We start from the raw sequence: 57671 nt of genomic DNA, 5'->3' as shown, positions 1-57671 counted from the left end.
GTCGCTCATTGCGGCCGCTGCGCCGCCAGGGCCGGTACGCGACGCACTGAAGCAGCGCCATCTGGTGAAGGGGGATCCGCCGAGCCCGGTCGATCCACCGCCAGGTTGTCGGTTCGTGCAGCGCTGCCCTGCTGCGGTCGACCGTTGTCGCCAGCAGCTTCCATCCCTCGATGCCATCGACCCTTCCCATTACGTCGCCTGTCATCGCGCGAGCGATCTAGCGGAGACGTTCATTCAAATCCGGTCTTGAACTAGTCGTCGCCGGATGTGCTCGGACAGGCTGTCCGGCAAATCCAACGGGCGCTTCGGCGTGTCGGGAGATCAGCCCGCCTTGCGGGCCCGGCGAACGTCTTTCGGACTGAATATCCCACTTGCAGTCAGGCATGGACGTTCGCGGAGACGAACGCACGTGCCGGTCGTGCCTGCACGATCTCGAATGGTTGCAAACCTCGTTATCACGACCAACAGGACAACAACCGAGGCCGCGGCGATGTCGCCACTGTTCCGCATATCTATGGACGAAACCGGAAGTCGAGGCCGGGTGCCGCGCTGTGGGCGGGAAGACTCCGTTGTGCTTTGATCGGTTGATTCTGATGTGAAACTGGTGCGATCTTCCGTGCCAACCTTGCTGATCACGCCTGCTCAGGTGAGCATGCCGCGAAGTGATCAATTCCGATGCGAGGGCAGCCTTCGAGGAGCCTCATTGACCTGTTGAGCCGCCGCCTAAGTTTAACCGTAGGATCCGAGGAAGCAGCCCTCCTGCGCGCAGTATCTCGCATTCGAGGTTGGTCTCTGTCGCAGCGATTGTGACAAACCGGTCGATCTCGACCCTATCGCGCAGTATGCGAACGTTGATTGCTGCACGCGGCTTGAGGGCTTCGACGGGGGCGTCGACTTCCACTCTATCGTCCGGGCTCAACCCCAGTGCTTGCGGCGGCCGGTCGGGCGGCAGGCGGAGCGGCAGGACGCCCATGCCGATCAGGTTGGAGCGGTGGATGCGCTCGAAGCTCAGCGCCAGCACGGCTCGCGCGCCGAGTAGCGCGACGCCCTTCGCTGCCCAGTCCCGGGAAGAGCCCATGCCGTAGCGCTCCCCGGCCACAATGACGACCGGGCGCTGCTGCCTTTCATATTGCTCGGCAGCGAGCCGGAGCGAGAGCCGTTCACCGGAACCTGCGACGATCGTTTGGCCCGGCGGCAGGCCGGAGCCGAGCAGGTTGCGCACGCTCTTGTTGGTGAAGAGCCCACGCAGCATCACCTCCCAGTTGCCGCGGCGGGAGGCGAAGACGTTGAGATCGTGCGGGTCCTCACCGCGCGCGATGAGGTACTCCGCAGCATCGCTCCTAGCCGGGATCGCGCCCGCAGGCGAGATGTGATCCGTCGTGATGTCGTCGCCAAGCACTAATATCGGTGTCGCTGAATAATGTCCGAGGCGAGTGCCGCCGCCAAAGCCTGCAAACGGCGGACGACGGATATAGGTGGAGTTGTCATCCCAAGGGAAGAGCGTCGTGCCGGGCGCATCGAATGCAGCCCAATCAGCGCTGGCTTCCGCAGCGTCAAAAGCGGCGGAATAGTCGTCGGCATCGCGCGCGAGCGCCAGCGCCATTTCGATCTCGTCGTCGGTCGGCCAGATGTCGCCGAGGCGCACCTCGGCCCCGGCGGCATTGCGCGCGATCGGATCACGCAAGATGTCGCGTGCGACGTCGCCGGCGAGTGCGAAGGCGACGACGAGCGGCGGCGAGGCAAGAAACCCAAGTTCGATCTGCGCATGTACGCGGCCAGGGAAGTTGCGATTGCCCGAAAGCACCGCAACCGGCGCCATCTGCTTTTCGGCCATTGCGCCTGCCATGCGGGGCGCCAGCGGCCCGGAATTGCCGATGCAGGTCGTGCAGCCATAGCCGACGACGCCAAAGCCGAGCGCCTCGAGGTCGCCGAGCAGGCCCGCACGTCGCAGATAGCGCTCGGCGGTCGGCGAGCCCGGCGCGAGCGACGTCTTCACCCAGGCTGGCGGTTTGAGCCCGAATTGTCGCGCCTTGCGGGCGACAAGACCCGCCGCGATGAGGAGCCGCGGGTCTGATGTGTTGGTGCAACTCGTGATCGCTGCGATCGCGACCGCGCCATTGGTCGGCGGATTGCGATCCGCATCGGTCGCCGCGGCGCGTCCTACGGACAGCGTTTCTGCGGTCTTGCTGGCGGGGATGCGGTCCTGCGGGCGCCGAGGGCCGGCTAGGCTGACGTCGACCTCGTCGAGATCGATTTCGATCATCTCGCTATAGTGCGGCGCGGCTTCCGGATCGAACCAGAGCTTTTGGCGCCGGGCATAGGCCTCGACCAGCGCGACATGTTCGCGCGAGCGGCCGGTCTGTGCGAGATAATCGAGGGTTCGGTCATCGATCGGGAAGTAACCGGAGTTGGCGCCGAACTCCGGAGTCATGTTCGCGACGACAGCCCGGTCGCCGGCCGAGAGCGCGGAAACGCCAGGCCCGAAAAATTCGACGAAGCGATCAGCGAGATCGATCCGCCGTAAGCATTGGGTTACTGTCAATGCGAGATCTGTCGCGAGCACGCCCTCGCGCAGTCGGCCTGTCAGGCGGACACCGACCACGTCGGGCACCCGCATCGTGACGGGCATGCCGAACATCACGCTTTCGGCTTCAAGCCCGCCGACGCCCCAACCGAGCACGCCGATGCCGTTGATCATGGGAGTGTGGCTGTCCGTGCCGATCAGCGTGTCGGGAATCGCCCACGTCTCGCCATCCAAACGCGACGTCGTCACCACGGTGGCGAGCCGCTCGAGGTTCAGCGTGTGCATGATACCGGTGCCGGGTGGATGGACGCGAACGCCGTCGAGCGCCTGGCTGGCCCACTTCATGAAGCGATAACGCTCGCCGTTGCGCGCGAGCTCATGGGCCATGTTTCGGGCCATTGCGTCGGGCTGCGCAAACACGTCGACACCGAGCGAGTGGTCGGTCGAGACGTCGACCGGGAGAACCGGATTGAGGCGGTTGGGATCGCCGCCGGCCTCCGCCAGCGAAGCGCGCAGGCCTGCAATGTCGACCAGGGCAGGGCCGCAGGTGGTGTCGTGCATGAGAACCCGGGAGGGCTGGAACGCAATTTCACGTTCGCTGCGTCCGTCCCAACCGAGAATGGCCGCAACCGACGCATCGCGGTCCGCACCGCCGATGCGCAATACGTTCTCAAGCAGGATACGGTGGATCACGGGCAGGCGAGGGAGGTCCTCACCCGCCAGGGCCGCGATGTCGGCAATACGATAAGTCTGCGATCCGCAGCGAAGCGTTCCGAACCCAGTCATCTTTGTATCCTGCCTATCCATCAGGCGTGTTGCCCGGCAGCTTGCGCTTGCCGTTCGTCCGCGTTCTCCATTCGGGCAAACCAGGTCATCAGGAACGACACGAACAGCAATCCGCTGAGGAACAGGAGTCCGCCATAGGTACTGCCGGTCCAGTCCTTGATGACGCCGATGGCGTAGGGGCCGGCGAAACCGCCGAGATTGCCGATGGAGTTGATGGCGGCGATCGACACCGCCGCTGTCGAGCGCGTCAGGAACAGACCCGGCAGCGACCAGAACGGCGACTTGAAGGCGTAGATGCCGGCAAGCGACAAAGAGATAAGCCCCATGGCCACAGCGGGCTGTGCCACGAGCCCGGTGAGCGCCAAGGCGACAGCACCCCACAACAGCGGTATCGCCGAATGCCTCTGCCGCTCGCCGGTGCGGTCGGAGTTGCGCGACCACAGCACCATCACGACCGTGGCAAAGGCGTAGGGCAGCATGGCGATGAGCCCGACCTCGAAATTGGTCAGCGACGTCGACAAGTCCTTGATGATCTGGGGCATCCACATTCCGATGCCGAGATTGCCGACCTGGTAGATGAAATAGATCACCGACAGGAACAGCACTCTCGGATTGGTGATCGCGGCGACGACGCCGAGATGCTGAACGTTGCGTCGGCCGGCCTGATCCTTGCGTAGCTCCTCGGTGAGCCAGTCTCGCTCCTGGGGCGTGAGCCATTTGGCCTGCTCGGGGCGATCGGTCATGATAAAGTAGTTCGCGATACCGGCGATGATGGCGGGGCCGCCTTCGAACAGCAGCATCCAGCGCCAGCCGCTGAGGCCAAAGCCCGCGACGTGATCCATGATCCAGGTGCTCAGCGGTGCGCCGATCAGATAGGACACCGGGATGGCCGCGGTGAACAGCGCGACGGTCGTTGCCTGCTCCTTGGCGCGGAACCAGTAGGTTAGATAGATGATGACGCCGGGGAAGAAGCCTGCTTCAGCCACGCCGAGCAGGAAGCGCAGGACATAGAGCTGCATCGCGCTCTGCACGAAGGCGCTCGCAGTGGCGACGATGCCCCAGCTGATCAGGATCCGCGAGATCCAGATCCGCGCGCCGTATTTGTTGAGGGCGATGTTGCTCGGCACTTCGAACAGGAAATAACCGACAAAGAAGATGCCGGCGGCAAAGCCGAAGGCCTCGCTCGACAACGCGAGTTCCTTGTTCATCTGAAGCGCGGCGTAGCCGATATTGGCGCGGTCGAGATATGAGATGACGTAGAGGCCGAAGCAATAAGGCACGATGCGCCAAAGCACCTTGCGCATGGTGGATTGCTCGATGGTCGCTGCGGTGGCGGACATGGACGGCGTTCCCTTGCTGCGTTTCCTCGGGGCTTGTCGGCAACGCCAACCCCCCTGCAGGCGGGCGCCTTACAGGCATGTATGCATTTTATATTATAAAATGCAATATCCTTGGATCAGACCTCGGATCTTGATCAAACCGGCGCCCTCGATGTGCACGCGGAGGAAGTCCGACGCCTCCTGCCGCAGGCCTTTTTCCAGCAATGTCAGGATGTTGATGTGCTCCCGGCACTGAATAGGAAGACGGCTGCGATCCACCGTGATGCGGTATTCCACCAGCCGGCGCAGCCGGTTTACGCGCTTCACTGCATCGAGGAAGAACGGGTTGCGCGCGCAGCCGACCAGCATTTCGTGGAACTCGGCGTTGGCGTCGAAGATCTCCGAGCGCGACGCGCGCTTATAGCCGCCGTCCAGCAGCCATTGCTGCTGCTCGCGCGCCGCGGCAAACGCGGGCCGATCGATCTCGAAACTCGGCAGCAGCAGAGCCTGCGGCTCCAGCGCGACGCGCAGTTGATAGCCCTGTTGATAGCTCTCGCGCGAGGTCAGGAGCGGACCGAACGCCCAGCCATTGCCGGGCAGGCGTTCAATCCAGCCTTCCTCGGCTATTTTGGTGAGGATCTTCAGGAGGCGCGTGCGCGAGAGGCCATAGCGGCGCATCAACTCGTTCTCGCTGATCCTGTCCGGGAGCTTTCCGGACAGCCGGTCCTCGGCAATCGCGAAGTACCATTCGTCCTCGCGTTCTGGCTCGGTATCTAAAGCATCCGGCAGGTCCGGAAGCTCCGCGACGCTCTTAACCAAGAAGAAGCCTCGATTGGGCTCGGAGCGCACGACTTTCATGTCCTCGAGGATCTGCAGCGCTGCGTTGATCGGTGCCCGCGAGACCCGCAGCGCATCCGCCAGCGTCTGGCTCGGCAGATGCTGATCAGGCTGCAAACTATTGGCGCGGATGTAGTCGAGGATCCGCGCGGTCATCTGGGTCGCGAGATTGGGGCGGGGCATGGGCGACTCGGGTTGATCCTCTCTCAAGGAGATGTCGCTTAACGGCGCGGACTGCACAAGCGGGGCGCTGGAAGGGTGGTTCTTGCGTCTTGTACATTATTGTGTTTTAAAAAATAAAAAGCAATTGGGGGGGGAGCCAAGATGCCCGAAAATTCTGCTGTATGTCCCACGCCGGACCGGCCTCGCGGCGCCACTCTGTCGCGGCGCACATTCGCGGGCCTCGCCGCTGCCGGTGCAATGAGCGCTGCATGGCCCGGCACATCCGCGTTATCTCAGGCACAGACGTCCCATTCGGAGGACAATATGCTCGAAGGCTCTCGCTCATTCGTCTATGTCGGTGCGCGTACCACGAAGGAGCGCAATGCCCGTGGCAACGGGCTTAACGTCTATGCGATGGACAATGCGACCGGCGCCTGGACCCACGTCCAGCTCCTTGCCGATCTCGTCAACCCGTCGTTTCTGGCTTTCGACCGTAGCCGACGCTTTCTCTACACAGTGCATGGCGATCTCAGCGACATAACCGCGATGGCGATCGACCCTGTCAGCGGCAAGCTTGCCGTGATCAACCGGCAGAGCACGGAAGGAAAGAACCCCGTCCATCTCGCGGTCGATCCGACCAACCGGTTCGTGGTGGTTGCCAACCACATCACGTCCACGCTTGCGCTGCTGTCGCGTCAGGAGGATGGTTCGCTCGGCGCGGTGATCGATCTCGTCAAGCTGGAGGGCAAGATCGGGCCTCATCGGGTGGAGCAGCCCTTTGCCAAGCCGCACCAGGTCGAATTTGATCCGTCAGGCGCCTTCATCGTCGTGCCGGACAAGGGGCTCGATCTGGTCTTCACCTACAGGATCGATGCCGAGAAGGGAAAGCTGATGCTCGCCGGCAAACCGGTGCAAGCGCGCGAAGGAGCGGGGCCACGCCACGTCGCGTTCCATCCGAGTGGGCGGCTTGCCTACGTGGTCAACGAACTTGACTCGACCGTCACGGCCTATCACTTCGATCTCGCGACCGGCGCGCTTAGTCCTTTCCAGATTGTTTCTGCGGTGCCTGACGCGTATACGGCCAACAGCCGTGCGGCCGAGATTGCCGTGTCGGCCGACGGACGCTTCGTGTATGCCTCGAATCGCGGCGACGACAGCATCGCGATTCTCGCTGTCGATCAGGCGAGCGGCCGGCTGTCACCAGTCGGCTGGACGGCGAGCGGCGGCAAGACACCGAGATTCTTTGCGCTCGCATTGTCGGACAAATTCGTGTTCGCTGCGAACGAGGACACCGATACGATCAACTCGTTCAAGCGCGATGCGGTCACCGGTCGCCTTGTCACGACCGGCGAGGCTATCAATGTCGGGAGTCCGGTTTGTATTCTCTTCAGACAGGGTTGACCAATCTTGAGCGAAGCGCAACCAGCGACGCGGCTATGAAAGTGTGTGTTCTTGGTTCTGAAGAGCCGGCTAGTCGGAAGAATGACCACTGCGAAGCAAGTCGCCATTCTTCCTGCGATCCGGGGGAGAAGACCCTGAAGCCGTTGAGCGATCCTGTTCAGATCGGCACCAATGTGCAGGCCGCGCTTGTGGTCCTCGTCGTCTCGTGAACTCAGTAGCTCGCCGCCGGTTCGCACGGAGGCTGGCGCCAGGGGGCCGTTGCGTACGCGCCGATGTCGGGAGCCCGCACGCAGCCGCGCTTGGAGGCGACCGGCGCGCGGTGAAGCGCTGCATAAGCGTGGGCGGTCCGTCTTGCCTTTGCGTGGCTCTCGCGAGCGATCGTGGGAGATGCGAACATGGCTGCAACGATCAGGCCGGCCGACACGAGCTTCAGTTTAGTCATTGAACGTCTCCTTGACAAAGCGAAGCCAAGAATGCCTCGGCCCGCTCGACAAAGATGTTCGTATATGCGCGGGATGGATAGTATTAATTGAACGAAGGTTTTCGTCTTTGCACGATGTCGCAGATGCGAGCTCCGGGAAATGGCTGTAAACGCCAATGAGCCAATTCATGGACCTGCATCCAGTGGAAAATAGCAAGCGTACCGCAAGGTGTCCATGCAACTAACAAGAGTGAAATGGTGAGCGAAATCGTTGCTATTGGCCATCGGCACTAATGTTGGAAAATTTGCTAACAATTGTAAGAGGCGCACCTCTCTGAATGAGCTCAGCCGGTGATCGCCGGTCTTCTTTTCCCGCTAGTGGCTTGCTTTTATTGAAGCGGTTGATGGTAAGCTGGGAGCGTTCAACGCTTGGGGCTATCCCAATGATGGCTGAACCAGGCCAAAGCCCCATCTTCGCATATGGCGGATGGGAGATTGATCTTGCCAAACGAGAACTGCGCTCAATGGGAGATCCGGTTCCATTGGGCGGGCGGGCATTCGATATCCTCGCGGAATTGGTTCGCGCGGGGGGCGAACTGGTCTCCAAGACCGAGCTGACAGAACGGGTGTGGCAGGGCCTCTCCGTTGAGGAGAGTGCGCTGCGGGTGCATATCGGGGCGATCCGCAAGGCCCTCGGCCCTGATCGGGAACTTTTGGGGACGACTGTCGGCCGTGGCTATCGCCTGCTGGGGACGTGGCGCATCCAGCCTACGGACAGACGACTCCGGTCGGCCGCATCCGACTCGATGCCGACAACCAACATACCCCCGGCGACGTTCGATCTCGTCGGCCGCGGCGCTGCGATTTCCCATCTGTGGGATCTCCTGTCGGCCTATCGGGTGGTGAGCCTCGTCGGGCCAGGCGGGATCGGCAAGACCGCGCTTGCGCTGCAGGCGGCGCGGTCGCCGCCGGCAGGCTTTGCAGCCGATCGATTGCTGATCGAATTCGCCTCACTGTCCAATCCCGAGCTCGTTCCTTCCGCCGTCGCGGGCGTGCTTGGCACCAAACTGGAAGGCGAGGCGATTTCGCCGGAATCCGTTGCGCGAGTCATCGGCGCCCGGCCGCTGCTGCTCGTTTTCGACAACTGCGAGCACGTCGTTGATGCGGTCGCCCGACTGGCCGAGACGATCGTCAGCCGTTGCCCCGAGACCACCGTGATAGCAACGAGCCGCGAGGCGCTGCGTATCGACGGTGAACACGTTTATCGTGTGCCGCCGCTGGGCGTACCGTCCGAACCTCTGATTGCGCCTGAGGCCGCCTTCGAACACACCGCGGTGAAATTGTTCATGATCAGGGCAAAGGCGCTCGGCTCCCACTTTGCGTTCGACCAGGAAAATCTCAGCGCCGTCGTCGCCATTTGCCGGCGACTGGATGGTATTCCGCTCGCGATCGAGTTTGCAGCGGCGCGTTCGGTCATGCTGAGCCCGCCGAAAATCGCAGCACTTCTTGACGATAGATTCAAATTCCTGACGACCGGCCGGCGAACGGCACTGCCCAGGCAGCAAACGCTTCGTGCGACGCTCGATTGGAGTTACGATCTCCTCTCGCAAGGCGAGGCGCAGGTGCTGCGGAAACTCGGCATATTCGCCGGAGAATTTTTGGCCGACGCAGCGATTGCGGTTGCCGGCGAACACATGGGCGAGGTCATCGGCGAGCTGGCCAATCTAGTGGCCAAGTCGCTCGTCGTCGCCGACGTTCGCGGCGACCGCCCTTACTATCACCTGCTCGACACGACGCGTGCTTATGTGTTGGAGAAGCTACACGCGAGCGGCGAGTATCCCAATGCGGCCCGTCGCCAAGCAGAATATTATTGCGGGTTCTTTGCCTGTGCAGAAGCCGACAGAGAACTGCTACCGCAGACCGAATGGCTTGCCATCTATGGCCGGCACATCGACAACGTGCGCAGCAGCCTCGATTGGGCATTCTCGGCTGGCGGAGACGCGCAAATCGGGGCGGCGCTGACCGCGGCTGCGGTCCCGCTATGGGTCCAGCTGTCGCTGCTCGCCGAATGCTGCGAGCGCACTGAGCGCGCGCGGGCAAGACTTGACGACACTGCCGCGAACGCGCCGCGGCTGCGCATGCAATTGTCCGCCGCGCGTGGCTGGTCGCTCATGTACGGCGTTGGCAGGGCTCGGGAGGCTGGTCCCGTATGGGCCATGACCCTGCAGCTCGCCGAGCAGCTCGGAGACAGCGACTACCTGTTGCGTGCGCTCTGGGGGCTGTGCATCGATCAGTTCAACAATGGTGACATCCGCAAGGCGCTGGAATTCGCACGACGCTTCGCAGAGGTCGTGGCAGAGTCCGACAATTCAGTCGACCGTATGATGGCGGACCGGCTTCTCGCCACCACGATGCACTTTCTCGGCGACCAGAGGTCGGCGTATCGTTACATCACGCGGACATTGTCGCGTTTGTCGGATTTTCCGCCAAAATCCCAGGTCATTCGTTTCCGGTTCGATCCACGTGCCGCCGCACACTATTTCTATGCGCGCATCCTGTGGCTGCTCGGGTTCGCCGATCAGGCATTGAGCGTCGTCAAGGAGAATGTCGAGGAAGGCCGTATCATGGGTCACGCTCTGACATTCTGCAGCGTGCTGGGCCAGGGTGCCTGCCCGATCACGCTTTTCGCGGGTGATCTCGATGCGGCGGAACGGCATTGCGCATCGCTGATCGCGCACACGGAACGTCACCCGATCCACCTGTGGAACGTGTGGGCGCATGCGTTCAGCGGGGTTGTGATGATACGGCGCGGCGCTTTCGTTGCCGGATTGTCCACGCTCCGTGATGCGCTGGAGCTGGCCGGCGAGGCCCGGTTCTTGCCGCGCTTCCTGCTTCCTCTGGGCGAACTAGCGGCAGGCCTCGGCGAGGCCGGCGATGTGTCGCAGGGGCTTGATACGATCAACGCGACGCTGGCCCGTTGCGAGGCGAGGGACGAACGTTGGTACGAGGCCGAGCTCCTGCGCATCAAAGGAGAGTTGCTTCTCCATCCTGGTAAGGATCGCTCCGCTCCTGCGGCCGAACAGGCCTTCAGCAGAGCGCTGGAGCTGGCGCGCAGCCAGGGGGCGCTATCTTGGGAGCTGAGGACGGCGATCAGTCTTGCGCGACTGAGGATCAGCCTGGGCCGTCCCGCCGAGGCGCACGGCATTCTCGGGACCGTGTACGAGAAGTTTACCGAAGGCTTCGAGACCTCGGACCTAAGGCTTGCAGAAGCGATGATAACGCAGCTATCGAACGGGTGAGGTTAGCCAGCGGTGTCAGGCGAGGCACATGGGGCGCATCCGTTTGATGCCTGCGCCCATAGACTTCCGGAACATTCGCAATTTGCTCGCCGTACCGGTCGGTTGCCGCCTACGCGTCTGCCGTGCAACCGGCTCAACTGGCCGCGAGTGAACCCGAACGGGGAGGGCTCAAGTGGCCGAGCAATTCGCCCACGGCCTTCAGGCTGCTTGTCTGGAAGCCCTCAGTAAAACGCCCATGGATTGGCGCAAGCAGGTCGTGCGCATCTTTGTGCCGGCCTTGCCGCGACCATAGCCTCGCAAGGCTGATCGCGGTCCGCAGCTCATAACCCAGCGCTCCCTGATTTCGGGCAAGCTCCAGTGACTGCTCGAGGTTCCGTTCCGCCTGCAAGCTGTTCGCGTTGCCCTTGCGCATCAGCACTTCCGCCCTGACGCGCAACATGTCGGGCATATCCATCAGGAAGCTGCAACGCCGGGCCTGGGCAATCGCCTGATCGATGGTGTCCAACGCTTCGTCACCACGCCCTGCAACCGCCAGCGCGGCCGCGAGCGGCGCGCGAAGCCCCGCGACGGCACCGAAACGATGGCCCTGGAGCGTTCCGACGGCGCCTTTCAGCATTCCGAGCCCGGGATCGGTCGCTCCTCGCGCTAAAAGTGCGATTGCCTTCATGGCTTCGCCTACGGCCTGCAGAATGGCCAGGCCATGTCTGCGGGATTCCAGGACGACCCCGTCGATGTGCTCTTCGTAGGCCTCAAGATCCTCATTCCAGTAGAAGATATCAAACGCCCAGACCAGCGCTCTGCAGAGCGTGATCGGATGGTTGACGGCCATGACGTCGGAGATGGCCTGGCGTGCGAGGTCCGTCGCCTGATCGGGATATCCCTGAAGCCAGAGCAGGCGAGCCAGCGTGATGTGAGCACGCCTGGGGTAATCGATCGTCAAGCCGCCGCGGATATTGGCCTCGAGGTCAGGATGGAGCAGCGCGGACTCGATATGCGAACGGGCGGCGGTGACGTCGCCAAGGTAGTGGCAGGAGATGCCGAGCAGCACGCGCGTGCGCGCCAGTGCGGCGGAATCCTCACTGGCGAGAGCAATGGCTTCGCCGCGCCTGGCGGTCGTCAAGGCGTCGTCAAAATGACCGGCGAACAATTGAAGCAGATGCAGCCGGTCAATGAGGCGGATCTGGCCGGCGACATCGCCGACCTTGCCGGCCAGCTGGAATGCCCGGTCAACGCAATGAATGCCAAAATCGTCGATTTGTCCCGTGAGCATCCGGGCGGATCCCAGTGCGGCATGAAGCGCGAGGTCGTGCCTGACGCCTTGATCTGTTCCGTCGAGCGCAGCGATGGCGCGAGTGGCCCAGTGCTGGCATTCAGCCAGGAGCGACAGCTTGAAGAACAGAGGGATCGCGGCAGCCGTGAGGGCCACGCCGGTCCCGCGGTCGCCGGGATCCGAGAAACACCATGTCAGCGCACCGCGTATATTGCCAAACTGATCGGTGATCGCCGACAGATCTTCCGGATCGTCCTCCATGTGTTCGAGCAGCTCGAGAAAGTAGCAGGCGTGGCGTCGGGCCATCATCGCGGCCTCCGCCCTGGCGGCCAGCTTCTCCTGGGCATAGGCACGCGTTGCGTCGAGCAGCCTGTAACGGCTCGATTGAGGGCCTGTGGTCAGCACAAGCATCGACTTGGCGACGAGGCTCGCGAGAGATGCCATGATGTTGTTGTCATCGGTCTCGTCGAAGCCGACGATCGACCGGGCGGCCTCAAGGGAAAACGGGCCAACGAACACGGACAGCCGGCTGAGTGTCACGCGCTCCGGCCCGGATAGAAGATCATGACTCCATTCGATGGTCGCGCGCAGCGTCCGGTGGCGGGGCAGTGCGGTTCGCCGTCCCTCCCATAGCAGGTTGAATTGCTTCTCGAGCAGTTGGACCATCGACTTGACCCCGTATGCGCCCACGTGGCCGGCGATCAATTCGATAGCAAACGGGATTCCGTCGAGCCGGCGACAGAGGTTGCCGACGTCCGATGCATTCGCATTGGTTAGTTCGAATTCGCCGCTTCCTGCAGCTGCGCGTTCCACGAAGAGCTCGACGGCCGAATAAGCGCGCGCGCTCGCCGCCGTCAGAACGAGGTTGTCCGGCGGAACGGCGAGAGGCAGCAGGCGATGGATGTGCTCCCCTTCCACACGCAACGCCTCCCGGCTGGTAGCAAGGATGTGGAGCTCCGGCGCCTCCTTGTAGAGCCTTTCGCCAAGGGCGGCGGCTGTTTCGATGACATGCTCGCAGCAGTCGAGAATCAGCAGCACTCGCCGGTTGCGCAGGAATGCCGCCAGGCTATCCGAAGCATCGCTCGAATGCGCCGGCAGCCCAAGTGCCGATGCGGCAACGCCGGGCACGAGCGCGGCGTCGCCGACCTCGTCGAGACTCAGAAAATAGACCTGACCGGCGAATTCCGCGAGCAGGGCGTGGCCAACAGAAACGGCGACCGTGGTCTTGCCAATGCCGCCGGAGCCGACCACGGTAACAAAGCGATGGGTCCTTAGCTGATCGGATATGTCGTCGATAATTTGCTTGCGTCCGACCGTATGCCGGGGTCGCGGTGGCAGGTTGGAGACGTCGATGGGCGCGACCGGTGCGAGTTGCGTACGCTCCAGGCGCGACACCGAACCGACAAAGCAGTAACCCCGCCCGGAGACCGTGCTCAGATATCTGGTGCCGGCACTGTCTTCGCCAAGTGCTTTGCGAAGGGCCGCGACGTGGACACGCAAGCTGCCCTCGTCCACGTTGGAGTCGGGCCATACCCGGGTGATCAGATCGCTCTTGCTGACGACAGTACCAGCCTGCGCGATCAGCATCAGCAGGATATCGAATGCGCGATCCGGCAATTGGACCGGCGTGCCATATCTCTCGATTCGTCTCTGCGCGGCGTCCAGGCGGAACGGCCCAAAGACGAAGATGGTTTGAGCGGGACGTCCAACAGCGGTTGCCCCGCTATTGCTTGTCCAGCGGGACTCCATTTCAGGGATCTCCACCCGACAACCGACGCGTGACATGGGATGACTTGTGACGCATGCGACAAACAGCGACTACACGGAGCGTAACATCCGACAGCATCGCGGTAAAGAATTGCCTGCGCATGACACATGCGTCGCCTTAGCCGCGCAAGGGACGCGGCTCACATATGTTGTGCCGATTTTCAGAAAAGAGCTGCGAATTGCAGAAAACGACCAGCCGTGGCTATTCAAATTCGCGGCATCAGCTCTCGGCGTCATCGGACGAGGACGCAAATGTACGACGCCAGCGTCCGGGGCTCAGGCCGGCGTATTGCTTGAACGCAGCAGTGAGATGGCTCTGGCTCGAGAAGCCACAAAGCGCGGCGACGTCCGCCAAAGTGAGATTCGATCGTTCGAGCAGCGTCTTCGCCTTGCTCACACGCTGGCCAAGCAGCCATTGGTGCGCCGACACGCCGGTCGTACGACGAAACGCGCGCGCGAAATGAGTAACGGACAGGCCGCACTCCTGCGCCAGCTCGGCGAGCGACACATCCGTGCGCTCGATCATCATTTCCTTCGCGCGATGCTCCTGCCATTGCGCAAGGCCGGCAGCATGCGTGCCGGGAGAACGAGCCGTTCCGTAACGTCCCAGCGCGTGCGCGCACGCCGCATTCAGGAGCTCATCGAGCACCAGTCCGGTCATCGCGTGCGGGTCCCGGAATGCTTCGAGCGCAGCTCGCGCAAGATGCCTCATCACGACATCGTCGCTGCCGACGCCGGGCTTGTGGATCAGGTCCGAAACTGCGCCGCCGTCGTGCTGCTCGGCGAATGCATTGAGGGCGCCAAGGGGCAGATAGAAATGAACCACGTGTGAAGGGCCGCGCACGAGCGCCCTCGGATCCTGCCTCAGATCGAAAATGTAGGTGTTGCCGGCGTTCCAGGTCCCGACGGGAAGAGCGCGTCCGTTGTACCAGCATTCGTGATCTACGATGTTTTTGAGAAACACCGATACGAGGAACGCGTCATCATATCCCAGCGATGTGCTCTGCTCGATCGGCGTGTCGAACTTCAGCTCGGTGACCGCAAGATGCCCGCGCCGCAGCGTTCGATGGACATGTGTCGGCGGCTCGGGCATTCCGAAGCAGCCGGCGAAGTCCGCGCCATACGCACGAGTTCCACGCGATCTTGCTGTTCCAGCTGCGTCGCTCATTCAAGCCCCACGCCAGATGTTTGAGACGGCACCAATCTATCTGATCATGGCCGGTTTGAGAATATCCGCCAGTCCGATCCGACGGAGCAGTTCCGCGCGGGCGCGGTCGGCCGCGGCATCGACGGCAGCAGCCCCGTCATGGTCCGGACCGCAATACACCCGCAGCGGTCGCTGTCCGAACGGCATGTTCACGACGTCAGCGATTGCGGTTGCGACCTCGTTCGGGGCCGGATCCCGCGGGGACAGCTCGGCGAGCGCCGAAAGCGCGGTTTCGCTCATATCGGCGGTTGGACCATCCGCGTAGTCTTCCGCCCGAATGGTGTCGAACGGCCTGCCGGAGCCTACATAATGGCCAGGCCCGAGCGCGCTCGGAACAACAATCGTGGTCTCGATGCCCCAGCGCGCGAGCTCGCCGGCATAGCTCAAGGCCAGCGCGTCCAGCGCGGCTTTCGACGCCGCATAGGCCCCCAGGAAAGGAACCGAGCCACCTCGCGCGCAGCTGGAGGTGACCCAGACCAGCAGACCCTGGCCCTGCTTGCGCAGTTGCGGCAACGCCGCGCGATTGAGGCGCTGCGTGCCCAGCACGTTCCTATTGTAGAGTTCGGCGAGCTGCTCCGGCGTAAAGGCCTCTGCCGGGCCATAGACGACCTGCCCAGCATTGTGCACGATGACGTCGAGCCTGTTATTATCGGCGATAATGGTTTCAACGGCCGAATTCACCGAGGCATCCGAGGACGTATCAAGCTCGATCGTGCGCAGATCGGCGCCATGTCCGTCGGAATCTGTCTTGATATCCTCAGCCTTCTGCCCGCTGCTTCTCGCTTCTCGCGCCGAAACGTAGACCGTGTGTCCCGCCTGAGCCAGTACTTTGCATGTCTTTGTTCCGAAGCCGTTCGAGGCCCCAGTGACAATGATCACCTTGCCCATTCGCGCCCCAATCGCATTTCCATTTCTCCGCGCCAATCGCGGCTCAAACGCGGTAAAACTCCGCAGTCCGGCAATCCGCTTCACCGTTTTGCGCGAAGAGTCTGAGCAATACGCGGCCGGCACCGGACTGGTCTTTCGATCACGGCGAGCGATTTCGAAAAAGCACGAAATGTTTCGAAAACGCCGGGCTTCCATCACAGGACAGCATCCGGGAGACCGCGGACGGCAATTTGTAGAACCTTCTCGCGGGAGGGGCCGCATCGTGCAGATGGGCAATATCGACCGTTGATGCGAAAGATTGGGCAGGGACAGGTTTCGTAGGCTTCTCTCCATTCGCGATCGGAACAGAGCCGGTCGTGCGAACAAGGGTTAAGCCATGGCGGACATGTTGAATATGAGGGCATCGCTCGGTAGGGCGATCCACGCGATCGCTGGAAAATGGGGTTGGTTCGTTGCGCTGGGCGTCGGCGAGTTGATCCTGGGCGGCATTGCGTCCGCCAACCTGATGGCGGCTAGTCTTGCTTCGGTGCTGGTGATCGGAGCCAGCATGGCGGTTGCCGGGATTTTCCAGATCATGCATGCCGTTTCAGTGCGCAGCCTGCGCGGCTTTCTGTTCTGGCTGTTCGCTGGTATCGTCTATGCGGCTGCCGGTGCGATCATAGTCTATGATCCGATCCTGGCCTCGTACACCTTGTCGCTCGTTGTCTGCGCCTTCCTTGTTACCGCCGGCGTGATCCGGATCTCGGTGGGTTTCCATATGAGACCGGCCGCGGGCTGGGGCTGGATCGTGGCTGCTGGCGTTCTGACGCTCTCCGTCGGCATCACGCTGCTTGCGGCATGGCCGGCCATCGGCCTGTCGTTGCTTGGCGCGATGCTGGTCGTCGATCTGATCTTCCAGGGATGGGGACTGATTGCGTTCGGGCTGGCGCTCAGGACGCGTGCCTCGCGGCATTCCGGCCAGCCGGCGTCGGTGTAAGCCACGATGACGGGCTCGACATTCGCGCGCTACCAGGAGATTGCGTGGCGCCGCGGTCACGCCACGCCGACGTCGCGGCTGATCGCCGAGGAGATCGCCATTGCGCTCAGCTACAACGGATCGACCCATGCCGTGATGATGGCGACTCCGGCCGACCTTGAGGACTTCGGGATCGGCTTTACGCTCACTGAAGGCATCGTGGCGCGGGCAGGTGAGATCGGGAGCATCGAGGTCATCCCAGGCGAGTCGGCATCGAGGTGCGAATGTGGCTCGACGGCGACCGCGCAGGGGCGCTGGCTGCGCGGCGGCGGGCCATGAGCGGTCCGGTCGGGTGCGGGCTGTGCGGCATCGAGAGCCTCGAACAGGCGCGCCTGCCGCCCCCGCGGGTGGCGCACGGGGAAACCGCTTTTCATGCGCGAGAGCTGCTGACGGCCATACATGCGCTCGCTCCGCTTCAGAGGCTGAATCAGCAGACGCATTCGGTGCACGCTGCGGCTTTCTGGGATCCTACGACCGGCATCGACCTGATCAGGGAAGATGTCGGACGGCACAATGCGCTCGACAAGCTCGTGGGTGCGATCGTTCGCGACGGCAGATCGGCTCGCGACGGGGCTGTACTCCTGACGAGCCGTGTTTCGGTTGAGATGGTGCAGAAAGCGGCGATGATCGGCGTGCCGGTGATGATCGCCGTTTCCGCGCCGACGGCGCTTGCCATCCGAACCGCGGATGCCGCGGGAATGACCCTGCTGGCGGTTGCCCGCGATGACGGATATGGCGTCTTCACCCATCCGCATCGGATTCTCCTGCCCGACAATGTCGCGCCGCGCGTGGATCGCTGACGGTGTGAGCGCGTGCAAATGGTCATGCAAGCCCTGAGGCCAGAGCCGCGGGTCGAGCGCAGCGATCCGGCTCCTGAGCAGTCGCTTCTCGTCGCATCCCTCCTGAGCCTGTCGGGCGGCTCTCTTGACGCCTTTGCCTGGCTCGCGTTGGGCGGCGTCTTTGCAAGCTCCCAGACCGGCAATGTCGTCTTCCTCGGCATCTATGCCGTGTCGGGGCAATGGCAACAGGCTGCTCGCCACGTCCTTCCGATTCTCGCCTTTCTCGCAGGCGCAGCGGTGGCTGTTCGGATCCGGGCGCCGCCGCTCTGTCTTGCAGGAGAGGCGATTTGCCTGGCGGTCGTGATGCTGTTACTGCATCGCGTCCCCGAGCCGGTTGCGATCATCGGATTATCATTCGCCGGCGCCCTCCAATCGGCCAGCTTCAGGCAGGTCGAGCGGCGGAAATATCTCTCGGTCACCATGACCGGCAACATGCTGAGCGCCGTCGAGCAGTTCGTGGCAACATCGGATCGCGACGCCGTGCATGGCGGCAAAGTCATGCTCACGCTCTGCATGATGTTTCTGTTGGGCGCCGCGGCCGGCGGCTGGGTGACGACGCGGCTGCATGCCGGCAGTCTTGCCCTTCCGATCGCATCATCGATATGCGCGCTCTGGCTCTGCTGCCGGCCATCTCACCATCGCCGTCCAAGCTGAGCTCCTCCGCGAAAGCATGCGTATCCGCAACGGCGCGGGCGTTTGCGGAAGCCTCAACGGTCCGACGCCGTTAGCGTCGATCAGAGCTCTGTAAAATTCGAGGCGAGGTAAGAGTCTCATGGACGCCACGGCTCTGCTTCTTTCGCGGCTGCAATTCGCTTTCACCATCTCCTTTCACATCATCTTTCCGGCGTTCACCATCGGCCTTGCCGCCTGGCTCACCTTGCTCGAGGCGTTGCATCTGAGCACGGGCCGGCAGGTGTATCAGGTGCTGTTCGAATTCTGGCTCAAGATATTCGGAATCGCGTTCGGCCTCGGCGTCGTCTCGGGCGTCGTGATGGGCTTTCAGTTCGGAACGAACTGGAGCGAATTGTCGAAGATGTCGGGCCCGATCCAGGGGCCGCTCCTGTCCTATGAGACGTTCACGGCCTTCATGCTGGAGGCGAGCTTCTTCGGCATCCTGGTTTTCGGCAGGCCCCGGGTGCATCCCTGTTTCTATCTTTTCTCCGCGGCGATGGTCGCGCTGGGCACCACGCTCTCCGCCTTCTGGATCATGATCAACAACAGCTGGATGCAGGTTCCCGCCGGCTATGTGCAGCAAAATGGCATGTTCGTTCCGGACGACTGGCTGAAGATCATCTTCAACCCGGTGGCAATGGTCCGCTTCGTCCACATGCTGCTTGCGGCGTATCTGTCCGGCGCGTTCTGCGTGGCCGCGACCGGGGCGTGGTACATGCTGCGCAAGACCTACCAGGCCGAAGCACAGATCATGCTTCGCATGGGACTGTTCCTCGCAGCCGTCCTGGTCCCGGCACAACTCGTGTTCGGACATCTGGTCGGGGACTACGTGCATCAGCATCAGCCCGCCAAGTTTGCGGCGATCGAGGCGCGCTGGCACGACGAGCAGCCTGCTGGTGAGGTGATCGTCGCAATTCCCGACGCGACAACCGAGTCGAACCGCTACGAGATCAAGATCCCGGTGCTCGGCAGCATCATCGCGAGCATGACCACCACCTCCAGGGAGGTCGGGTTGACGTCCTTCCCGGCTGAGGACCGGCCGCCGGTCCTCATTCCGTTCCTGACCTTCCGCCTCATGGTCGGCTGCGGCTTGATCATGCTGGTGCTGGCGTGGCTCGGGTCCTGGCGGATCATGCATCATCAAATCGAACGCAGCCGCTGGCTCCTAGGGTCAACCTTCCTGAGCTTCCCGCTGCCCTTCGTCGCGACGCTGGCGGGCTGGTACACGGCCGAGGTCGGTCGGCAGCCCTGGGTCGTCTACGGCATGCTGCGCACGGCAAGAGCCATGACGCCATTCCTGACCGCGGATGCGGCGCTGACCACGCTCGTGCTATTCGGCGCTGTCTACGCCTTCATCTTCTCATTCGGCATCGCTTTCATCTACAGGCTTTTGCGAGCAGGTCCCGGCGGCACCCTGGCCGAAGTCGCATCCGGGGCCATGCCCAACCGGCCGATGTCGGTCGCCGATCCCGAGCCCCTCTCGCCCCACGGCTACCCGCAAGCAGGAGAATAAGACATGGTCACGTTCTGGGTCGCCTTGCTGGCGATCAGCATCCTCGTCTATCTCCTGCTCGACGGCTTCGATCTGGGCGTCGGGATCCTGTTCCTGCTGCCGAACAGTGAGCCGCGGCGGCGCGCCATGCTGGGTGCAATCGCGCCGTTCTGGGACGGCAACGAGACCTGGCTCGTGGTGACCGGCGTGATCCTGTGGGGCGCGTTTCCGGTCGTTTATGCAACGGTACTCTCCGCGTTCTACCTCCCGGTGATCTTTATGCTGCTGGGATTGATCCTGCGCGGGGTTGCATTTGAATTCCGCAACAAATCGCAGCGATCGCGCTGGATTTGGGACTTGAGTTTCGGCGGCGGTTCTCTGGTCGCAAGCTTCATGCAGGGAGCGATGGTCGGGGCTCTCGTGCAGGGACTGCCCATTGCAAACGGCCAATATACGGGAGGCACGTTCGGCTGGTTCAGCACGTTTTCCGTGCTGTGCGGTGTCGGCCTTTGCCTGGGCTATGCGCTGCTTGGAGCTTGCTGGCTCGTTAGAAAGCGCGGTGGGATCGTTCGCGATGTCGCCCGTGCGCAGGTGCCCGTGCTTGCGACCGGAGTGCTGGCGTTTCTGATCCTCGTTTTCAGTCACGCGTTGCTGCAGCATCTTCCAATTCTACATCGATGGATCGAGCGGCCCTATCTGTTCGTCTTTCCGGCGATCGGCGTCGGGGCAGCGTGCGTGCTCGCATCCAGCATCCTGCGTCACGACGACTATTGGCCATTCCACATGGTCTCCCTGATCTTCGTGATGGCGTTTGGAACGCTGGCGGTTTCGTTCTGGCCCTCTATGGTGCCGTTTGCCATCACGATCGACGAGGCGGCTGCGCCGCATGCGAGTCTGGCCTTCATGTTCTGGGGAGAGGGCCTCTTCATCTTCCCGCTGATGCTCGTCTATGTCGTTACCGGCTTCCATGTCTTCAGGGGCAAGTTCGACTCCGCTCCAGGCCACTACTGAGAGCGGAGTTCCACAAAGGCGGCGGCGACGTTTGATCCCACCTGCCTGATGTGCGTGACAGACTGCGGCAATCGAACGAGCGAAATCGTGCTTGCACGATTTGTGATCGTTTCGCAGAGGCACGCGCCCTTATCAAAAACTTATTGAGGTTCTTTCGCCGGCAGACTTTTCGCTGCCGTAACTGGCGGCACCGGCAGAATGATTTCGGATGCTATCTTCCACTCGTTTGAGACCTTGATCCAAGTGAACATCATCAGAAAAGGCTCTGGCTTGCCATCTTGTCCGGCATACGACACCGTTATGGTGACGGGCGCGTACGATTCCGCAACATCAGGAGTCAAACCGACGACCTTCAGCTTGGAGCGGTTAGGTGTGAGCACGACCGGCCCTGACGCGGCGATATCATGCAGCTTCTGGTCGATGGCATTGTTGCCCCAAAAGCCAGCCCAATTGCCCTCGGATGGATCGGCGCTCTTGGCGACCAGTAGCGTTGACGGAGACTGCCAGAACATCTCGTGCAGCGCTTTGATGTCGTGCCGGTTGGCGAGCTCCATGACCTCGTCGAAATGCGATTTGATGCTGTTCAGTGTCTGCATGTCGAGCGGCTCTTTGTAAGGTCCCGGCGCGGCGACAGCTGAAGACGCCGAGAGAACGGCAAGCTTAAAGGCGAGAACGAAAAAGCCCTTTTGCATATTCAATCTCCTTCGCATGTCATGTTGATCGGCGCCTAATCCGGCGCCGCTTCCTGATTCAAGACTTTGGCATGGTGCCCGGACTATTGTCCGGCCACTGGGCGATCAGCTTCTCATCGATGTTGAGATGCTGGGCGACCAGTTTCGGCGGTGTGTGGGCGAGCCAGTTCGAAAGTGAGATTTCCTCGTAGCGTGGTGCGCGAAAGACGCCGATGAATTGCAGCTCGGTGTCGCCGACATTCTCGACGTAATGTCCAAGATTGCGCGGGACATAGCCGATGTCGCCGGCGGAAAAATCGGTTGTGCGCGCATTGGGGCCGGTATCGAACACCGTCATTCGCGCCTTGCCTTTGATGTAGTACTGCCACTCGTCCGCGTTCGGATGCCAGTGCATCTCCCTGATCGCGCCCGGAGGCATCGACACCAGCGCCGATGCGACGGTCGTCGCGACCTTGAAATTGGTGCTGTCGGCGATCCGAATGCTGCCGCTGGAATTTTGCTTCAGGGGAGCCGAGCTGCCGAGCGGATAGACGAACGGGTAGGGCGGCGCCTCGGCATGCCTGGCGATGGCGGCACGAGCTGCGGTGAGGTCACCCGGCACCGTGCCCTGGAAGATCCAGAGATTGTGCAACGGAATATTCGCGAAGGCTTCGACCGGGACCCCGAAATTCCTGGCCAGCACCTCGGGAGGCGTATGGGCGAACCAGTCCGTCACCAGCAGCGTATTGAATTCGTTGGCGTGGCCGTCGTCGAAGCAGATCACGAATTCGCAGCCGTCGGGCCCGAGCCCTTGCAGGGAATGCGGCGCGCCCGACGGAAAGTACCAGAGGTCGCCGGACTTGACGTCCGCGACATAGGGACGGCCCTGCGCATCGAGCACCGCGATGCGGCAATTGCCGTAGGTCATGATTGCCCATTCGGCCGCCTGATGCCAATGCAGTTCGCGGATGCCGCCGGCCGACAGCCGCATATTCACACCCGAGATTTCCTTCGAGATCGCGAAATCGTCGACCGTGACCTGGCGGGCCCAGCCGCCGTTCTGGATGCGCCTCGGGGCGTTGTTGAACGACGCCCAGTCCATCTGCAGACCGCCGACGTCAGTCGCCGGCGGCGTTTGCGCGGACGGAAACTGCCTGCCGAGAGCTGGATCTTGCGGGCCGGGATCGGTCAGGCTCCCAACGCTCTTGGCGTTCACGGCGCCTTGCGGCGGCTCGTCAGGATTGCCGAAGGTTGCTGCTTGTGCGCTGGAGCCGACGATGGCGGCGCCCGCCGCCGATACAGCCAGCAAATCGCGTCGTGAAAACATGTTGGTCGCTCCTATGAAGCCGTCGGGAGCCTCTCAGTCACCAGAAGGCCCGGGGGCTCCAAGCTAATTTCGGCTTGCCCACTCAGCTTCCGCGAACGGCGACACTTTTTCTCGAACGCACTATCAGCTCCCGCCTATGAGGCCGGCCGCTCTCGCGTGGAGTTGTGCGATTGAGAAATCCGAACTCCGATTTGAAAAGACGACCCACCGCAGCGGACCTTAACTGGCGCGTGAATTGTCACATCGAGATATCTCAGATGACCAGGAAATCGGTTCATCCCTATCGTGAGCCCGCCGGCGGATGGGGAGCGCTCAAGGCGCTCAGCGAGGCCCTGTTGGTGCAGCGGGTGCCGGTGAAGGGCGCGGCAACGCTGAGCCGCATGAACCAGCCGCAAGGCTTTGATTGCCCCGGTTGTGCCTGGCCCGATCCGAAGCATACGTCGTCATTCGAGTTCTGTGAAAATGGCGGCAAGGCGATCGCCTGGGAAGCGACCGCCAAGCGCTGCACGCCGGAGTTCTTCGCCGGGCATACCGTCACAGAGCTTGCGACGTGGAGTGACTATGATCTCGAAATGGTTGGACGGCTCACGCATCCGATGGCCTATGACGCGACATCCGATCGCTATCTTCCGGTAGAGTGGAGCGATGCCTTCGACATGATCGGCCGGCACCTGCGGGAGTTGCCCGACCCGAATATGGCAGATTTCTATACGTCCGGGCGGACCTCGAACGAAGCCGCCTTTCTCTACCAGCTGTTCGTGCGCGAATACGGCACCAACAATTTTCCTGACTGCTCCAACATGTGCCACGAGGCGACCAGCGTCGGCCTGCCGCATTCGCTCGGCGTCGGCAAAGGCACCGTGCTGCTGGAGGACTTCGACAAGACCGACTGCATCTTCATCTTCGGCCAGAATCCGGGAACTAACAGCCCGCGGATGATGACGAGCCTGCGCAATGCGGCCCGCCGCGGCGCGTCGATCATCTCGTTCAATCCGTTCCGCGAGCGCGCGCTGGAACGCTTCCAGGCGCCACAGAGCCCCGTCGAGATGATCACGCTGACGTCGACCGCGATCAGCTCGAAGCTGTTCCAGGTCAGGGTCGGCGGTGACGTCGCTGCACTCAAGGGGATCATGAAGATCCTGGTCGAAGCGGACGAGGCCGCGCGCGCCGCCGAGCAACCAGAGATCCTGGACTGGGATTTCATCCACGGGCACACGATCGGGATCGAAGCGCTGGTCGACGACCTCAAGCGCACGCAATGGCCCGATATCGAACGTCAGTCCGGCTTGACGCGTGAAGACCTGGAATATGCAGCCGACGCCTATGGGAAGGCGCAGCGCGCCATTCTCGTTTTTGGCATGGGTATCACCCAGCACCGGCATGGTGCGCACAACGTGCAGCAAATCGCCAATCTCGCTTTGTTACGGGGCAATGTGGGACGGGAAGGTGCGGGCGTCTGTCCGGTTCGCGGCCATTCCAATGTGCAGGGAGATCGCACCGTCGGCATCACGGAGGCGCCCAGCGCTGAGTTTCTCGACCGTTTGGAGCGACGGTTCGGTTTCAAGCCGCCGACGGCGCCGGGACACAATGTCGTCACCGCATTGGAGGCGATGATCAGCGGCGAGGTGAAGGTCTTCTTCGCGATGGGCGGCAATTTTGCGGCGGCTATCCCGGATTGGCAGGCAACGCGGGCTGCACTGCGGAAGCTCGATCTCACTGTCCACGTCTCCACCAAGCTCAACCGGAGCCATCTGATCCACGGCCACGCTGCGCTGATCCTGCCCTGCCTCGGTCGCACCGAAATCGACATCCAGGCGGCAGGGCCGCAGTCGATCACGGTGGAGGACTCGATGTCCATGGTTCATGCCTCGGGCGGGCGCAACAAACCGGCCTCGGAACACCTTCTGAGCGAAGTGGCGATCATCGCCGGCGTCGCGAAAGCAACGCTCGGCCAGCGCACGGTGGTCGATTGGGACGATTTCGTGGCCGATTATGATCGTATCCGCGATGCGATCGAGACCGTCTTTCCGATCTTCCAGGGCTACAACGCGCGGATCCGTGTGCCGGGCGGCTTCCATCTGACCTCGACTGCGCGTGAGCGCATATGGGCGACGCCGTCCGGCAAGGCCAACTTCCTGGTGTTCGAAGGCTGCGGTGAAGATCCGCCGCAGAGCGAGCCCGATAGCCTTTGGCTCACCTCTATACGCAGCCATGACCAGTATAACACCACGCTTTATTCGATGTCCGACCGCTATCGCGGCGTTTATGGTCAGCGAGACGTTGTGTTCCTCAATGAATACGAGTTGAAGAAGCGGGGCCTCATCGACGGAGACCGCGTCGACCTGATCACGGAATCGACGGATGGCAGCGTGCGGATCGTGCGCAACTTCCGCGTGGTCGCCTATTCGTTCCCGGCCGGCTGCTGCGCAGCCTATTATCCGGAGACCAATCCGCTGGTGCCGCTCTATGCTCGCGATCCCATGAGCTTCACGCCATCCTACAAGGGCATTCCGATCCGCCTGGTACGCTCGACTTCGATCAACACAGACGGCGAGTTCGGGCAATAGACGTGCAACGCGACCGGCCGCTGCCCCGATGCAGCCTCGGCGCATTGCGACCCGCAGCCGCGCTGCGGTTATTCGCACACCGTTGACGCGGGGACCGGCAGCGCAAACCAGAACCGGGCGCCACCCTCGGCGCCATGAGCGTCCGCGCCGATCTCGCCGCCATGCGCTTCGACGATGGACCGGCAGATCGGCAGCCCCATTCCCATGCCGCTGTCCTTGGTCGTGAAAAAGCTCTCGAACAGCCGGTCGATATGCTCGGCGCCGAGGCCCGGACCGCTGTCCTCCACAGAGCAGCATATCGCGCTTGAATCGTGCCTGACTGTGCTGATGACGATCTTCCGACACTCGCTGCCTGCCTGCATCATCGCCTGCATGGCGTTGATCGCCAGATTCACAATGACCTGCTGGAGCTGGGTGCGGTCACCGAGCACCTGCGGTGCGGTCGGGTCAGGGCGGTGCAGGATCGTTACGCTGCGGGATTCCATCTCCTGTCGAACGAAGAGAAGCGATTCGCGGATGACGTCGTCAAGCAACAGAAAGGTTCGCTCCGGCGCCTTACGCGATGCCATCGCGTGAATGCGTGCCACGATGTTCGCGGCTCGTCGGGCATTGGCAATCATGTTTTCAATTCCCTCGTGCACCTCGGCCAGGTTAGGATTGGGCCTGGCAAGCCACCGCAGGCCGGCCGCGCCATTGGTCGCGATGGCAGCCAGTGGCTGATTGACCTCGTGGGCGATGGAGGCGGTAAGCTCGCCGAGCATCGAGACTCGCGCAGCATGCGCGAACTCTGCTTGGACCTGCCGAAGCCTTTCCTGGACACGAAGCCGTTGTGAGATGTCGATCGTACCGACGAGGCTCACTTCGGAATCGTTGATCGGCCCGACGCGCGCCGTGATGAAGAGAACGTCGATCACGCGGCCGTCCCAGGTGACCATTCTGGTCTCTTCCTCAAAATTCGCCTCGCCACGGAAGCGGGACTCCATAGCGCGCCGGAACGTATCGGGGCGTTCCTTCCAGGAATGGGTGACGGGGCGTACAACATAGGCGCCAGGTCCTCCGAACATCTGAATGAACCGCTGATTGGACTCTTGATAGGAGAGCGCCTCCATGCAGGTGTACAAGAACTCGGGATGGCTGTCGAAATAGCTGCCGAGATCGGTGACGCCCTCCGCGCGCAATCGTTTGAACAGCCCTGCCAGCTTGCTTGCATCAAGTTGCCGAAGAGCGATCGGCATGCGGCTGAACAGGTGGCGGTAGCGCTGCTCGCTGCGCTCCAGCTCGCTATGAGCCTTCTTCTGGGCGGTAACGTCCATGACCGCGCCGATGAACTGGAATTGCCCTTTGTCATCCGACGTTCCGCGTGCGACCACGCGTATGTGCCTGATCTCGCCGTTCTTCAGAAGCAGGCGGTGTTCGTGGGAAAAATCATGCCGCTCGCGGGCTGCGCGACCGATGGCCTGGCGTACCGCGGTGACATCATCGGGATGTGTGCGCTCGAGGACGAGATTTAGCGATGGGAACATTGTCCGCTCGACATCGAAAATCCGGAACGTCTCGTCGGACCAGAAGAGTTCGCCGCTGGAGACATTCCAGCCGAAGCTTCCGGTGTGGCTGAGCCTCTGTGCTTCGGTGAGATAGGCTGCCTGGATTCGCCGCAGTGCATCTTCGGCACGCCTGCACTCCGTGACATCGGTATTGCTCTCGAGTGTGCCGATGGTCAGTCCGAGGTCGTTGTAATGCGTTGACCAACGGCTGGCGACGATGACCTTCTTGCCGCATCTGGTCGTGTGAATCAGCTCGCCTTGCCACCGGCCTGTCTGCAGCAGCCTGCTGTCGATCTCCGGACGAGGAACAGGAAATACGGTCTGCAGAAGCTCGTCGACGACTGTCCCGACGGCTTCCTCCCGCGTCCACCCATAGAGTTCCTCGGCGCCTCGGTTCCAGTAGACGATGACATGATCTGTATTACGGAGGAAGATGGCGTTCGTCGTGAGATTGAGCAGATTGGCCTGTTCGCCATGCGCACGTTCCAGCATGTGGAGCCGCCTGATCAGGCTGACGATCACGAGCGACGTGGACAGAAAGGCGGCCAAGGGGACCAAGCCCCAGAACTCATCCACGGCAGACGAGTAGATCGGTTCGACGAACAGGAAGACGAGGCAAGCGGTCGCGACGGCAGTGAAGGTCACGGAGGAAACAAGGCCGTCGCGCAGGGCGAGCAGCACAATGACGATCAAAAGCACGAAAGCGGTCGTGGCAAAATTCAAGCTGAGCAGGAAACAGATGGACGACAGCAGCGCCAGCGCCGTACTGCCGAACATCGAATAGACGGCGTGAGGCAGAACGCGGACCTTCCAGCCCTTTGTTCGGATCGGCCGCAGGTGAAGCCACGACCGCTCGGACCATGTTCGGCGAGAACCAGTCGCGTGCTTATTCCTGTTCGACATCCGGCGGTCCGCCGTCATCGAGCGCACCGTGGATGACCACCCGCACGCGCATCGTCCGATTGAAAGATCGGATCATTGCTCAAAGCATATATTCCACAAACTCGTCCGGCGTCACGGGCCCCTGTTGGCCAGTGCGGTCCGGAAGCGAGCGTGGGATGGGGCAACGGGTTCGATAAGGGCTCGCCGAACATGAATTCGAATGCCGAGACCAGATGCTCGGATGAATGCGCATGATGCGGCCGGTCTACTGCAATGCCGAAAACGAGTCTTTTGGCTTTTTCGGATTTTTTTCCGAAACGCACGACCTCGCGCATGCAGCGCGATTCCAGGTGTCGCGGCTTCCCATCAAGCGACTCAGGCCACGGTTACGGTAAGGTTTCTCACGCCGAACCGCCTCTCGAACTCGGCGAGATCAACAATGCCACGCCGATGGGTGCCGTCGCCGATCTTACGATGGCCCTCCCATGCCTCGACCTCGAATACGACGCTCTTGGAGTCGGTCTGAATTACGCGCGCAATCGCGCGCACGTGGCGGCCGACCGGCGTTGCCGCGAGATGACGGATGCTGACCATCATCCCAACGCTGACATAGCCCGCCGGCAGGGACGGCTGGATCGCTGCTCCCGCGGCCATTTCCATATGCAGTATCATCATCGGGATGCCGTAGACGGCCGGCATGCCGGGTACCACATGACCGACCGTCATGTCAGGCGTGATGGTCACGAGTTTTTCGGCGGCCATGCCGACCGCGATCCCATCAAGCGGATTCATGGCTTAACCTCGCAGGTGTCTGGGCCGGAGACGTTGGAGCCGTTTCTTTCGCCTGCGGCTTACGTCCGGCGATCCACGCGCCGAGCCTGTCGAGATAGAGGTAGACCACGGGCGTCGTGTAAAGCGTCAGAATTTGCGAGAGCATCAGTCCGCCGACGATCGTGTAGCCGAGCGGTTGACGAAGCTCCGCACCGGTGCCGGTGCCGACCATCAGGGGCACGCCTCCGAGCAGAGCGGCCATTGTCGTCATCAAGATCGGGCGGAAGCGGAGCGTGCAGGCCTGGTAGATTGCCTCCTCCGGGCCAAGGCCGTGCTGGCGCTGCACCTCGAGGGCGAAGTCGACCAGCATGATGCCGTTCTTCTTCACGATGCCGATCAGAAGAATGATGCCGATGATGGCGATGACGCTGAGGTCCATGTGGACGGCAAGCAACAGCAGTAATGCGCCGATGCCGGCGGACGGCAGTGTCGATAGGATCGTGATTGGGTGGATGAGGCTCTCGTAGAGAACGCCGAGAATGATATAGATCACGATCAGTGCCGCGCCGATCAGCAGCGGCGTGCCGGCCAGAGAGGATTGGAATGCCTGCGCATTGCCTTGGAACGAGGTCGACAGCGAGGCGGGCTTGCCGGTCTCCTTCTCGATCTTCTGAATCGCCGCCACCGCGTCGCCGAGCGCCGCGCCGGGCTTGAGGTTGAATGAGATCGTGACGGACGGAAACATGCTCTGGTGATTGATGAGGATCGGCGCCGGCTTGATGTCGGCGTTGACCAGTGTGCTCAACGGAACCTGCTGGCCGGAGGCCGAGTTCAGATAGATGTCCTTGAGCGCCTCGGGGCCGTACTGGAAGCTCGGGTCGACTTCCATGACGACATGATACTGGTTCAGCGAGGTGAACATGGTGGAGACGATGCGCTGGCCGAAGGCATCGTCGAGCGTGTTGTCGATGGTCGAGGGCAGGATGCCGAAGCTGGAGGCGACTTCGCGATTGACGGTGACATCCAATCTCGGGCCGGCATTGGCCTGATCGCTTGCGACGTCGGCAATGATGTCGAGTGCGCGCAGCCTGTCCAGGAAGATGGCCGACCAGTGGGTCAGCTCATCGGAATCTGCATCGGTCAACGTATATTGATACTGCGTCTTCGACAGGCGCGCGCCGATCGTAATATCCTGGGCCGCCTGCATGTAGAGCGTGATGCCCTGGATGTGAGCGAGCGCGGGCCTGAGCCGATTGATGATCTGATCGGCGCTGGCCTTCCGTCCCGGCTTCGGCTTCAGGACGATGAAGATACGCCCTTGGTTGAGCGTCGCCGTCGGTCCGCCCGGACCGATATAGCTCGCGACCGACGCGATGTCTGGATCCTTGAGCAGAACCCCGACGAGCGCCTGCTGGCGTTCGGACATGGCGGGGAAGGAGATGTCCTGCGACGCCTCGGTGATGCCGACGATCTGTCCAGTGTCCTGCTGCGGGAAAAAGCCCTTCGGAATGATCATATAAAGGTAGCCAGTCAGGACAATGGTGGAGAGCATCACGAGCAGCGTCGCGAAACGGTGGCGCAGCACGACGCGCAGGCCTCGCGCATAGAGCGCAAGCAGGCCATCGAAACCGTGCTCGAACAGGAGATAGAGCCTGCCGTGCGTCTTCCGCGAGTCATCCTTCAACAGGCGCGCGCACATCATCGGCGTCAAGGTGAGCGAAATGATGAGCGACAGTACCAGCGAGGCGGTGATGGTGATGGCAAATTCCTGGAACAGCTTTCCGACATAGCCGCCCATCAGGAACAGCGGGATGAACACCGCGATCAGCGACAGGGTGATCGAGACGATGGTGAAGCCGATCTCGCTGGAGCCTTTGAGTGCCGCTTGCATCGGCGTCAGGCCCTCCTCGAGGTGGCGCACAATATTCTCGATCACGACCACGGCATCGTCCACCACGAAGCCGACCGCGATGGAGAGCGCCATCAGCGACAGATTGTCGAGGCTGTAGCCCAGTACATAGAGGATTGCGAAGGTGCCGATCAGCGACAGCGGAACTGTGACTGCCGGGATGATGGTGGCCCAGAAATTTCGCAGGAAGAGGAATATCACCATCACCACCAGTGCGACCGTCAGCAGCAGCGTGAATTGCACGTCGGAGACGGCGGCGCGAATGGTGGCGGTGCGGTCCGCTGCGATCGTCACCTTGATTGCCGGAGGAACGGAGGCCTGCAATTGCGGCAGCAGCTTCCTGATGCGGTCGACAGTCTGGATGACATTGGCGCCGGGAACGCGCTGGACTGCGAGGATGATCGCAGGCTGCTTGCCGTACCAGCCGGCCAGAAGATCATTCTCGGGCGCTTCGACCGCCGAACCGATATCGCGGATCCGAACCGGCGAGCCGTTCCGATAGGCGATGATCAGGTCGTCATAGGCCGAGGGTTTCAAGAGCTGATCGTTGGTGTTCAGCGTGTAGGTGACGCGTGGGCTGTTGAGCGTGCCCTTCGGCAGATCGACATTGGCGCCAGCGATCACGCTGCGCACATCCTCAAGGCCGATGCCCCGCGCGGCGAGCGCCTGCGGGTTGACGCGGACGCGGATCGCGGGCTTCTGTTGGCCGCCGATACCGACGAGGCCCACGCCCGGGATCTGCGAGATCTTGGGCAGCAGGATATTTTCCGCATACGCATCGACCGTGGTCAGCGGAAGCGAGTCGGAGGACAGCGCGATCAGCATGATCGGCGTCTCGGCGGGGTTCACCTTCCGGATCGTCGGCGGGTAGGGGATGTTGGGCGGCAGAAAAGGACTGGCTGCGTTGATCGCAGCCAGCACGTCGACAGCAGCGCTGTCGACCGTCCGCGAGAGCTCGAACTGGACGGTCAACTGGGCCACGCCGAGTGCGCTGGACGAGGTGAGCTGGGTGACGCCCGGAATCTGGCTCAGCTGCTGCTCGAGCGGTGTGGCAACCGAGGAAGCGATCGTCTGCGGATCGGCGCCGGGCAGCTGCGCCGAAATCTGGATGGTCGGGTAGTTGACATTCGGCAGCGCGCCGACCGGCAACAACGGGTAGGTCGCGAGGCCGCACAGGAGCAGCCCAGCCATCAGCAGGGCGGTTGCAATCGGCCGCAGGATGAAGGGCGCTGAGAGATTCATGGAATGGCATCCTGGACGGAGCTCTGCAGGTCGGCCTCGCGCGCCGCCTTGCCGCGCAGCTGCCGGACGCTGCTGCCGTCCTTCAGGCGGTACTGGCCGTCGACGACCACGACATCGCCCGGCTTCAGGCCCTGATCGATCAACGCTTGGCCATCGCTGATCTGCGCCACGTGAACCGAGCGGAGGCTGGCGGTCTGGTCGGGAGCTACGACGTAGACATAGCTGCCGTTCTGACCTTGCTGCACGGCCGACCCGGCAACCGTCAGGGCATCCTTCCGTGTTTCCAGCAGCAGGCGAGCATTCACCAGCTGTCCCGGCCATAGCCGGTGATCGCGGTTCGGAAATTCTGCCTTCAGCTGGACGGTGCCCGTCGTCTGCGCGATCTCGTTGTTGACCAGCAGCAGCCTGCCTTCGTCGAGCTTCATCTTGTCGTCCTGGCTGTAGGCGATGACCTTCATCGGGCCCTTCGCCATCTGATCCTGGATTGCCGGCAGATCGGTCTGCGGAAGGGTGAAGAGCAGCGAGATCGGCTCGATCTGCGTGACGACGACGAGCCCGTTCGGATCGGTCGGATGAATCACGTTACCGACGTCGATCTGCCGGACGCCGGTGATGCCGGGAATGGCCGACGTCAGCCGCGTGTAGCTGAGCTGGACATTGGCCTCGTCGATCTGGGCCTGGTCCGCCTTGACGGCGGCCCGCAGCTGCGCCACCTGCGCGGTCTGCGTCTCGATCAGTTGCGGGGTCGCGTAGCCCTTGTCGCCGAGCTGGTTGTAGCGGGAGAGATTGGCCTCGGCATTCACGAGCTGAGCCTGGTCGCGGTCGCGATTGGCCGTCAGCTGTTCGATCTGGGCTTGATAGGGACGTGGATCGATCTGCGCCAGGAGGTCACCGGCCTTGACGGTCTGCCCCTCGGTGAAGGCGATCTGGACGATCTGCCCCTGGATCTGGCTGTGCACGACGTCCGTGTTATAGGCGATCACGGTGCCGATGCCGCGCAGGTAGATCGGGACCTCCTTGCTGGTCACGGTGGACGCGACCACCGGGATCGCGGCAGGGACGGGCATTGCAGCGACAGCTGATGGCTTGTCTTTGGCAAACAACCAGAAGCCGGCCGCGGTCGAGACTGCCGCAAGAGCAACCAGCGTGATGAGGAGATTCCGTTTCACGGTGCCGTTCCTCGTCATCTCAGGGAGTGCCGAAGTTGTTGGAAGGTCCCGCAGTGCCTGAAATCGCTGGTCCGGGCACGGGCAGGGTCGGGCTCACGCCGACGCCGCCAAGCTCGGTGGCGCCCAACGGAATGCCGACGCGTCCTGCCGAGGATGGCGAGGGCAGCGCAGACGCAGGAATTCGGCTGTCAGCGCAGGAGAGCGATGCACCGCCGGAAACGCCGCCGCCGTCGAACAGCGCGCCGGGCGATCCGGCATTGCCAGACCCGGCACACACGCCGGTGCCCTGCGGTGGACTGACCGGAGCCAGGCCGGGCGTGGCGATCTCGGTCGAGCCCAGTGGAATGCCCGCGGGGCGCGCTGCGCCAAGTGGCGACGTTACGCCCATGCCGGTCGACGGCTGCAGTCCCGACGATGCCGTTTGAGCGAGTGCAGGGGCCGACCACCGAAGGCCGACCACCAGCGCTGCGCCGAGGATAATGAATCCGAGCTGGCGCCATCTATTTCGTCGCGTGCTTCGGCTCGTTGATGAGAGATGTTCCGACATCTTCCTTATCCCGGATGATAATTCACTCGGCGGGGACGATAGGGAGGGGCGGAAGCAGCGGTATTTCGAGAACGAACGTCCCGCTGTCTCACCGCACGATGAAGCGCCTAACGCCGTCCGAGCTACTGTCGTTGCTGCACAAGGATCAGCTTCGCCTGGGAAAGCTCTCGGTGGCACGCGGCGATCTGACCAGAGCGGTCGGCGGCGCGCGCACGCTCGAGCGCATCGAGAGCGAGCTGAAGGTCCGCTCCGTTGCGACCCTCGGTCTGCGCCAGCGAGCGCGGAGTCGGTTGATGCCCGCGCAGCGCGTCGAGGCTTTCCGGCTTCCATTGGTCGGAGCCGGCGCTCTGTTCGATCGCGGCGTCGACCTGTGCCTGAACGCTTGCGATCGACGGTTCGCAGGCGCCTGCTTGAGCGGGTGAGGCAGCAAATAGCAGGGCACCGAAAGTAGCACAGTATGTCGTCGTCCTTGCGGTCATTGTCATGGCTCATCCCTTCGAAACGAGATATGCAGCGGATATCAGCGTGCGGCGGCTGCATGACATGTGCGCGCGTGGCTTGTCTTTCATGAAGGAATGGTCAGGCAGGTCCACGTTCGAATTCGACCTGCCGATGGAAACCGGCCGAAGACGTGCGAAGTGAAAACTATCCTGGCTTGAAGAAATACGAGGAGCAGCCACCTCGCTAGTGTCGGATCATTGCAACCCGGAGTGATCTGACATGAACCGCCTCAATGCTTGTCTTGCTCTTACGACCGCTTTTTCGCTGTTCTCGGCTGTGGTCCCGGCAAGCGCGGAACCGGTGAAGAATATCGTCCTGGTGCACGGCGCCTGGGTCGATGCATCCGGCTGGAAGCCGGTCTACGACATCCTGACCAAGGAAGGTTTCCGCGTCACCATGGTGCAGGAGCCGGAGACGTCGTTTGCCGATGATGTCACGGCGGCAAAGCGGGTGCTCGATCTTCAGGATGGTCCTACGCTTCTTGTCGGCCATAGCTATGGCGGATCCATCATCACCGAAGCCGGCGTGCATCCGAGCGTCGTGGGCCTTGTCTATGTCGCCGCCCACGCGCCCGATGTCGGTGAGGATGAAGCGGCGCTGGGCAAGAAGACACCGAGCGTGCTCGGAAAGACCGAAGGCGTTGTCAAGACGACGCCCGACAAGTTCACCTATCTCGATCCGGTGCAGTTCCCCAAACTCTTCGCACCCGATCTGCCACTGGAGCGGGCCGAATTTGTCGCGCGCTCCCAGGTCCTGGCCGCCACACAGGTGTTCAGCACGCCGCTGACGGCGGCGGCGTGGAAGACCAAGCCGAGCTGGGGCATCGTTGCCGGTGGCGACCAGATCATCAATCCGGACCTCGAGCGTTGGTACTACGAGCGCGCCAAGAGTCATACGACCGTAATCCCCGGCGCCAGCCACTCCGTCTATGAGTCTCATCCCAAGGAAGTGGCCGCTATCATCACGCAGGCCGCCCGCAACGTTTCGCAAACGGCTGCACGTTGAGGTCGGCCGCTGGCCGCGATGCGTGGCACACCCCATAAAGGGAAGGCTGGCGGTGCGAGGAGCGCTTCCGCCAGCCCGACTGCCCGAGCTGGAGACGTCTGTGACTGTGATCGAAAACATGAACGCGCCGCTGAATTGGAGCGTACTTACCGCAAAGCGTGCCGGATTGAGCCGCGAGTTGCCGTCGGGCAATCCGGACCTGATGTGGGTCGCGAATTCCTCGACGCTCATCTACGGCGAGTGCGACGCGGTGCTCGTCGATACGTTTCTGACCGCCGAGCAATCGAAAACGCTGCTGGACTGGGTGGTGGCAAGCGGCAAGAATCTGACTGCGATCTACGTCACCCATGGTCACGGTGATCACTTCTTTGGTCTCGCGCCGCTGCTCGACCGCTTTCCAAACGCCAGGGCGCTTGCGGTTCCCGAGGTCGTCGAGGCGATGAAGGTGCAACTGGCGCCGGCATCGATTGATGGCTTCTGGCGCAAGCGATTCCCAGGGGTGATCGCGGAGCGACTCGTGACGGCAGAGCCTCTGCAGGGGCGCGAACTGATGCTCGAGGGGCACAAGCTCGTCGTCATCGACATGGGTCGGACCGACACGGAGCGTTCGACGGCGCTCCATGTGCCGGGGCTTGACCTTATTATTGGTGGCGACACCGTCTACAACGGAATCCATCCCTATCTCGCTGAAACCAATAGGCAGAGCCGGCTTGAATGGATCGCCGCGTTGGAACGGCTCGAGACATTGAGGCCACGCTTCGTGATCGCGGGACATAAGAAGCCAGACAATGACGACAATCCGCGCAATATCGCAAAGACGCGGCAGTACCTGCTCGACTTCAATCTCCTCGATCAGGCGACAACATCTGCGCTTGAGCTCTACGAGGCGATGCTGCGGCTCTATCCCGACTACGCCAATCCGGGATCGCTTTGGAGCGGGGCCAATGCGGCCAAGGAACAAAGCCCATGACGAATTGGCAGAACGACCGGGTCGCGCGCGATGCGCGCATCGCGGCGGGCGCTCAATTTGCGTCCGGTAAGGTCGTGGACGGCCGCGACGCGACCCGGCTGCTGGAAGCCGCGATTCGGCCGGGTGACCGCGTCTGCCTGGAGGGCGACAATCAAAAGCAGGCGGATCTGCTTAGTCGCGCACTGCTAGCGGTCGATCGTTCCAGAGTGAACGACCTCCACATGGTGCAGTCGGGTATCGTTCTTCCCGAGCATCTGGATCTGTTCGACCAGGGCGTGGCGAAGAAGCTCGACTATGCCTATTCCGGACCGCAATCGGCGCGCATCGCGCGCATGTTGTTCGGCGGCAAGATCGAGCTTGGCGCCGTCCACACTTATCTCGAGCTGTTCGCCCGCTATTTCATCGACCTGACCCCGCACGTGGCGCTGATTGCGGCCGTGAGTGCCGACCGCGAGGGGAATCTCTATACCGGTCCGAATACCGAGGACACGCCGACCGTGGTGGAGGCGACCGCGTTCAAGGACGGCGTCGTGATCGCGCAGGTCAACGATATTGTGGATGAGGTGCCGCGCGTCGACATCCCGGCAGACCGCGTGCATTTCATCGTCAAGTCCGACAAGCCCTTCTTCGTTGAGCCGCTGTTCACGCGCGATCCCGCCGCGATCACCGAAGGGCAGATCCTCACTGCGATGCTCGCAATCAAAGGCATTTATGCACCCTACGGTGTGCAGCGGCTCAACCACGGCATTGGCTTCAGCACGGCGGCGATCGAGCTTCTGCTGCCGACCTTCGGTAAGCGGCTGGGCCTGAAGAGCAAGATCGCCACCCATTTCGCCTTGAATCCGCATCCCGCGCTCATTCCGGCGATCGAATCCGGCTGGGTTCGCCAAATTCACTCCTTCGGCTCGGAAGTCGGCATGGATGAGTACATCCGCGCCCGGTCCGATATCTATTTCACCGGCCCGGACGGCTCGCTACGCTCCAATCGCGCGTTCTGCCAGACGGCTGGGCTTTATGCCTGCGACATGTTCATTGGCTCCACGCTGCAGATCGATCTGCACGGAAATTCGTCGACTGTCACGAGCTCGCGTATCGCCGGGTTCGGCGGCGCGCCGAATATGGGTGCGGATGCCCGCGGGCGGCGTCATCCGAGCGAGCCTTGGCTGAAGGCGGGAGCAGAAGCTGACCCCGACGGTTCGGCGTTGTTGCGCCGTGGGCGCAAGCTGGTCGTTCAGATCGGTGAGACCTTCGGTGACAACAACGTGCCGCTGTTCGTCGAGAAGCTCGATGCGCTCGAGCTCGCGGAGAAACTGAAGCTCGAGCTCGCCCCGATCATGATCTATGGCGACGACGTCACGCACATCGTCACCGAAGAAGGCGTGGCAAACCTTCTGCTTTGTCGCACCGCACTGGAGCGCGAGCAGGCGATCCGTGGCATTGCCGGCTACACCGCGGTCGGCCGCGGGCGAGATCGCAACTTGGTCGAGCACCTCCGCCTGCGCGGCGTGATCCGCCGGCCGGAAGACCTCGGCATCAATCCACTCGATGCGGATCGCAGCATGCTGGCGGCGCGCTCGATCAAGGATCTCGTGCGCTGGTCAGGCGGCCTCTACGCGCCGCCCTCGAAATTCAGGAACTGGTGAGAACCGCCATGGAAGATCTCAGTTTTCAACATCAGGCCCGCGCGCGCGCAGGAGGCACCAGACTGAGCGCGATCGTCGGCGTGGTCGCCTCTGGCAATCTGGAGGTGCTGGCGGAGCGGACACTTCCGGATACGCAGTGCCGGCTTGAGATCAGGACTGCGGCGATGGGCTTCGGCGAGGTCTGGAACGCGGTCATCGTAGATTTCGTCGAGCGCTATTCGCCGGGCGGACTTCAGTTTTCTATCAACGATGGCGGCGCGCGTCCGGATACCGTCTCGCTTCGTCTGGCTCAGGCGGTTCGCCTGATCGAGGAGGGCGGCCAATGACGGCGTCGTCGAAGCACCTTGCTCCTGCGGAACGGGCGCGCGCGGTCAGCTTCAACGAGGCGTCGGCGCGGAGAAGGCTCGAACTGCTGCTCGATGCCGGCAGCTTCGTCGAGTTCGTCGGCCCCGAGCAGCGCGAGGTCAGTCCGCACCTGAAGATCTTCGATCTTCCCGAGCAGTTCGATGACGGCGTCATTGTCGGGCATGGGCGCCTCGATAGCGCGCCGGTGCTCGTGGCCGCACAGGAAGGCCGCTTCATGGGCGGCGCCTTCGGCGAGGTTCATGGTGCCAAGCTGACCGGGCTCTTGCGCGCCGCGTGCCAGATCAGGTCGGCGCCGGTCGTGATCCTCTTCGATTCCGGCGGTGTGCGGTTGCAGGAGGCCAATGCCGGCGAGCTCGCCATCGCCGAGATCATGCGTGCGGTCATGGAAGCGCGCACCGCGGGCGTGAAGGTGATCGGCCTGATCGGCGGGCGTTCTGGATGCTACGGCGGCGGCGGTTTGATCGCGGGCTGCTGCTCCGCGCTCGCGATCTCCGAGCCCGGACGCATCGCAGTGTCGGGTCCGGAGGTCATCGAGACCAATCGCGGCGTCGAGGAATTCGACTCTCGGGATCGTGCCTTGGTCTGGCGCACCATGGGAGGCAAGCACCGCCGGTTGCTCGGCGCAGCCGACGTCTTCACCGAGGATACGGTGCAGGGTTTTCGCGATGCTGCGTGCGAGCTGCTTGGCGTAGTCGGGACCTTCGGTCTCGACCGGCTGAAGGCCGAGCAGCTGCGCCTCGCCGACCGATTACGACAGTTCGGAGCCTGCCGGGATGCCGTCGAAATCTGGGCGGCCGAAGGCATTGCGGATGCAGAAACGGTTCCTGATCTGCCGGACGACCAGTTCATCGCGCTTGCCAACAGGATCGGGAGGACCAGCCGTGACGCTCGATGACATCCTCGCCTCGCTCTTTCCCGATGGCCACGACGTCAGAAACGATAAGGGCATCCTGTTCGGCTCGGCGAGGCTGCGGTCCGGCGCCAAGACGCTCATCATCGGTATAGCCGATCGGACCGCGCTTGGCGTGGACGAGGCGATCAGGCTTGCCGGCTACGTCCTGGATGCTCTCGATCAGGGAAGCGGGCCGATCCTGGTCCTCGTCGACAGCGACAGCCAGCGCATGAGCAGGCGTGACGAGCTGCTCGGTCTGAACGAATTCCTGTCGCATCTCGCCAAGGCGCTGATCTACGCGGACATGAATGGCCGGCCGACCATCGGCCTTCTGTACGGTCACTCGGCCGCAGGGGCTCTGCTCGCAACCGGGCTCGCGACCCGCGTGCTGGTGGGATTGCCCGGCGCCGACCCGGCGGTGATGGATTTGCCGTCCATGGCAAAGGTGACCAAGCTGTCGACGGCTGCATTGCAGGACAAGGCGAAGTCCACGCCGGTCTTTGCGCCGGGCCTGTCAAATCTGGCTCGGATGGGGGCGGTTCACGTCACGTGGAATGACGCGGCCACGCTTGCGGATCAACTGGACGCGCTGTTCACCAACATGCCCGATGCACATGATCGGCGCGACGCGCTGGGCAAGGAGCGTGGCGGCCGGATGAAAGCAGCCGATATTGCGGAGCGTGTTCGTGATCTTGTCCTGCACACCCGGTGAACGCCCGATCAGCCGGCACGATCTGGTCTTTGTCAGTGCCGAGAGCTGGCGCGCAATGCTCGCCGCGCGCGGCGATCTCGCTGCTCATCCGCTCGTGGCGGACTGGGCCGAGAGGGGATGGCCGACGGTCAGGCGCCGCGCCACACCAACTGAGGCCTTCGGCGTGGCATTGGGACTGCCGCTGCCGCCCGCTGCCGGCAAGCAGCGGCTCTCGTTCGTCCTGCGCTTCGATGACATCGTCTCCGTCGCGAGGCCTCCGGCGCTGAATGACGCGCGCGCCTCGGCGCCGCGGGCCTGGCAGCCGACGCTTGATCGTCTCGACGAATTCGCCGTCCGCCATGCGGTGAAGGTCCGGGTTTTCGGGAGCTTGGCCTGGCAGGCGCTGACCGGGCTCGACTACGTCACTGAACGTTCCGATCTCGATCTTCTGCTCGATCTCCGCAGCGGGGCCGATGTCGATTGTCTGGTCGCCGATATCGCCGCGATCGAGACCGACGCCCCCATGCGGCTTGACGGTGAGCTGATGCGCCAAGACGGCGCTGCGGTGAACTGGCGCGAGTTCCACGGCGGTCCGGAAGAGATTCTGGTCAAGCGTGTTGATCGCGTTGGTCTGCTGGGCAGGGACCGATTTGTGTTGGGAGCGATGTCATGACCGCCGCGCTCGCGCGCAGTCCGGAGCGGGCGCTTTCGCGCCCTCCGCAAAGACCTGACGATGTCTCTGCCATCGGCGACAGCGCCGCCGACTGCCTTGTCATGGAGCTGGAGACCTGGCCGAAGCCGGGGCTCGTGAGCCACGTCGACAATGGCAGCCACCACGACATGGATGCCGGCATGTTTCGCCGGAGCGCCGCGGCGATAAAACCTTATTTTCGGCAGCTCGCCGATGCGGCTGCGCGTGGCTGCGGAATGGGGCGGCTCAGGATCATCGGCCTCGAAGCGGAAAGCGCAATGCTTGCTGCGACCTCCGGGGTCAACACCCATCGCGGTGCGATCTTCGGGCTTGGTTTGTTGTGCGCTGCGGCTGGGGCGAGGGCTGGCGGCATGATTAATCCCGAGCTGTCGCTGGGCGATATCGTCGCGCGGCTCTGGGGCGACGGCATACTCAATGGTCCGGTGCTGCTGCACAGCCATGGCAACGCTGCTCACCGCCGCTTCCGCGCCGGCGGTGCGCGCCTTGAGGCGGCGAGCGGATTTCCCAGCGTCTACCGGATCGGCTTGCCGGCTCTGCGGAAAGCGGAGTGGGCCGTCCCGCACGAGGCGGAGGCTGCGCGGGTGGAAGCGTGCTTCGCCCTGATCGCCTCGGTCGAAGACACCAATCTGCTGCATCGTGGCGGGCTCGACGGCCTCCGCTTTGCCCGCTCGACTGCCCGTGACTTTATCGACAGCGGCGGCGTGCGACGGCCCGGCTGGCGCGCCCGAGCGCAGTCTATCCACGACAGCTTCGTTGCCCGGCGTCTTAGCCCCGGTGGATCGGCCGATCTCCTTGCCATGACGCTTTTCGTCGATGCTCATGAAAGGCCGAGCCCATGACGTCCAATGTGATCGTGATGGCGCTGGCGCCGGTCTTCTTCGTCCTGCTGCTCGGCTATGCCGCCGGCAGATTCAAGATCGTCGATAATCATCATGTCGACGGTCTCAACGCACTCGTGATGGATTTTGCGCTGCCGGCCTCACTGTTCGCCGCGACCGCCTCGGCGTCGCGCAGCCAGATGATCGCGCAGACTCCTCTGTTCCTGGTGCTCGGCCTGACGATGCTGCTGCTTTATGCCGCCTGGTACTGGGCCGTGCGCAGCTTCGTCAAAGTGTCAGGGCCGGACGCATCGCTGCAGGCCCTGACGATCGGCTTTCCAAATCTCGCCGGTGTCGGGCTTCCGATCTTGTCGTCCGTGCTGGGACCGGCCGGCACCGTCCCGGTGGCCGTGGCATTGGCAACGGGCTCGATCCTTATCAGTCCGCTCACGCTCATCATGGTGGAAATGAGCGCCAGCAAGTCTCACGGTGGCGAACTCTCGGGCTGGCAGATTCTATCGGCCGTCCGGCGCGCGGTAACCAAGCCGGTCGTGCTGGCGCCCGCGCTCGGGATCATCCTTTCGTTGTCGGATCTGAATCCCGATGCACTGGCCCATGCCTGCCTCGCATTGATCGGGAGTGCGGCTGCCGGCGTTGCCCTCTTCCTGACCGGGCTGATCCTGTCGGCGCAGTCGTTTCGGCTTGACTGGAAGGTCGTTGCCGCCACGGCGGCCTCCGACGTCATTCGGCCGCTGCTCGCCATCGCGGCCGTCGTCGTCATTCCGATCGCTCCAGACACGGCGAAGACGGCCATTCTGCTCGCAGCCGTTCCCTCAGGCTTCTTCGGTATCCTGTTTGCCGTCAACTACCGGCTGGATTCCGCTACGGCCGGCTCCATGGTCATTGCGAGCACAGGATTCAGCATCATCACCATGGCGATTGCGATCGCGGTGCTCTTCCCCCATTAGGCCATGCCGATGACGCTTGCATGCACATATGTTCGCCCTGACGGGCGGTTGTTCCGCGGCCGCCGACGTTCCGGGCACGGTCTCTCGACGAGTTCAGGAGCCTTGGCGTCGGAACCTGGCTCGCGCAGCATCTCTGCAGCAAAGCAGAAAGCAGCGGTAGATCTGGTCCGATCTTGACGCTTGCCGATCGGGTTCGGCCCGCAAAAAGGGGGCCGTCCTTGGGGGAGGACGGCCCCGAGAGGCTCGTGTGCCCGGGAGGAAGGCGCGAGCCGCGACTAGGGGTCTCAGTCGCTACACCTCCAGCTTCGCCGATCTGGCGGGACAAGTATTTCACGAACCCAGGTTGTTTCTCATTTCGCAGGATTCGCGGCGGTTCGCCGGCACGACACCGGGCAACGTCTTGCAGGCTGGAGCCCGACCGTTGTCCAGCAGCATGAGTGGCGGGAGCTCGTTCCTGCAGGTACATCGCCAGCGCGCCGGAGTGTCGCCCGTGATCCGCTTGAACACAGTCGAAAAATGCGCTTGCGTGCAGAAACCGACCGCCAGCGCGATCTCGGCCAGGCTCGTCTCTGAATTCGACAACAGAGTCTTCGCGTATTCGATACGCTGGTGAAGCAGATACTCGCGCGGACGATATCCAGTCGCAGCGCGGAACTGCGCCGCAAAGTGCATGCGTGACAGCCCTGCGACCTTGGCGAGATCGGAGAGCCTTATGCAGCTGTCATAGTGTGTCTTGACATACGCCTCGACCCGCCGAAGCCGCCATTTTGGCAAGGCATTGACTTTCGTGCGCGGCGGTTCGTGCCGGGAAATATGCATCGCGAGCGTCCGGCCGACACATTGCGCAAATTCCTGGTCAACCGAGCTGCCGGGCTCGGTGAGCGCCTTTGCAAGTTGCTCGGCGAATGGATCGCGCAGCAGGATGAGGTCGTTCAGATCGTCGCCACTCCAGAGTCGCGATCCGATTTGCGGCGGTGAAAAGCGGTCGATCGGCAAGGAGAAGTGCAGGAAATCACACGGTGCGAGGAACTGCACACTGAGCTGCCTTGACGGCGCGCCGACATACAGCGACCCTGCCGGCATGATACCGTCGAAGATTGTTCGGTTTCCTCTGCTCAGTTTGAGACGCGTTGTCTTCAAGGCGATGGAGATGAAATATCGATCGGGAGGCGTCACCGCTTCTTCGTGCCGGACGGCAGCCTGCGCGTAGATCCAACGCGAAATTGTGATGTCCTCTGGTGCTGCATCGAAGCCTTGCTCGGGTTGTCGCCATTTCCTTTCGCAGGGAAGCGCACGCGCTTCTTGGAAGGAACCCGGATCACACTGGATTGCCTGGTAGCTGGACCAACGGCCGGCCGCTTGCATGTCGGTGAGCATCGTTCATCCCTTCGTCTAAGCCTGCTGCCCACGGCAGCCGGCTGCAACAAGTCGACGCCCAGACGATACGTCCGGCCAGGTCATAAGACCCGTTAGCGATGCTTAAGGGCTGTGAAATTTTGCAAATGCACAGGAATTGGCAGCTTGTCGCACATGCGAGCTGGATCAAATCGATCGCCGATCGCGGTGCGTCATCCGACACCGTCCGCCCTGGAAGAGTTTGGGGCCGGGCGCGTTAGCGGCCAGGATACCGTACCGGCCATCTTGGTCACGCCGGCCAGAGAGGAATTAAGGAATGCGCGGTGGAGCGTCGACGCCGGGGGCGAGGCCGGGCTCGACCTTGGCCGCCGCTGGAACCGGAGTCTCGTGCGAATAGGGGAGCACCTCCGCTTCAGGGCGCAGCTGAGATGGCCCGCGGAGGCAATCCGGACGCGGCGGGCGCCCGCTTCCGAAGAGATCCGAGATTGGATCTGCGACGGTTGCGCGAAGCTGGCTCAGCCAAGTGGCCTGATCGTCTGCGGCGGCGGACCGGATCGTCACTGTCGCCGTCAGTCCAGAGACCAGCGGCACGTCAGGCGGCACCGTATCGATGGCGATGCGCACTGGCACGCGCTGCGCGAGCCGGACCCAGGTGTAGATGGGATCGACATTGGGCAATCCTTGCGTGCCCGTGGCCGCGTTCGACACGCTGATGCCGCGCGTCACCGTCTTCACATGACCCAATATTGGTCTGGAATAACCAATCAATTGCGCTTCTGCGCGGTCGCCCACGCAGACATGCGCCATCTTGGTTTCTTCGAAATAGCCGTCGACCCAGAAACTGTTGGAATCGATGATTGAGATGTTGCTGACCCCGGTTGTCGCATAGTCTCCGACGCGGAGCAGCAGGTTGGTCACGTAGCCGTCGACCGGACTGACGACATTGGTCCGCTTCAGATTCAATTCCGCCTGCGCGAGTTGGTGAGCTGCGGCGTTATAGGCAGCCTTCGCCTGCACCGCGTTCCCTGCATAGATCTGCTGCTCCTCGGGTGTGGTGGCAAGATTGGACAGGTGTTGACGCCGGGCGTACTCGGCTTGTTTGACCTCGAGATCTGCCGCGCGTTGCTCGACCAGCGCCTTGCCGACGCTGGCGGCCACTTCGAAATCGAAGGGATCGATGACGTAAAGGACGTCGCCTTTATGGACGAACTGGTTGTCGGCCACCCGCAGCTCTACGATCTTTCCGGAGATCTGCGGCGCAACGTTGGCGACCTGGACACGGACACTCCCGTTTCGTGTCCAGGGCGCGGTCACATAATGCTGCCATGTCGCCACTGAGACCAAGATGGCGACCAGCGCGATGGCAAGCGTCGCAAGATGCCTGAAGGCTGCCACGACCAAACGTCTGATCGTGTCGTGCCGCGGCGTCCCGGAAGCCGCCGGCTGCGTCGGAGGCTCGTCGCTCCAGTCCGCCCTGTCGCTGTTGTCGCGCGGTGCGGGCTTCGAAGGGACGAAGCGACCGACGGCATCCTCGGAACCAGCTTGTGCGTTGGCTGGCGGTTCGTCCTGGACCAGCGTGGCGCGATCGCGAGGCGGGGCGACTTCCATGGCTCTCTTCCTAGAAAAAAAGCGCGAGCAAGCCGAACAGCGTGATGTACAGGCTGAGTTCGGCCAGTGACGGGTTGCTGAAGAACCGTGCGAATCCCACCAGGTGCAGCAGGGGACGCAGCAACAGGAACAGAAACAGCGCTGCTGCGGCATAGGTGACGATGGGCGCAATCAGGACGCCGCCAAGGACGAGCTCCCGGTAGGTGTGCGTCATAGCTGCTGGCCTTGGTTTGATCCGGGCGTGGGCTGTGACGGCGTCAATGCAACGCTTGCCAGGACGAGGGTCGCGATCGCCGAATCGGCGCAGAGCGTGCTTCGGGCTGCAGCTCGGTGCAGCGCCTCCGCAGCTGTTACGATGGCTTGTCCATTCCGTCCGACAAGAGCCCCCCGCGCGACGCGCGTCGCCTCGGCAAGCGGACCTGCCGCCAATGGATCCAGTTCGGCGCGACATCGTCGCAGAATCGTAGCCAGATCGAAGCAGCGCATCGCTTCAAGGACCATCTTCTGGCTTGCCGGTGAGGCGCCGGCTGCTGCCACGATCTGCTCGATCCGCGAGGCATCGCGAAACTCGGCCTCTTCGAGTGCAAGATGCAGGCGTCGCCCTGCGTCGAGGCTCTTCAGCTCCCGCTGAGCCTCGCCTAGCAGCAGCCGAAGCCGTCGATCACCTGACAAGGAGGGGAGCGGGAGGTTCGCCACAAAGACCAGAACCGACGCAAGGCAGGTAAAGAGACACGTCACCAGAAACACCTCCGGCTCGTAGCTCTGCGGATTGCTTGGCGAGAGGACGGCCAGAGTGAAGACCAGGACGAGGCGGCCGAGCGGTGAGAGAACGCGGCTTGGCAGTGATATCAGCAGCGCGAGGCCGATGACGGCAGGCGCCAGACCGATTGCCAGCAACTGAAACTCGGATACGCCGTTGAAGACCAGGTACTTGAGGACACCGGCCAGCAGGCACGCGGTCGGAGTGGCCAGCACCGCCACCATTGTGAAGCTGCGCGGATCAGGTGCCGTTGCGCTCAAGCCGATGATGACTGCGACGAGCGAGAGGCAGAGCTCGGTGCTTGGCCAGCCCGCCAACACGAATAAGCCTGCAATCAGCACGAAGGCGGTCGCTGCCCTCGCAGCATTTTCAGCGGCGATGCGACGCGAGCGGTACAACGGCGCGCGGCAATGCCGGGAAGGGCGCGCACCGGTATGCAGGGCATTCAGGCTGTCGCGCACGTCGGCGTTCCTGCGGATGATCTCCGTGCTGAGCCAAGCCCGGCAAATCCTCATCAGGTCGGATGAGCTGCGATCCCAATCATTCGGATGCGCTACCCTTGTCGATGTGACCGGCAATGTCATGAGCGCACGGGTGAGGGACAACGCGCTCACGAGATCCACGATCGTGGAGCGCGCGGCTGCGCTTCTCGCGCGTCCACTGCTCGATTCCGTGGTGAGGCTCGCGATTTCCGGCCGCAGGGCCAAGATATCGCGCAGCATGAGGGCTACCGTTGCTGCAGATGCAGCTTCGCCGCGCATAGCACGCGCCGCAAAATCCATAGCCCGGTGATATAGCGCGTCGAGGCGGCTCGCCAGAACCGGATGATAGTCCGGCGCGGCCAAAACGTCGTTGACCAGCGCAGTGGCGAGAACGCCGATCGCAATGGCCGCGCCCCGCGCGACGCCCGTCGTGAACACCTGCGAGGGGCTATCGATTTGCTGAACGACGATCAGGGCGACGGTGATGCAGCCGAGAGCTGCTGCATAGGCGCGATTGCCATCCAGCAACCCGGCCGCATAGACGCAAAGCCCAATCCAGATGCCAATCATTGCGAGCAGGAGTTCGTCGGTCTGGGAAAAGACGCCGGCGATCACGATGGATGCCGCGAACCCGACAACAGTTGCGAGCAGCCGGTAGCCTGCCTTCTCGAGACCCTGGCCGCGTGTCGGCAGGGCCAGAATCGCGACGGTGACTGCGGCCGAGGACGGCGATTCGAGCTTGAGCCAGAAGCTGACATAGAGCGCGAGCAGGGTTGCTAGCCACACCCGAATTGCGAAAGCCCAGGAGCTCGCGGGGAGTCCGGCGAAGATCGACGGGCGTACTTCGGCGGCAGCAGCGGTGACGTCCACTTGCATTGTACATCATCCGCTGCGGCAGGCTTTGGTCGCCCTGCCGATGTCGTGACATCGCATCCAGTATGGGGTTGCCGTCGCGATCGGTCTTTCCGGTCCATCAGCGACCTTACGAGAATGCACGGCGGGTCCCGGAGAAAGGGTGCCGCGCGGTTCGCCCCGAGGACGGACTATCGCGGCGGGTGAGCCGACAGCGCCTCTTCAAGGCACCGGATGATTTCGTCGCCGGTGGAGGGTTTGCCGAGATAGCAATGCGCTCCAGCCGCCATCACGCGCTGGCGGACGGATTCGCTGGGAAAGGCCGTCATGAAGATGACCGGGAAGCGACGGCCAGAGGCAACAAGCCGTGCCTGCAATTCGTCTCCGGTGATCACTGGCATTTGAATATCGGCGATCATGCATGCCGGGTCATCTTCCTGCGGCTGCTGCAGGAAGTCGACGCCGGACTCGTACGTGTGCGCCTCATAGCCGAGCGAACGGACCAGGCTCGCAAGCGATCTGCGAACGCCTTCGTCGTCGTCGACGATTGCAATTATGGTGGGCTTGGCCATTGGCGCAGTTCCTGACCGCCGTGCTTCCGCAAGGAAAGGAGGATATCTCCCGATACGCGGTCGGTAGGGCCTTATGCACCCCGAAAGCCCGTGCCGAAACTATACTCAAGTTTGCTCCGTCGTTTTGCGGGGCGGAGAAATCCCGAGCGCCTCGGCCTTGCGAACGAGATCGGCGAACGAGCGAACGTTCATTTTGCGCATGACGTTCCCGCGGTGGATCTTGACCGTGATCTCGCTCAGCCCGATCAGGCCGGCCACCTGCTTGTTCATCAGCCCGGCGGTGACATAGCCCATCACCTCGCGCTCGCGCGCTGTCAATGTCTCGTACTGGGCGCGGATATCCTCTTGCGCTGCGGCTTCAGCCCGGCTCTGCGCATCCCGGGCCAGCGCCGCCGTGACCGCGTCCAGCATGTCCTGATCGCGAAACGGCTTGGAGAGAAAATCGACGGCGCCGGCCTTCATGGCGCGCACCGACATTGGGATGTCCCCGTGGCCGGTCATGAAGATGATCGGATATCTGATGCCCTGTCGGGTCAGTTGCCCCTGCAGATCGAGCCCGCTTACGCCCGGAAGTCGGACGTCCAACACGATGCAGCCGGGGCGGTCGGGCAGCGCGCTCCCAAGCAGTTCAGCCGGCGAGCCGAACAGGCGGGTTTCGAGACCGACGGATCGGAAGAGGCTGTCGAGCGACGAACGAATCCCCGCATCGTCATCGACGATGATGACAACCGAGCTTAAGGATTTGGCCGGCGGATGCTGTTCTTCGATTGGTCGTGTCATGACGAGGCGTGTTCTTGGAGGGCAGGCAGCGTCAGGCGGAATGTCGCGCCTCCGCCGGGCGTGCTGTCTGCCGATAAACGGCCGCCGTGAGCTTCTACCGTCGTTTGGCAGATCGCAAGCCCCATCCCCATTCCGCCTGGCTTGGTCGTGAAGAATGGGGCAAACAGGTGCGGCAGGTCATCGGGCGCGATGCCCGGGCCGTTGTCCCGCACTGTGACGGAAAGGTTGCCGCCCTCGGCGACGCTGGCCTTGAGCGTGATGACGCGAGGGCCGCTCTGATCCGACATGGCCTGGCCGGCATTAACGAGCAGATTGACGAGCACCTGCTGAAGCTGGATCCGGTCGCCTCGAATGGGCGGCAAGCCGGGTTCGGTCTCGATCGTCAGGACGATGTCGTCCATCGCAAGTTCGCGCGCGACCAGCAGTGCCGCCTCCTTGATGATCTCCGTGATTTGCAGCACGTCCTGCTGAGCCGGTCTCTTCTTCAGGAACGCTCGGATGCGGGTGACGATCTCGCTGGCGCGCCGGCCGTCGGCTACGACCTGCGTAATTGTACTTGCCACTTCGTCCAGATCGGGGACGTCGCGTCGCAGCCACCGCAAGCCGGCTTCACCACCGGTGACGATCGCTGCCAGCGGCTGATTGACTTCGTGCGCGATCGAGGCAGTGAGCTCGCCGAGGGTGGCGACGCGTGCGGCGTGAGCGAGTTCCGCTTGCGCTGCAAGCAGCGCGTCTTGCGATTGTCGGCGCTCGGTGATGTCGACCACAAAAGCAAGCACGTTGCGATCCTCACCAGGCCCGGCCGGAAAGGTGATGGTAAACAGCACGGGAACCTTGTGCCCGGCCAGGCTGACGAGCTCCGTCTCCCCTTCGTAGAACGGCTCTCCCTTCGCGAAGGCGACCAAGGCGTCGATGAAACTCCGGTCGTCGTCCCCAAGAAATTTGTCCGCATTCTCGATAAAGACGGAGGGGCCGTTTGCTCCCACCATCCTTTGAAGGGCGGGATTGACGTCGGTGATGTCGGCAAGGCGCCGAGCCTGCCGCACGAAATCGGGATTTCGTAGCAGATAATCGCGAAGGTCGGCGTTACCGGTGGCCAAAGATCTCAGCGCGGTTCGAACGCCGGTCCAATCCTCTTCGACCACCCCGATCCGGCTTGCGTCGAACATGCGGCGATATCGCCGCTCGCTCTGCACCAGCGCAGCGTGCGCTGCTACGCGATCGGTGACGTCGGTATGGGTTTCGAGCACCCCGACCGGTTTGCCGAGATGGTCTCGCTGCAGGGCCCATCGGGCGTCAACCACGATCGCTGCGCCAGATTTCGTCCGCTGCTCGATCCGGCCCTCCCAGCGGCCAGCATCGAGCAGGTGCGACTCTATCAGTTCTCGCTTCTCGGGATACACCGTCTGCAGAAGCTCGTCGGCGACCCGCCCGACGGCGTCTTCCGTGGCCCATCCATAGGTCTGTTCTGCAGCCTTGTTCCAGAAGGCGATAACGCCACGCCGATCCCTGACGAATATCATATCATGGGAGAGGTTCAGGAGACGGGCCTGGGCCGCGAGCCGGCTCGTCGCGGCCTCGTTCTGCAGCGCAAGCAGAGTCGTGATGGCAATCGCCGCAAGGCTCACCAGCGCGCGCAGGGCGGGCGAAGCCACGGGTTCCAAGCCGTGCGATACAGAATAGGCGATGATCGTCAGAACAACACAGGCTGCAGCGGCGACCATGATGTCATTGCGCCGATTTGTCCTGGCCGCGAGCAGGATAGCTACGACGTAAAGAACCGCGATGGCGCCCTCAAGTGGCGTGAGGACGTCGACAAGAAACACCGTAGAGGCGAGGGCCGCGGAGCAGAATCGCAAGCCGGTGCGGCTCATGGATGAACCCGTGGCTCGATCAATCGTATCGTCGATGGCGGTTATTCTTCCCATTCCAATCGCGTTGATGCCGCGATTTGATCGCTCGGACAACATCTATTGAAGATGTTTTTCGTGCTCTCTTGAAAGACTTCGGCGCTGGCTGGATTTGCTCCGAATTGCTGGCAAAGGCGCATTTTGAAGGAAAAACAGGCCACTCTGTGATGCCGCGATTTGCACGGCCGTCGCGGAGGGCGCGTCACCTTACCGCAGGCTATCAAGGCGCGGGTGGTTCTGGGCGGAACCGTATTTATCGGTCGCCGGGCCGGAGGGGCATGCTGCGATCATACCTGAGTATGACACGGCCAACCCGAGAATCTAGTGGCGCAACCGCGCGTAGAATGGAGCGCGCGGATCAGCGGATTACTTTGCCCCCGTTACATCCGGACGAGCCAGCAAGGCTCTGCCCGGCCAATAACGGGACAAGGAGATTCGACGATGTCGCTGCAGATATCACCCCAGCAAAGCGCCGAGGATCGTGTCGTTCGCTCGATCGACGTCGCGCGACTTGATCGCCGCCGGCTCGGCCTGTCGAAAATCTCCGGCGGATTTGATGAGGACAGGATGACGCTCTCGCTCGTTCATCTGGACCTGGCCGTCGAAGCGCAGGTGGCTGGTGTCGGGGAACGTGTCGACGGCATGCCCCATTTCAGAGTTTCCGCCAAACGCCTTGCGGGTGTTTCCGGGGAGACCGAGCTGCCGTTTGCTGCTGAGGAATTTCCGGACCCGGTGATGCAGCGTCTGTCCGATGCACTCGCGGCAGCCGAAGCCATGCGCGAACCCCATTCGGCCATCCTGGCCGACGCGTTGCGTCTCGCCATCCTCACCCGAAAGTTCTGCCAACAGACCATTGTCAGATGCACGGAAACCGAAGCGGCCAGCGAGCACCGCGAAGATCAAGCCGGTCGGACCGTGCGCTCGCTGCAGAAATGGCGCCTCAGGCGCGTCCTACAATACATTGATGACAATCTGAGCGCCAAGATCACGCTGCAGGACCTGGCCACCGTCGCGGGGCTCAGCCGGATGCATTTCGCCGCGCAGTTCCGGGCGGCTACCGGCCTGCGCCCTCATGACTACTTGCTGAAGAGGCGGATCGAGCGTGCCCAGGAGCTGCTCAAACGAGCCGACGTCTCGCTCGTCGATGTCGCCTTGACAGTCGGCTTCCAGACCCAGGCGCACTTCACAACGGTGTTCAAACGCTTCGTGGGCGATACGCCGTATCAATGGCGGAGCGCCCATCTTGCGCATAGCATGCCGCAGCCGCGCGCAAGAGGCAGCCTGTCATGACCAGCATTGGAATTCAGACGTTGATGCTGCCGTTGATCGGAATTCATTCAGCCTTGATCCGCCATGAGCTGATGGAGATGCTCGAGATCGCTCGTATTCTTGGCAACTCATGTCGCCTGGCCTCGTCGGAGCCGGGTTCAAGCCTGATGTACGGTCGCTTCACCTTCGACTTCTGCAAGACCGTTGCTGCGGCTCCTGTTGCTGGCGGGCGGATAGAAGGTTTCGATGGCGTTCATGCCGCCGCCCTCCGGAAATCGCGACGGCATGAGAGGGTGCGGCGTTAGAAGGCAGTGACGACGAAGATCGTCAGCAAGGCCATCACGAGGCGGGACACGGCATAGCCGTATGTCGCAAACGACAGGGATATTGCTCTTTGCGACCTTCTGCAAAGCCCCCCAAGCGCGACCGTGGTCGCGCGAGCGCCGATGCAGGCACTGAGCATGATGGCGGATGGAACTTGAACATGTAGCATCCAAGGATCAGGCCCGCGAAGATCGGGACGAGCTTGACCAGCGTGCCGGCCAGGAACAATGTGAACCCGTAGTTCTTGATGTCCCAGGTCCCGCTATTTCAACGTCGACAGATAGGCGACGACGTCGGCTCGGTCCTTCCCGTCCGCCAACCCCTTGAAGTACATCTTGACGCCGTGGACGTCCCCGCGCGGATCGGCGATGTACGCATCCAATGCCGCGGCGGTCCACGGTGTCTTGTTGATCTTCATGCCTTCGGAATAGGCGTAGTCCGGTACGGCCGCCGGCTGGCGTCCAACGATGTTCCAGAGACTCGGGCCGACCTTGTTGATGCCGATCTCGGGAGAGTGGCAGTTCTGGCAGATGCGCTGGAAGATGCTCTTCCCTGCGACGGGGTCCCCGTCCAGCGCCGTCGCGCTCGACGCGAGGCTTGCGAAGACAACGATAAGAACGATGCGGAGGAGCATATGAATCCCTTCCTTTTCGAGCAGGAGCGGCGCGGACAAGCCCCGCGGTCGCGCCGGTTAGAAAATCCGCGCGGATGATCGGACAAAAGCCAGGCCCAAGTCCTTGTTCTGGATCAAGCCGCGAAGTTGCCGTTGCTGCTTAATTCGCCTATTCTTCGAAGAACGAACGAAAACCAACACGAAATCCAAAGTGTTGTTCTGGGAGGTGCCTGGTGGGAGATGCCGCTTCTCGGCCTGCGCGCCCGTCTGGTGTGATGGCTGCAAAGTCGAAGGCTACGACGGAGGCAGCCGCGGCGGCTGACATCTATAACCAATTGTCGGCCGACGGCCTGGCCATGGTGCTCATCTTCCTGTCGCCCCACTATGATCCGAACGAATTCATGGCGGAGATCACGAGGCGTCTCGCAGGCGTTCCCGTGTATGGCTGTACGACGGCGGGAGAGCTCTCGCCGGATGGGTGGGAGGACAACAGCGTCGTTGCTCTCGCTTTTGCAGCAGATGATTTCACCGTGTTCGCACAGCCCATCTTCGGGTTGTCGGGCTTTCGCGTCGATGAAGGGCGCCGCCTTGGCAACCAGTTGAGGCAGGAGCTGTCTCGGCACGGTGCTCGCGACAACGAAGGCGTGTTCGGGCTGGTCCTGATCGACGGCATGTGCCAGCGGGAAGAGGCGATCATGTCGGCAATTTATGCCTCGCTCGACAATATTCCTCTGGTCGGCGGGTCGGCGGGCGACGGTCTACGCTTCGAGCGCACCTGGGTTTTCCACGACGGCAAAGCTCATACCGACATGGCGGTGTTGATTCTGATTAGGACGTCATTGCCGTTTCGGTTGTTCAAGTGTGATAATTTCGAGCCGACATCGGTCAAGATGGTGGTGACGGAAGCCGATCTCGAGCAGCGTATCGTCAAGCAGCTCAATGCTGAACCGGCGGCAGAGGAATATTGCCGCGCGGTCGGTATCGCGGATTCCGAACTGGACCCGTTCCTGTTTGCGGCCCATCCCGTCCTGGTGCGTGTCGGCGGCTCTTATTTCGCGCGCTCGATTCAGCGCGTCAGTCCGGACGGCTCGCTCCGGTTCTTCTGCGCGATCGACGAAGGAATGGTGCTGACCGCCGCCCGGTCACGTAACTCGGTGGCTGCCGCCCGCGAGATGCTGGCCGAGGTTCGTGGCGAGATCGGCGAAGTCTCGATCTTCATCGGTTTCGAGTGCATCCTCAGGCGTCTCGATGCAGAGCAGCATCAGTTCGCGCGGGAAATGTCCGAGCTCTATCGCGACAACCGGATTGTCGGATTCCATACCTATGGCGAGCAGTACGGTTCAATGCACGTCAATCAGACGCTGACGGGCGTCGCGATCGGCAAGCGCGCCGGTGCGGCGCGATGACCGCGTCCGGCTCTCCGGAAGAGCTGCAGCGTGAGGCGGCCAAGCTCAGGAAGATCAACGCCGCGCTGATGTCCCGGGTCGAACGCTCGATGGACCAGCAGTTCAACGCGTTTTCACTGTTCGAAACAGCGATCGCGCTCGATCAGCAGGTCCGCGAACGGACGCGACAGCTGCGGGATGCGCTGCATTCGATCGAAACGGCCAATCAGGACCTTTTCCGAGCTAAGCAGCAGGCCGAAGCGGCCAGCTCCTTGAAATCTTCGGTTCTGATCTCCGTGACGCATGATCTGCTTCAGCCGCTCAACGCCGCGCGGCTGACGCTTTCGGCCTTGGCGGACGAGGTATCGTCCGATCGCGGAATAACTATGGTCGGCCAAGTCGACCGCTCGCTGGCAATGCTCGAGGATCTGCTGCGATCCCTGCTCGAGATTGCCAAGCTGGACGCCGGAGCCCTGCGTCCGGATGTACGCCCCATTCTGCTCTCGACCCTGTTCGAGCCGCTCGAACGCGAGTTCGCGCCCATTGCCGCAAAGCGCGGGCTGTCCTTGCGGATCTGTCCATGCGCTGTCGCCGTGTTCTCGGATGCTATGATGCTGCGCCGCATTTTGCAGAATCTCCTCGCCAACGCTCTGCGTTACACGCGGCGAGGTGGCGTGATCATGGGGTGTCGGCCGGGGCCGGGATCAAGCCGTGTTCGCATCGAGGTGTATGACACTGGCCCGGGCATTCCTGAACCTCAACAGGAAGCGATCTTTCTCGAATTCCAGCGCGGTCAGCCGAGCGCCGAAGATCAGGCCGGCTTTGGGCTCGGCCTGTCGATCGTCCGTCGCTTCGCCAAAGCGTTGGATCATGAGGTCAGACTGGCTTCACGGGTTGGCCATGGATCGACATTCAAGCTCGAGCTTGACCGGGCAGACCCGGCAGCGGTGCCGCGGGATCTGCATCCTGTTGAATACGTCGACCACGACTATAGCGGGCTCGAAGGTGCCAAGATCCTGCTGATCGAAAACGACCTCGCCACCGCTGAGGCCATGGTCAGTTTGCTGGAAAAATGGGGTTGCGACGTCGTGGCTACGACGTCATCGAAGGACGCTTTGCAGCGCTTGAGTGCGCTCGGCGCGGCCCCCGAGACGATCATTGCGGATCTCCACCTGGATGGCGACGAGAGCGGGCTTGCGGCCATCCGGGACATCAGGCAATTCCTCGGCCGAGATGTTGCGGCCATGATCGTGACCGCGGATTATTCCGAAGCTGCGGCCAAGGAAGCGAGCTTGTACGGGCTCGAAGTTCTGACCAAGCCGATCAGGCCGGCGGAGCTTCGCGCTTTGTTGTCGTTCCTCTTGTCATGAGCGCTCGGTGTCATTTCCGCGGGCGTGAACCGGCGCGCGGCTACGTGTCTCGGCGATCAGGTTCACGAAATCGATCCTTTCCATCTCGATGATGGCCTTGGTCCGGCTCATGACCTGGAGCTTTCGCAGGATCTCCGAAACATGGACCTTCACCGTGGTCTCGCAGATCCCCAATTCATAGGCGATCTGCTTGTTCTGCAATCCGCAGCGGATCATGTCGAGCACCCGCAGCTGCTGCGGTGTCAATTCGTGAAGACGTTTCAATAGATCTCGAGCAGGAAGCCTGACCCGGCGCGCACTCGCGGGGCTGAGTGCGCAGCCCAGAACATGGGCATCGCCCTGCAGGACGCCCCTGATCGCATCAGCCAGCTGCTCCTTCGATGTCGATTTCGAGATGTACCCCGCGACTCCCAGAGAGAGGACATGGGCGACGAGCTTCGGGTCCTGATGCGCTGAAACCACGAGGACCGGCGTCCGCGGCGCGGTCTTGCGGATGCGAAGAAGGCCGGATAGTCCGCTCGTGCCGGGAATCGAGAGGTCGAGCAGGATCAGGTCGAAGCCCGGCGCGGATGACAGAAGATGGGCGGCCATGTCGATGGACGTCGCCTCTGACAGCTCGGCATCCGGCAGGGTGACGCGGATTGCGTTCTCCAACGCCTCGCGAAAGAGGGGATGGTCCTCGACGATCAACAATCGAGCCACGTGCCTGTCACTCCCCGGCCAGATCGAAGTCCAGTTTTTCTGGTATGGCGGATCCGACATTCGTAAACGAGCTTGCGGCAAACTGATACGATTGTCAAAGCCGGGGCACACCAGCGATACCGCTTTTGGTCCAGATCGATCATCACGCGCTATCGATATCTGGACGTCCGACTGCCATGAGATCGTAGGTCGCCCATTTCCGGAGCGTGGGCTACTGCTGCTTTCCGCGTAGAGTGGTCCTCGATCCCTGACGCCCTGTCGGAAGGAGCAGTTCGATCTTGCCGATTTCGATCACGGCCTTGTTGCGGCTGAACAGCCGGAGTTTTCGTAGTATTTCGGTGATGTGCGCTTTGATGGTCGATTCCGCAAGCCGCAGTTCGGTGGCGATTTCCCGATTCTGGTAGCCGCGCCGGATCAAGTCCAGAACACGGAGCTGCTGCGGCGTCAGCTGTTCAAGGCGCGCCTGCAACGCGCGCGCGGAGCGATCGCCATCGCGTTCGGCCGTGGGCACGAAGTCTTTCGGAACCGAGATGGAGCCGCTGAGCACGCGTTCAATCGAAGACGTCAGTTCGCGCTTCGAGGTCGATTTCGGCAGATAGCCGGCAGCGCCAAGCGAGAGCGCTTCGCGCACGATATTCTGATCCTCGTCACTCGACACGATCGCGACCGGAAGCCGCGGATGACTTGCGCGCAGCCGCAGGAAGCCTGCGAAACCAGCCGCATCAGGCAGCGTCAGGTCGAGTAGGGCCAGGTCGATTCCGGGGTCGGAAGCGAGGACGTGAAGTGCATCGGCAATCGAGACCGCCTCGAAGATCTCCGCCTGCGGATGCGCAAGGCGCACGGCGTTGCCGAGAGCCTCGCGAAACAGCGGATGATCGTCGATGATCAGAAAGCGCGTCATTCCCGACCTCGCTCGTATCGTCGGCAGACTTCGGGCGACCGGCAGATCCAAGCGGCGGTACCTGCCTGCTTCAATTCGTCGTTTCCGGCGACTGCACAGTCAGCAGGAACGTATAGATGCTCTCGAACTGGTCGTCGGTAAAGACCTCCCTCCATGCCGGCATACCTTTGGAGGGGCGGCCCTCATGCACCGTGGTCCAGAATTTATCTCGCATGTCCTCGCCGTAGCGGATTCGCAGCCGTCGCAGGTCGATCCGGCGTTCCGCCTGCACGGCGTCGGGTCCGTGGCAATGAGCGCAGGTCCCGTTGAAGATCTCCTTGCCGACGGTCATCGTCTCGGCGCTAGGATCGGTCGCATTGGCGTCCGACACCCTGATCACTGGAGGTTTAGCGGCAGGCTGTCGGAGGATCTGGGCAGGACCCGCTAGCGAGGCCAGCTTGATCGGGCTCGGTGCAGCGCCAAGCCTGATCGGCGGATCACTCGGCAACCCATATTTGGCAGCCAGCTCGGCAATCCGTGGTCCGAGCTGCGGCAAGGCGGCGTCGATCTGGTCGCGCAACTGCGTGGAGGTTCTGGCGAAGCCGATGGCGGCATCCCAGGACAGGCCGGCGCCTTCGACCGGCTGGATCCGGAAGCGACTTTCGTAAGTCGTCTTGTTAAGCCAGCCCGCGACCGGTCCCCA

Annotated in this window: 48 protein-coding genes and 1 pseudogene (1 of these 49 running past the window's edge); 23 read left to right on the top strand and 26 right to left on the bottom strand. The window is 62.5% G+C overall.

Annotated features, from left to right (window positions below; translation table 11 throughout):
- Window positions 1-250, top strand: the final stretch of a protein-coding gene (locus tag BRAS3843_RS31965; protein ID WP_008973350.1) for an ABC transporter ATP-binding protein. It extends 791 nt beyond the left edge of the window; only the last 250 of its 1041 coding nucleotides appear in the window; its start codon lies beyond the left edge, outside the window; it ends in the stop codon at window positions 248-250.
- A 450-nt stretch (window positions 251-700) separates the two neighbouring features.
- Here BRAS3843_RS31965 and acnA read toward each other — a convergent pair whose 3' ends face one another.
- From acnA to BRAS3843_RS31950, 3 genes are all read right to left on the bottom strand, one after another.
- A complete protein-coding gene (gene acnA, locus BRAS3843_RS31960) occupies window positions 701-3310 on the bottom strand; it encodes an aconitate hydratase AcnA (RefSeq protein ID WP_008973349.1) in 2610 nt (869 codons plus the stop codon).
- A 20-nt stretch (window positions 3311-3330) separates the two neighbouring features.
- Window positions 3331-4650: an MFS transporter gene (locus BRAS3843_RS31955; RefSeq protein ID WP_008973348.1), complete on the bottom strand. Its 1320-nt coding sequence runs from the start codon at window positions 4648-4650 to the stop codon at window positions 3331-3333.
- Between the two features lie 93 nt (window positions 4651-4743).
- The gene (locus BRAS3843_RS31950; RefSeq protein WP_008973347.1) at window positions 4744-5649 is read right to left on the bottom strand and encodes a GntR family transcriptional regulator; all 906 of its coding nucleotides are present in this window, start codon (window positions 5647-5649) and stop codon (window positions 4744-4746) included.
- A 303-nt stretch (window positions 5650-5952) separates the two neighbouring features.
- Here BRAS3843_RS31950 and BRAS3843_RS31945 point away from each other — a divergent pair, with 303 nt between their 5' ends.
- A complete protein-coding gene (locus tag BRAS3843_RS31945) occupies window positions 5953-7029 on the top strand; it encodes a lactonase family protein (RefSeq protein WP_008973345.1) in 1077 nt (358 codons plus the stop codon).
- Between the two features lie 211 nt (window positions 7030-7240).
- Here BRAS3843_RS31945 and BRAS3843_RS39985 read toward each other — a convergent pair whose 3' ends face one another.
- On the bottom strand, window positions 7241-7471 hold the full coding sequence (locus tag BRAS3843_RS39985; RefSeq protein ID WP_008973344.1) for a hypothetical protein: 231 nt from the start codon (window positions 7469-7471) through the stop codon (window positions 7241-7243).
- Window positions 7472-7893: 422 nt separating this feature from the next.
- Here BRAS3843_RS39985 and BRAS3843_RS31940 point away from each other — a divergent pair, with 422 nt between their 5' ends.
- Window positions 7894-10749, top strand: coding sequence for a winged helix-turn-helix domain-containing protein (locus BRAS3843_RS31940; RefSeq protein WP_244425526.1), 2856 nt, complete (start codon window positions 7894-7896; stop codon window positions 10747-10749).
- 133 nt (window positions 10750-10882) lie between these two features.
- Here BRAS3843_RS31940 and BRAS3843_RS31935 read toward each other — a convergent pair whose 3' ends face one another.
- The 3 genes from BRAS3843_RS31935 to BRAS3843_RS31925 form a co-directional block, all read right to left on the bottom strand.
- The gene (locus BRAS3843_RS31935) at window positions 10883-13768 is read right to left on the bottom strand and encodes a winged helix-turn-helix domain-containing protein (protein WP_008973342.1); all 2886 of its coding nucleotides are present in this window, start codon (window positions 13766-13768) and stop codon (window positions 10883-10885) included.
- Window positions 13769-14006: 238 nt separating this feature from the next.
- Window positions 14007-14879: an AraC family transcriptional regulator gene (locus tag BRAS3843_RS31930; RefSeq protein WP_008973341.1), complete on the bottom strand. Its 873-nt coding sequence runs from the start codon at window positions 14877-14879 to the stop codon at window positions 14007-14009.
- Window positions 14880-14990: 111 nt separating this feature from the next.
- Window positions 14991-15881 carry an SDR family oxidoreductase gene (locus tag BRAS3843_RS31925; RefSeq protein WP_008973340.1) on the bottom strand — a complete coding sequence of 297 codons (891 nt, stop codon included), beginning with the start codon at window positions 15879-15881 and terminating at the stop codon, window positions 14991-14993.
- Here BRAS3843_RS31925 and BRAS3843_RS41035 point away from each other — a divergent pair.
- The 6 genes and pseudogenes from BRAS3843_RS41035 (at window position 15859) to cydB (ending at window position 20910) form a co-directional block, all read left to right on the top strand.
- On the top strand, window positions 15859-16170 hold the full coding sequence (locus BRAS3843_RS41035; RefSeq protein ID WP_139025037.1) for a hypothetical protein: 312 nt from the start codon (window positions 15859-15861) through the stop codon (window positions 16168-16170). The two genes, BRAS3843_RS31925 and BRAS3843_RS41035, sit on opposite strands and share 23 nt — an antisense overlap.
- Before the next feature lie 87 nt (window positions 16171-16257).
- Window positions 16258-16857, top strand: a complete 600-nt coding sequence (locus BRAS3843_RS31920) for an HdeD family acid-resistance protein (protein WP_008973339.1) — start codon at window positions 16258-16260, stop codon at window positions 16855-16857.
- Between the two features lie 6 nt (window positions 16858-16863).
- Window positions 16864-17696 (top strand): annotated as a pseudogene (fdhD, locus tag BRAS3843_RS31915) (formate dehydrogenase accessory sulfurtransferase FdhD).
- An 18-nt stretch (window positions 17697-17714) separates the two neighbouring features.
- Complete coding sequence (locus BRAS3843_RS31910; RefSeq protein ID WP_008973336.1) at window positions 17715-18389, top strand: YoaK family protein; 675 nt, start codon at window positions 17715-17717, stop codon at window positions 18387-18389.
- A gap of 118 nt (window positions 18390-18507) precedes the next feature.
- Complete coding sequence (locus BRAS3843_RS31905; RefSeq protein WP_008973335.1) at window positions 18508-19920, top strand: cytochrome ubiquinol oxidase subunit I; 1413 nt, start codon at window positions 18508-18510, stop codon at window positions 19918-19920.
- A 3-nt stretch (window positions 19921-19923) separates the two neighbouring features.
- Window positions 19924-20910, top strand: a complete 987-nt coding sequence (cydB, locus tag BRAS3843_RS31900) for a cytochrome d ubiquinol oxidase subunit II (protein ID WP_008973334.1) — start codon at window positions 19924-19926, stop codon at window positions 20908-20910.
- 140 nt (window positions 20911-21050) lie between these two features.
- Here cydB and BRAS3843_RS31895 read toward each other — a convergent pair whose 3' ends face one another.
- Both BRAS3843_RS31895 and BRAS3843_RS31890 read right to left on the bottom strand, forming a co-directional pair.
- Complete coding sequence (locus BRAS3843_RS31895; protein WP_008973333.1) at window positions 21051-21602, bottom strand: hypothetical protein; 552 nt, start codon at window positions 21600-21602, stop codon at window positions 21051-21053.
- Between the two features lie 58 nt (window positions 21603-21660).
- On the bottom strand, window positions 21661-22908 hold the full coding sequence (locus BRAS3843_RS31890; protein WP_008973332.1) for an oxalate decarboxylase family bicupin: 1248 nt from the start codon (window positions 22906-22908) through the stop codon (window positions 21661-21663).
- Between the two features lie 257 nt (window positions 22909-23165).
- On the opposite strand from BRAS3843_RS31890, the gene BRAS3843_RS31885 reads away from it, so the two are divergent.
- On the top strand, window positions 23166-25475 hold the full coding sequence (locus tag BRAS3843_RS31885) for an FdhF/YdeP family oxidoreductase (protein WP_008973331.1): 2310 nt from the start codon (window positions 23166-23168) through the stop codon (window positions 25473-25475).
- A gap of 68 nt (window positions 25476-25543) precedes the next feature.
- Here the strand turns inward: BRAS3843_RS31885 and BRAS3843_RS31880 are convergent, their stop codons facing one another.
- From BRAS3843_RS31880 to BRAS3843_RS39980, 6 genes are all read right to left on the bottom strand, one after another.
- Window positions 25544-27940, bottom strand: coding sequence for an ATP-binding protein (locus tag BRAS3843_RS31880; protein WP_139025036.1), 2397 nt, complete (start codon window positions 27938-27940; stop codon window positions 25544-25546).
- Between the two features lie 336 nt (window positions 27941-28276).
- Complete coding sequence (locus BRAS3843_RS31875; RefSeq protein WP_008973328.1) at window positions 28277-28693, bottom strand: thioesterase family protein; 417 nt, start codon at window positions 28691-28693, stop codon at window positions 28277-28279.
- Window positions 28680-31823: an efflux RND transporter permease subunit gene (locus BRAS3843_RS31870; protein ID WP_008973327.1), complete on the bottom strand. Its 3144-nt coding sequence runs from the start codon at window positions 31821-31823 to the stop codon at window positions 28680-28682. The genes BRAS3843_RS31875 and BRAS3843_RS31870 overlap by 14 nt, the downstream gene beginning before the upstream one ends.
- Window positions 31820-32992 (bottom strand): efflux RND transporter periplasmic adaptor subunit, encoded by a 1173-nt coding sequence (locus BRAS3843_RS31865; RefSeq protein WP_035983495.1) that lies wholly within the window; start codon window positions 32990-32992, stop codon window positions 31820-31822. The genes BRAS3843_RS31870 and BRAS3843_RS31865 overlap by 4 nt, the downstream gene beginning before the upstream one ends.
- Window positions 32993-33011: 19 nt before the next feature.
- Entirely contained in the window at window positions 33012-33539 is a 528-nt protein-coding gene (locus BRAS3843_RS41750) for a hypothetical protein (RefSeq protein ID WP_008973325.1), read from the bottom strand.
- A gap of 122 nt (window positions 33540-33661) precedes the next feature.
- Window positions 33662-34018 carry a hypothetical protein gene (locus tag BRAS3843_RS39980; RefSeq protein WP_083841476.1) on the bottom strand — a complete coding sequence of 119 codons (357 nt, stop codon included), beginning with the start codon at window positions 34016-34018 and terminating at the stop codon, window positions 33662-33664.
- 241 nt (window positions 34019-34259) lie between these two features.
- Here BRAS3843_RS39980 and BRAS3843_RS31850 point away from each other — a divergent pair, with 241 nt between their 5' ends.
- From BRAS3843_RS31850 to BRAS3843_RS31810, 9 genes are all read left to right on the top strand, one after another.
- The gene (locus BRAS3843_RS31850) at window positions 34260-35045 is read left to right on the top strand and encodes an alpha/beta hydrolase (RefSeq protein WP_008973323.1); all 786 of its coding nucleotides are present in this window, start codon (window positions 34260-34262) and stop codon (window positions 35043-35045) included.
- A gap of 100 nt (window positions 35046-35145) precedes the next feature.
- Window positions 35146-36015, top strand: coding sequence for an MBL fold metallo-hydrolase (locus tag BRAS3843_RS31845; RefSeq protein WP_035983481.1), 870 nt, complete (start codon window positions 35146-35148; stop codon window positions 36013-36015).
- The gene (gene mdcA, locus BRAS3843_RS31840; protein ID WP_008973321.1) at window positions 36012-37658 is read left to right on the top strand and encodes a malonate decarboxylase subunit alpha; all 1647 of its coding nucleotides are present in this window, start codon (window positions 36012-36014) and stop codon (window positions 37656-37658) included. The genes BRAS3843_RS31845 and mdcA overlap by 4 nt, the downstream gene beginning before the upstream one ends.
- Window positions 37659-37666: 8 nt before the next feature.
- Window positions 37667-37984 carry a malonate decarboxylase acyl carrier protein gene (mdcC, locus tag BRAS3843_RS31835; protein WP_035983479.1) on the top strand — a complete coding sequence of 106 codons (318 nt, stop codon included), beginning with the start codon at window positions 37667-37669 and terminating at the stop codon, window positions 37982-37984.
- Entirely contained in the window at window positions 37981-38919 is a 939-nt protein-coding gene (locus tag BRAS3843_RS31830; RefSeq protein ID WP_008973319.1) for a biotin-independent malonate decarboxylase subunit beta, read from the top strand. The genes mdcC and BRAS3843_RS31830 overlap by 4 nt, the downstream gene beginning before the upstream one ends.
- The gene (gene mdcE, locus BRAS3843_RS31825; protein ID WP_008973318.1) at window positions 38906-39628 is read left to right on the top strand and encodes a biotin-independent malonate decarboxylase subunit gamma; all 723 of its coding nucleotides are present in this window, start codon (window positions 38906-38908) and stop codon (window positions 39626-39628) included. The genes BRAS3843_RS31830 and mdcE overlap by 14 nt, the downstream gene beginning before the upstream one ends.
- Window positions 39603-40280, top strand: coding sequence for a malonate decarboxylase holo-[acyl-carrier-protein] synthase (gene mdcG / locus BRAS3843_RS31820; RefSeq protein WP_035983492.1), 678 nt, complete (start codon window positions 39603-39605; stop codon window positions 40278-40280). The genes mdcE and mdcG overlap by 26 nt, the downstream gene beginning before the upstream one ends.
- Complete coding sequence (gene mdcB, locus BRAS3843_RS31815) at window positions 40277-41158, top strand: triphosphoribosyl-dephospho-CoA synthase MdcB (protein ID WP_008973316.1); 882 nt, start codon at window positions 40277-40279, stop codon at window positions 41156-41158. Before mdcG ends, mdcB begins: the two co-directional genes overlap by 4 nt.
- On the top strand, window positions 41155-42105 hold the full coding sequence (locus tag BRAS3843_RS31810) for an AEC family transporter (protein ID WP_008973315.1): 951 nt from the start codon (window positions 41155-41157) through the stop codon (window positions 42103-42105). Before mdcB ends, BRAS3843_RS31810 begins: the two co-directional genes overlap by 4 nt.
- A gap of 330 nt (window positions 42106-42435) precedes the next feature.
- Here the strand turns inward: BRAS3843_RS31810 and BRAS3843_RS31805 are convergent, their stop codons facing one another.
- From BRAS3843_RS31805 to BRAS3843_RS31775, 7 genes are all read right to left on the bottom strand, one after another.
- The gene (locus tag BRAS3843_RS31805) at window positions 42436-43482 is read right to left on the bottom strand and encodes an AraC family transcriptional regulator (protein WP_008973314.1); all 1047 of its coding nucleotides are present in this window, start codon (window positions 43480-43482) and stop codon (window positions 42436-42438) included.
- Between the two features lie 288 nt (window positions 43483-43770).
- A complete protein-coding gene (locus tag BRAS3843_RS31800; protein WP_008973313.1) occupies window positions 43771-45069 on the bottom strand; it encodes an HlyD family secretion protein in 1299 nt (432 codons plus the stop codon).
- 10 nt (window positions 45070-45079) lie between these two features.
- On the bottom strand, window positions 45080-45283 hold the full coding sequence (locus BRAS3843_RS31795) for a DUF1656 domain-containing protein (protein WP_008973312.1): 204 nt from the start codon (window positions 45281-45283) through the stop codon (window positions 45080-45082).
- A complete protein-coding gene (locus BRAS3843_RS31790) occupies window positions 45280-47187 on the bottom strand; it encodes an FUSC family protein (RefSeq protein ID WP_008973311.1) in 1908 nt (635 codons plus the stop codon). The genes BRAS3843_RS31795 and BRAS3843_RS31790 overlap by 4 nt, the downstream gene beginning before the upstream one ends.
- Before the next feature lie 167 nt (window positions 47188-47354).
- Window positions 47355-47735: a response regulator gene (locus BRAS3843_RS31785; protein WP_008973310.1), complete on the bottom strand. Its 381-nt coding sequence runs from the start codon at window positions 47733-47735 to the stop codon at window positions 47355-47357.
- Window positions 47736-47840: 105 nt separating this feature from the next.
- The gene (locus BRAS3843_RS31780; protein WP_008973309.1) at window positions 47841-48515 is read right to left on the bottom strand and encodes a response regulator transcription factor; all 675 of its coding nucleotides are present in this window, start codon (window positions 48513-48515) and stop codon (window positions 47841-47843) included.
- Window positions 48512-50389, bottom strand: coding sequence for an ATP-binding protein (locus tag BRAS3843_RS31775; protein ID WP_008973308.1), 1878 nt, complete (start codon window positions 50387-50389; stop codon window positions 48512-48514). The genes BRAS3843_RS31780 and BRAS3843_RS31775 overlap by 4 nt, the downstream gene beginning before the upstream one ends.
- Before the next feature lie 477 nt (window positions 50390-50866).
- Between BRAS3843_RS31775 and BRAS3843_RS31770 the strand changes: the two genes are divergently transcribed.
- Both BRAS3843_RS31770 and BRAS3843_RS39975 read left to right on the top strand, forming a co-directional pair.
- On the top strand, window positions 50867-51715 hold the full coding sequence (locus tag BRAS3843_RS31770; protein ID WP_008973307.1) for an AraC family transcriptional regulator: 849 nt from the start codon (window positions 50867-50869) through the stop codon (window positions 51713-51715).
- Window positions 51712-51999, top strand: coding sequence for a hypothetical protein (locus BRAS3843_RS39975; RefSeq protein ID WP_008973306.1), 288 nt, complete (start codon window positions 51712-51714; stop codon window positions 51997-51999). Before BRAS3843_RS31770 ends, BRAS3843_RS39975 begins: the two co-directional genes overlap by 4 nt.
- A gap of 281 nt (window positions 52000-52280) precedes the next feature.
- Here BRAS3843_RS39975 and BRAS3843_RS31760 read toward each other — a convergent pair whose 3' ends face one another.
- Window positions 52281-52691, bottom strand: coding sequence for a c-type cytochrome (locus BRAS3843_RS31760; protein ID WP_244425525.1), 411 nt, complete (start codon window positions 52689-52691; stop codon window positions 52281-52283).
- Between the two features lie 215 nt (window positions 52692-52906).
- On the opposite strand from BRAS3843_RS31760, the gene BRAS3843_RS31755 reads away from it, so the two are divergent.
- Together BRAS3843_RS31755 and BRAS3843_RS31750 are read left to right on the top strand one after the other, a co-directional pair.
- Window positions 52907-54037: an FIST N-terminal domain-containing protein gene (locus BRAS3843_RS31755; RefSeq protein WP_008973303.1), complete on the top strand. Its 1131-nt coding sequence runs from the start codon at window positions 52907-52909 to the stop codon at window positions 54035-54037.
- A complete protein-coding gene (locus tag BRAS3843_RS31750; protein ID WP_008973302.1) occupies window positions 54034-55386 on the top strand; it encodes a hybrid sensor histidine kinase/response regulator in 1353 nt (450 codons plus the stop codon). The genes BRAS3843_RS31755 and BRAS3843_RS31750 overlap by 4 nt, the downstream gene beginning before the upstream one ends.
- On the opposite strand, the gene BRAS3843_RS31745 is transcribed toward BRAS3843_RS31750, so the two are convergent.
- From BRAS3843_RS31745 to BRAS3843_RS31735, 3 genes are all read right to left on the bottom strand, one after another.
- Window positions 55381-56088, bottom strand: coding sequence for a response regulator transcription factor (locus tag BRAS3843_RS31745; RefSeq protein ID WP_008973301.1), 708 nt, complete (start codon window positions 56086-56088; stop codon window positions 55381-55383). The genes BRAS3843_RS31750 and BRAS3843_RS31745 overlap by 6 nt on opposite strands.
- Window positions 56089-56299: 211 nt before the next feature.
- Window positions 56300-56989 (bottom strand): response regulator transcription factor, encoded by a 690-nt coding sequence (locus BRAS3843_RS31740; protein WP_008973300.1) that lies wholly within the window; start codon window positions 56987-56989, stop codon window positions 56300-56302.
- 70 nt (window positions 56990-57059) lie between these two features.
- Window positions 57060-57671 (bottom strand): cytochrome c (locus tag BRAS3843_RS31735; protein WP_035983473.1); only part of this gene is annotated, 612 nt, incomplete at its 5' end.

The sequence above is a fragment of the Bradyrhizobium sp. STM 3843 genome (assembly GCF_000239815.1).
Taxonomy (GTDB): Bacteria; Pseudomonadota; Alphaproteobacteria; order Rhizobiales; family Xanthobacteraceae; genus Bradyrhizobium.
Note: the sequence above shows the minus strand (reverse complement) of the source record. Positions and strands in the feature narration are given on the sequence as shown.

Bases quoted from the DNA above. Each gene is read 5' to 3' on its own strand.
- BRAS3843_RS31785 (WP_008973310.1), bottom strand. From the start codon at position 47,735: ATGGCCAAGCCCACCATAATTGCAATCGTCGACGACGACGAAGGCGTT.
- mdcA (WP_008973321.1), top strand. From the start codon at position 36,012: ATGACGAATTGGCAGAACGACCGGGTCGCGCGCGATGCGCGCATCGCG.
- BRAS3843_RS31945 (WP_008973345.1), top strand. From the start codon at position 5,953: ATGCTCGAAGGCTCTCGCTCATTCGTCTATGTCGGTGCGCGTACCACG.
- BRAS3843_RS39980 (WP_083841476.1), bottom strand. From the start codon at position 34,018: ATGACCGCAAGGACGACGACATACTGTGCTACTTTCGGTGCCCTGCTA.
- BRAS3843_RS31880 (WP_139025036.1), bottom strand. From the start codon at position 27,940: ATGACGGCGGACCGCCGGATGTCGAACAGGAATAAGCACGCGACTGGT.
- BRAS3843_RS31830 (WP_008973319.1), top strand. From the start codon at position 37,981: ATGACGGCGTCGTCGAAGCACCTTGCTCCTGCGGAACGGGCGCGCGCG.
- BRAS3843_RS31885 (WP_008973331.1), top strand. From the start codon at position 23,166: ATGACCAGGAAATCGGTTCATCCCTATCGTGAGCCCGCCGGCGGATGG.
- BRAS3843_RS31895 (WP_008973333.1), bottom strand. From the start codon at position 21,602: ATGCAAAAGGGCTTTTTCGTTCTCGCCTTTAAGCTTGCCGTTCTCTCG.
- BRAS3843_RS31795 (WP_008973312.1), bottom strand. From the start codon at position 45,283: ATGACGCACACCTACCGGGAGCTCGTCCTTGGCGGCGTCCTGATTGCG.
- BRAS3843_RS31790 (WP_008973311.1), bottom strand. From the start codon at position 47,187: ATGCAAGTGGACGTCACCGCTGCTGCCGCCGAAGTACGCCCGTCGATC.
- BRAS3843_RS31805 (WP_008973314.1), bottom strand. From the start codon at position 43,482: ATGCTCACCGACATGCAAGCGGCCGGCCGTTGGTCCAGCTACCAGGCA.
- BRAS3843_RS31910 (WP_008973336.1), top strand. From the start codon at position 17,715: ATGGTCATGCAAGCCCTGAGGCCAGAGCCGCGGGTCGAGCGCAGCGAT.
- BRAS3843_RS31920 (WP_008973339.1), top strand. From the start codon at position 16,258: ATGGCGGACATGTTGAATATGAGGGCATCGCTCGGTAGGGCGATCCAC.
- acnA (WP_008973349.1), bottom strand. From the start codon at position 3,310: ATGACTGGGTTCGGAACGCTTCGCTGCGGATCGCAGACTTATCGTATT.
- BRAS3843_RS31930 (WP_008973341.1), bottom strand. From the start codon at position 14,879: ATGCCCGAGCCGCCGACACATGTCCATCGAACGCTGCGGCGCGGGCAT.
- BRAS3843_RS31875 (WP_008973328.1), bottom strand. From the start codon at position 28,693: ATGAATCCGCTTGATGGGATCGCGGTCGGCATGGCCGCCGAAAAACTC.
- mdcB (WP_008973316.1), top strand. From the start codon at position 40,277: ATGACCGCCGCGCTCGCGCGCAGTCCGGAGCGGGCGCTTTCGCGCCCT.
- BRAS3843_RS31955 (WP_008973348.1), bottom strand. From the start codon at position 4,650: ATGTCCGCCACCGCAGCGACCATCGAGCAATCCACCATGCGCAAGGTG.
- cydB (WP_008973334.1), top strand. From the start codon at position 19,924: ATGGTCACGTTCTGGGTCGCCTTGCTGGCGATCAGCATCCTCGTCTAT.
- BRAS3843_RS39975 (WP_008973306.1), top strand. From the start codon at position 51,712: ATGACCAGCATTGGAATTCAGACGTTGATGCTGCCGTTGATCGGAATT.
- BRAS3843_RS31800 (WP_008973313.1), bottom strand. From the start codon at position 45,069: ATGGAAGTCGCCCCGCCTCGCGATCGCGCCACGCTGGTCCAGGACGAA.
- BRAS3843_RS31890 (WP_008973332.1), bottom strand. From the start codon at position 22,908: ATGTTTTCACGACGCGATTTGCTGGCTGTATCGGCGGCGGGCGCCGCC.
- BRAS3843_RS31810 (WP_008973315.1), top strand. From the start codon at position 41,155: ATGACGTCCAATGTGATCGTGATGGCGCTGGCGCCGGTCTTCTTCGTC.
- BRAS3843_RS31775 (WP_008973308.1), bottom strand. From the start codon at position 50,389: ATGAGCCGCACCGGCTTGCGATTCTGCTCCGCGGCCCTCGCCTCTACG.
- BRAS3843_RS41750 (WP_008973325.1), bottom strand. From the start codon at position 33,539: ATGTCGGAACATCTCTCATCAACGAGCCGAAGCACGCGACGAAATAGA.
- BRAS3843_RS39985 (WP_008973344.1), bottom strand. From the start codon at position 7,471: ATGACTAAACTGAAGCTCGTGTCGGCCGGCCTGATCGTTGCAGCCATG.
- BRAS3843_RS31780 (WP_008973309.1), bottom strand. From the start codon at position 48,515: ATGACACGACCAATCGAAGAACAGCATCCGCCGGCCAAATCCTTAAGC.
- BRAS3843_RS31740 (WP_008973300.1), bottom strand. From the start codon at position 56,989: ATGACGCGCTTTCTGATCATCGACGATCATCCGCTGTTTCGCGAGGCT.
- BRAS3843_RS31755 (WP_008973303.1), top strand. From the start codon at position 52,907: ATGGCTGCAAAGTCGAAGGCTACGACGGAGGCAGCCGCGGCGGCTGAC.
- BRAS3843_RS31870 (WP_008973327.1), bottom strand. From the start codon at position 31,823: ATGAATCTCTCAGCGCCCTTCATCCTGCGGCCGATTGCAACCGCCCTG.
- BRAS3843_RS31935 (WP_008973342.1), bottom strand. From the start codon at position 13,768: ATGGAGTCCCGCTGGACAAGCAATAGCGGGGCAACCGCTGTTGGACGT.
- BRAS3843_RS31905 (WP_008973335.1), top strand. From the start codon at position 18,508: ATGGACGCCACGGCTCTGCTTCTTTCGCGGCTGCAATTCGCTTTCACC.
- BRAS3843_RS31940 (WP_244425526.1), top strand. From the start codon at position 7,894: ATGATGGCTGAACCAGGCCAAAGCCCCATCTTCGCATATGGCGGATGG.
- BRAS3843_RS31950 (WP_008973347.1), bottom strand. From the start codon at position 5,649: ATGCCCCGCCCCAATCTCGCGACCCAGATGACCGCGCGGATCCTCGAC.
- BRAS3843_RS31750 (WP_008973302.1), top strand. From the start codon at position 54,034: ATGACCGCGTCCGGCTCTCCGGAAGAGCTGCAGCGTGAGGCGGCCAAG.
- BRAS3843_RS31850 (WP_008973323.1), top strand. From the start codon at position 34,260: ATGAACCGCCTCAATGCTTGTCTTGCTCTTACGACCGCTTTTTCGCTG.
- BRAS3843_RS31925 (WP_008973340.1), bottom strand. From the start codon at position 15,881: ATGGGCAAGGTGATCATTGTCACTGGGGCCTCGAACGGCTTCGGAACA.
- BRAS3843_RS31770 (WP_008973307.1), top strand. From the start codon at position 50,867: ATGTCGCTGCAGATATCACCCCAGCAAAGCGCCGAGGATCGTGTCGTT.
- mdcC (WP_035983479.1), top strand. From the start codon at position 37,667: ATGGAAGATCTCAGTTTTCAACATCAGGCCCGCGCGCGCGCAGGAGGC.